Origin of the sequence: Leuconostoc rapi (genome assembly GCF_016908715.1) — a bacterium.
GTDB lineage: Bacteria > Bacillota > Bacilli > Lactobacillales > Lactobacillaceae > Leuconostoc > Leuconostoc rapi.
In genome coordinates this window covers 57,672-103,603 of record NZ_JAFBEK010000007.1, presented here as the reverse complement: position 1 = coordinate 103,603, position 45,932 = coordinate 57,672, and the positions used below count along the sequence as shown (strand labels likewise).

The 45,932-nt window shown below is 37.5% G+C and carries 47 protein-coding genes (1 of these 47 only partly in view); 14 read left to right on the top strand and 33 right to left on the bottom strand.

Annotated elements, in window-relative coordinates; translation table 11 throughout:
• Positions 1-410: 410 nt before the first annotated feature.
• The 3 genes from JOD28_RS07605 to licT form a co-directional block, all read right to left on the bottom strand.
• Complete coding sequence (locus JOD28_RS07605) at positions 411-1,868, bottom strand: glycoside hydrolase family 1 protein (RefSeq protein ID WP_204770224.1); 1,458 nt, start codon at positions 1,866-1,868, stop codon at positions 411-413.
• Positions 1,861-3,747 carry a beta-glucoside-specific PTS transporter subunit IIABC gene (locus JOD28_RS07600; RefSeq protein WP_204770223.1) on the bottom strand — a complete coding sequence of 629 codons (1,887 nt, stop codon included), beginning with the start codon at positions 3,745-3,747 and terminating at the stop codon, positions 1,861-1,863. The genes JOD28_RS07605 and JOD28_RS07600 overlap by 8 nt, the downstream gene beginning before the upstream one ends.
• A 107-nt stretch (positions 3,748-3,854) precedes the next feature.
• Positions 3,855-4,712, bottom strand: coding sequence for a BglG family transcription antiterminator LicT (licT, locus tag JOD28_RS07595; RefSeq protein WP_204770222.1), 858 nt, complete (start codon positions 4,710-4,712; stop codon positions 3,855-3,857).
• Between the two features lie 277 nt (positions 4,713-4,989).
• Here licT and JOD28_RS07590 point away from each other — a divergent pair, with 277 nt between their 5' ends.
• Positions 4,990-5,880, top strand: coding sequence for an alpha/beta hydrolase (locus JOD28_RS07590; protein ID WP_204770221.1), 891 nt, complete (start codon positions 4,990-4,992; stop codon positions 5,878-5,880).
• Positions 5,881-5,924: 44 nt separating this feature from the next.
• On the opposite strand, the gene JOD28_RS07585 is transcribed toward JOD28_RS07590, so the two are convergent.
• The 4 genes from JOD28_RS07585 to JOD28_RS07570 form a co-directional block, all read right to left on the bottom strand.
• Positions 5,925-6,734 carry an HAD-IIB family hydrolase gene (locus JOD28_RS07585; RefSeq protein ID WP_204770220.1) on the bottom strand — a complete coding sequence of 270 codons (810 nt, stop codon included), beginning with the start codon at positions 6,732-6,734 and terminating at the stop codon, positions 5,925-5,927.
• 84 nt (positions 6,735-6,818) lie between these two features.
• Positions 6,819-8,675, bottom strand: coding sequence for an FAD/NAD(P)-binding protein (locus JOD28_RS07580; RefSeq protein ID WP_204770219.1), 1,857 nt, complete (start codon positions 8,673-8,675; stop codon positions 6,819-6,821).
• A gap of 107 nt (positions 8,676-8,782) precedes the next feature.
• The gene (locus tag JOD28_RS07575; RefSeq protein WP_204770218.1) at positions 8,783-9,487 is read right to left on the bottom strand and encodes a LytR/AlgR family response regulator transcription factor; all 705 of its coding nucleotides are present in this window, start codon (positions 9,485-9,487) and stop codon (positions 8,783-8,785) included.
• The gene (locus JOD28_RS07570) at positions 9,484-10,797 is read right to left on the bottom strand and encodes a sensor histidine kinase (RefSeq protein ID WP_204770217.1); all 1,314 of its coding nucleotides are present in this window, start codon (positions 10,795-10,797) and stop codon (positions 9,484-9,486) included. The genes JOD28_RS07575 and JOD28_RS07570 overlap by 4 nt, the downstream gene beginning before the upstream one ends.
• Positions 10,798-11,094: 297 nt before the next feature.
• On the opposite strand from JOD28_RS07570, the gene JOD28_RS07565 reads away from it, so the two are divergent.
• Positions 11,095-12,549 (top strand): glutamate--cysteine ligase, encoded by a 1,455-nt coding sequence (locus JOD28_RS07565; RefSeq protein WP_204770216.1) that lies wholly within the window; start codon positions 11,095-11,097, stop codon positions 12,547-12,549.
• Between the two features lie 45 nt (positions 12,550-12,594).
• On the opposite strand, the gene JOD28_RS07560 is transcribed toward JOD28_RS07565, so the two are convergent.
• The gene (locus tag JOD28_RS07560; protein WP_204770215.1) at positions 12,595-13,419 is read right to left on the bottom strand and encodes a CHAP domain-containing protein; all 825 of its coding nucleotides are present in this window, start codon (positions 13,417-13,419) and stop codon (positions 12,595-12,597) included.
• A gap of 136 nt (positions 13,420-13,555) precedes the next feature.
• Here JOD28_RS07560 and JOD28_RS09885 point away from each other — a divergent pair, with 136 nt between their 5' ends.
• Both JOD28_RS09885 and JOD28_RS07550 read left to right on the top strand, forming a co-directional pair.
• On the top strand, positions 13,556-13,681 hold the full coding sequence (locus JOD28_RS09885; RefSeq protein WP_259650397.1) for a hypothetical protein: 126 nt from the start codon (positions 13,556-13,558) through the stop codon (positions 13,679-13,681).
• 756 nt (positions 13,682-14,437) lie between these two features.
• Positions 14,438-14,734 carry an IS3 family transposase gene (locus tag JOD28_RS07550; RefSeq protein ID WP_204770214.1) on the top strand — a complete coding sequence of 99 codons (297 nt, stop codon included), beginning with the start codon at positions 14,438-14,440 and terminating at the stop codon, positions 14,732-14,734.
• 177 nt (positions 14,735-14,911) lie between these two features.
• On the opposite strand, the gene JOD28_RS07545 is transcribed toward JOD28_RS07550, so the two are convergent.
• Positions 14,912-16,270: an MFS transporter gene (locus tag JOD28_RS07545; protein ID WP_204770213.1), complete on the bottom strand. Its 1,359-nt coding sequence runs from the start codon at positions 16,268-16,270 to the stop codon at positions 14,912-14,914.
• A 239-nt stretch (positions 16,271-16,509) separates the two neighbouring features.
• On the opposite strand from JOD28_RS07545, the gene JOD28_RS07540 reads away from it, so the two are divergent.
• The 3 genes from JOD28_RS07540 to JOD28_RS07530 all read left to right on the top strand — a co-directional run bounded on the left by JOD28_RS07540 (position 16,510) and on the right by JOD28_RS07530 (position 18,656).
• Positions 16,510-17,244 carry a sulfite exporter TauE/SafE family protein gene (locus tag JOD28_RS07540; protein ID WP_204770212.1) on the top strand — a complete coding sequence of 245 codons (735 nt, stop codon included), beginning with the start codon at positions 16,510-16,512 and terminating at the stop codon, positions 17,242-17,244.
• A gap of 120 nt (positions 17,245-17,364) precedes the next feature.
• A complete protein-coding gene (locus JOD28_RS07535; protein ID WP_204770211.1) occupies positions 17,365-18,198 on the top strand; it encodes an NAD(P)H-binding protein in 834 nt (277 codons plus the stop codon).
• A gap of 41 nt (positions 18,199-18,239) precedes the next feature.
• The gene (locus tag JOD28_RS07530; RefSeq protein WP_204770210.1) at positions 18,240-18,656 is read left to right on the top strand and encodes an Rrf2 family transcriptional regulator; all 417 of its coding nucleotides are present in this window, start codon (positions 18,240-18,242) and stop codon (positions 18,654-18,656) included.
• Between the two features lie 183 nt (positions 18,657-18,839).
• On the opposite strand, the gene JOD28_RS07525 is transcribed toward JOD28_RS07530, so the two are convergent.
• Complete coding sequence (locus tag JOD28_RS07525) at positions 18,840-19,448, bottom strand: GNAT family N-acetyltransferase (RefSeq protein ID WP_204770209.1); 609 nt, start codon at positions 19,446-19,448, stop codon at positions 18,840-18,842.
• Positions 19,445-20,095 carry a hypothetical protein gene (locus JOD28_RS07520; protein WP_204770208.1) on the bottom strand — a complete coding sequence of 217 codons (651 nt, stop codon included), beginning with the start codon at positions 20,093-20,095 and terminating at the stop codon, positions 19,445-19,447. The genes JOD28_RS07525 and JOD28_RS07520 overlap by 4 nt, the downstream gene beginning before the upstream one ends.
• 125 nt (positions 20,096-20,220) lie before the next feature.
• On the opposite strand from JOD28_RS07520, the gene JOD28_RS07515 reads away from it, so the two are divergent.
• The 3 genes from JOD28_RS07515 to JOD28_RS07505 all read left to right on the top strand — a co-directional run bounded on the left by JOD28_RS07515 (position 20,221) and on the right by JOD28_RS07505 (position 21,569).
• A complete protein-coding gene (locus tag JOD28_RS07515) occupies positions 20,221-20,766 on the top strand; it encodes a TetR/AcrR family transcriptional regulator (protein ID WP_204770207.1) in 546 nt (181 codons plus the stop codon).
• A gap of 76 nt (positions 20,767-20,842) precedes the next feature.
• A complete protein-coding gene (locus JOD28_RS07510; RefSeq protein WP_204770206.1) occupies positions 20,843-21,232 on the top strand; it encodes a TetR/AcrR family transcriptional regulator in 390 nt (129 codons plus the stop codon).
• Complete coding sequence (locus JOD28_RS07505; RefSeq protein ID WP_204770205.1) at positions 21,222-21,569, top strand: PH domain-containing protein; 348 nt, start codon at positions 21,222-21,224, stop codon at positions 21,567-21,569. The genes JOD28_RS07510 and JOD28_RS07505 overlap by 11 nt, the downstream gene beginning before the upstream one ends.
• An 88-nt stretch (positions 21,570-21,657) precedes the next feature.
• On the opposite strand, the gene JOD28_RS07500 is transcribed toward JOD28_RS07505, so the two are convergent.
• The 3 genes from JOD28_RS07500 to JOD28_RS07490 all read right to left on the bottom strand — a co-directional run bounded on the left by JOD28_RS07500 (position 21,658) and on the right by JOD28_RS07490 (position 24,519).
• Entirely contained in the window at positions 21,658-23,034 is a 1,377-nt protein-coding gene (locus JOD28_RS07500; RefSeq protein WP_204770204.1) for an FAD-dependent oxidoreductase, read from the bottom strand.
• Positions 23,035-23,263: 229 nt separating this feature from the next.
• A complete protein-coding gene (locus JOD28_RS07495) occupies positions 23,264-24,118 on the bottom strand; it encodes an alpha/beta hydrolase (RefSeq protein ID WP_204770203.1) in 855 nt (284 codons plus the stop codon).
• Between the two features lie 29 nt (positions 24,119-24,147).
• Complete coding sequence (locus JOD28_RS07490; protein WP_204770202.1) at positions 24,148-24,519, bottom strand: MerR family transcriptional regulator; 372 nt, start codon at positions 24,517-24,519, stop codon at positions 24,148-24,150.
• A 71-nt stretch (positions 24,520-24,590) separates the two neighbouring features.
• Between JOD28_RS07490 and JOD28_RS07485 the strand changes: the two genes are divergently transcribed.
• Positions 24,591-24,956, top strand: a complete 366-nt coding sequence (locus tag JOD28_RS07485; protein ID WP_204770201.1) for a carboxymuconolactone decarboxylase family protein — start codon at positions 24,591-24,593, stop codon at positions 24,954-24,956.
• Positions 24,957-25,042: 86 nt separating this feature from the next.
• On the opposite strand, the gene JOD28_RS07480 is transcribed toward JOD28_RS07485, so the two are convergent.
• From JOD28_RS07480 to tyrS, 4 genes are all read right to left on the bottom strand, one after another.
• The gene (locus JOD28_RS07480) at positions 25,043-26,245 is read right to left on the bottom strand and encodes an MFS transporter (protein ID WP_204770200.1); all 1,203 of its coding nucleotides are present in this window, start codon (positions 26,243-26,245) and stop codon (positions 25,043-25,045) included.
• 174 nt (positions 26,246-26,419) lie between these two features.
• A complete protein-coding gene (locus tag JOD28_RS07475) occupies positions 26,420-27,283 on the bottom strand; it encodes an NAD(P)-dependent oxidoreductase (protein ID WP_204770199.1) in 864 nt (287 codons plus the stop codon).
• A gap of 4 nt (positions 27,284-27,287) precedes the next feature.
• Positions 27,288-28,277 carry a D-2-hydroxyacid dehydrogenase gene (locus JOD28_RS07470; protein WP_204770232.1) on the bottom strand — a complete coding sequence of 330 codons (990 nt, stop codon included), beginning with the start codon at positions 28,275-28,277 and terminating at the stop codon, positions 27,288-27,290.
• A 70-nt stretch (positions 28,278-28,347) separates the two neighbouring features.
• Positions 28,348-29,595: a tyrosine--tRNA ligase gene (gene tyrS / locus JOD28_RS07465; protein WP_204770198.1), complete on the bottom strand. Its 1,248-nt coding sequence runs from the start codon at positions 29,593-29,595 to the stop codon at positions 28,348-28,350.
• 502 nt (positions 29,596-30,097) lie between these two features.
• Between tyrS and JOD28_RS07460 the strand changes: the two genes are divergently transcribed.
• Complete coding sequence (locus tag JOD28_RS07460) at positions 30,098-30,859, top strand: DUF975 family protein (RefSeq protein ID WP_204770197.1); 762 nt, start codon at positions 30,098-30,100, stop codon at positions 30,857-30,859.
• A 46-nt stretch (positions 30,860-30,905) separates the two neighbouring features.
• Here JOD28_RS07460 and JOD28_RS07455 read toward each other — a convergent pair whose 3' ends face one another.
• From JOD28_RS07455 to JOD28_RS07435, 5 genes are all read right to left on the bottom strand, one after another.
• Positions 30,906-31,169 (bottom strand): hypothetical protein, encoded by a 264-nt coding sequence (locus JOD28_RS07455; protein ID WP_204770196.1) that lies wholly within the window; start codon positions 31,167-31,169, stop codon positions 30,906-30,908.
• Positions 31,162-31,512: a hypothetical protein gene (locus JOD28_RS07450; protein WP_239531149.1), complete on the bottom strand. Its 351-nt coding sequence runs from the start codon at positions 31,510-31,512 to the stop codon at positions 31,162-31,164. The genes JOD28_RS07455 and JOD28_RS07450 overlap by 8 nt, the downstream gene beginning before the upstream one ends.
• Before the next feature lie 308 nt (positions 31,513-31,820).
• Complete coding sequence (locus tag JOD28_RS07445) at positions 31,821-31,994, bottom strand: class IIb bacteriocin, lactobin A/cerein 7B family (protein ID WP_204770195.1); 174 nt, start codon at positions 31,992-31,994, stop codon at positions 31,821-31,823.
• Positions 31,995-32,156: 162 nt separating this feature from the next.
• A complete protein-coding gene (locus tag JOD28_RS07440) occupies positions 32,157-32,324 on the bottom strand; it encodes a class IIb bacteriocin, lactobin A/cerein 7B family (protein WP_204770194.1) in 168 nt (55 codons plus the stop codon).
• A gap of 109 nt (positions 32,325-32,433) precedes the next feature.
• Positions 32,434-32,709 carry a helix-turn-helix domain-containing protein gene (locus JOD28_RS07435; RefSeq protein ID WP_204770193.1) on the bottom strand — a complete coding sequence of 92 codons (276 nt, stop codon included), beginning with the start codon at positions 32,707-32,709 and terminating at the stop codon, positions 32,434-32,436.
• 414 nt (positions 32,710-33,123) lie between these two features.
• Here JOD28_RS07435 and JOD28_RS07430 point away from each other — a divergent pair, with 414 nt between their 5' ends.
• Positions 33,124-33,864 (top strand): helix-turn-helix domain-containing protein, encoded by a 741-nt coding sequence (locus tag JOD28_RS07430; RefSeq protein WP_204770192.1) that lies wholly within the window; start codon positions 33,124-33,126, stop codon positions 33,862-33,864.
• Positions 33,865-34,405: 541 nt separating this feature from the next.
• Here JOD28_RS07430 and rarD read toward each other — a convergent pair.
• The 5 genes from rarD to JOD28_RS07405 form a co-directional block, all read right to left on the bottom strand.
• Positions 34,406-35,299, bottom strand: a complete 894-nt coding sequence (gene rarD / locus JOD28_RS07425) for an EamA family transporter RarD (RefSeq protein ID WP_204770191.1) — start codon at positions 35,297-35,299, stop codon at positions 34,406-34,408.
• A 119-nt stretch (positions 35,300-35,418) separates the two neighbouring features.
• On the bottom strand, positions 35,419-37,191 hold the full coding sequence (locus JOD28_RS07420; protein ID WP_204770190.1) for an oleate hydratase: 1,773 nt from the start codon (positions 37,189-37,191) through the stop codon (positions 35,419-35,421).
• 308 nt (positions 37,192-37,499) lie between these two features.
• Positions 37,500-37,994 carry a PTS sugar transporter subunit IIA gene (locus JOD28_RS07415; RefSeq protein WP_204770231.1) on the bottom strand — a complete coding sequence of 165 codons (495 nt, stop codon included), beginning with the start codon at positions 37,992-37,994 and terminating at the stop codon, positions 37,500-37,502.
• Between the two features lie 52 nt (positions 37,995-38,046).
• Complete coding sequence (locus JOD28_RS07410; protein WP_239531145.1) at positions 38,047-39,552, bottom strand: glycoside hydrolase family 32 protein; 1,506 nt, start codon at positions 39,550-39,552, stop codon at positions 38,047-38,049.
• Positions 39,553-39,571: 19 nt separating this feature from the next.
• Positions 39,572-41,026 (bottom strand): PTS transporter subunit EIIC, encoded by a 1,455-nt coding sequence (locus tag JOD28_RS07405; RefSeq protein ID WP_204770229.1) that lies wholly within the window; start codon positions 41,024-41,026, stop codon positions 39,572-39,574.
• 142 nt (positions 41,027-41,168) lie between these two features.
• Here JOD28_RS07405 and JOD28_RS07400 point away from each other — a divergent pair, with 142 nt between their 5' ends.
• Positions 41,169-42,014 (top strand): AraC family transcriptional regulator, encoded by an 846-nt coding sequence (locus tag JOD28_RS07400; RefSeq protein WP_204770189.1) that lies wholly within the window; start codon positions 41,169-41,171, stop codon positions 42,012-42,014.
• Positions 42,015-42,172: 158 nt separating this feature from the next.
• On the opposite strand, the gene JOD28_RS09880 is transcribed toward JOD28_RS07400, so the two are convergent.
• The 5 genes from JOD28_RS09880 to JOD28_RS07380 form a co-directional block, all read right to left on the bottom strand.
• Positions 42,173-42,442, bottom strand: a complete 270-nt coding sequence (locus JOD28_RS09880; RefSeq protein WP_259650395.1) for a type 2 periplasmic-binding domain-containing protein — start codon at positions 42,440-42,442, stop codon at positions 42,173-42,175.
• Positions 42,439-42,993, bottom strand: a complete 555-nt coding sequence (locus JOD28_RS07395; protein WP_259650394.1) for a transporter substrate-binding domain-containing protein — start codon at positions 42,991-42,993, stop codon at positions 42,439-42,441. The genes JOD28_RS09880 and JOD28_RS07395 overlap by 4 nt, the downstream gene beginning before the upstream one ends.
• Before the next feature lie 11 nt (positions 42,994-43,004).
• Positions 43,005-44,156 (bottom strand): trans-sulfuration enzyme family protein, encoded by a 1,152-nt coding sequence (locus tag JOD28_RS07390; protein WP_204770188.1) that lies wholly within the window; start codon positions 44,154-44,156, stop codon positions 43,005-43,007.
• Between the two features lie 24 nt (positions 44,157-44,180).
• Positions 44,181-45,347 carry an amidohydrolase gene (locus JOD28_RS07385; protein WP_204770187.1) on the bottom strand — a complete coding sequence of 389 codons (1,167 nt, stop codon included), beginning with the start codon at positions 45,345-45,347 and terminating at the stop codon, positions 44,181-44,183.
• Between the two features lie 93 nt (positions 45,348-45,440).
• Positions 45,441-45,932 carry the 3' portion of a VOC family protein gene (locus tag JOD28_RS07380; RefSeq protein WP_204770186.1) on the bottom strand. Its footprint extends 270 nt past the window's final position, so only the last 492 of its 762 coding nucleotides appear in the window; its start codon lies beyond the right edge, outside the window — the gene reads right to left on this strand; it ends in the stop codon at positions 45,441-45,443.

Genomic DNA, 45,932 nt, shown 5'->3' with positions numbered 1-45,932 from the left:
TTAATTTAAATTCATTTGAATATTTAGACATAGAAAAAACCCAATAACTTTCTGGACATTTTTTTATTTTGTCCAAGTTATTGGGTTCACTTCAACATAGTGGATGCCTTTTTTGATATCACAACAAACAAAAAAATAGCCTACTCATCATAGTAACAAATAGGAGACTGAAATCTCACATACTGTTACTACTTTGAACCACGGACATGATTGTATGCGTTCTCGGCCACTTACAAGATGTTCTGATTCGGTACAAGTAAACTATTTGGAATGAACGAGGTATACTGCGTTCGCCAGTGAAGATGGCTTAAACAAGTTTAATTAGTCTTATCGTTTCGCCTAATCTACCCTTATATTATATCGTATCTGCGTTGACTCTGCAAACGCTTACAATAATTAATTATTCTACCTTATAACGCTTCACCGTTGGAAGCAATCACTTCTTTGTACCACGTGAAGGAATCTTTTTTAATTCTTTGCAAAGTGCCCTTGCCATCATCATCTTGATCCACATAAATGAAACCATATCGTTTTGACATTTCTGATGTCGAAAAACTAATCAAATCAATTGGACCCCACATGGTATAACCTAAGAGATTAACACCATCCTTGATTGCTTCTTTCATCTGCTCAATGTGGGCTCGTAAATAATCAATACGATACTGATCATGCACATGACCATCAGCTTCAAGTTTATCTAGAGCACCTAGGCCATTTTCGACAATAAAGAGTGGTTTGCGATAACGGTCCCACATAGCATTTAAAGTAATACGCAAACCGACAGGATCAATTTGCCATCCCCAATCTGATTCCTTCAAATAAGGATTACGACCGCCAACAGCCATGTTTCCCACACCATCATCAACCTGATTATGCTGTGTCACATTAGTCATATAGTAGCTAAAACTAATAAAATCTACTGGATTTTCAAGCAAAATAGCTTGGTCATCTTCCGCCATATGAATGACAATATCATTGTCGCTGAAAAAACGATTCATATATTCTGGGTACTCGCCGCGTGCCTGCACGTCTGTAAAAAATAAATTCTTTTCATCTTCGACTTGTGCCGCTCTAACGTCTTCTGGATTCGGTGTCGCAGGATAAGTCTGCATTCGCGCCAACATAGAACCAATTTGGGCGTTTGCATCAATTTTATGCAGTTGTTTTGTTGCAATGGCGCTAGCCACAAATTGGTGATGTAACGCTTGATAACGAACTTGTAACTGCTCTTTTTCAGAAAGGCCTTTATCAATTGCACCTGTCTCGTGGAACCCCCAAGTGCCCGTATTGATTTCATTAAATGTCAACCAATAATCTACTTGATCATGATAACGGTCAAATACTGTTTCAGTAAAACGATTAAACGCAGCAATTGTTTCGCGACCTGCCCAACCATTGTACTTTTGTGTCAAAGCAACTGGCATCTCATAGTGTGATAAAGTCACGAGTGGGGCAATGTCATATTTAGCTAATTCAGCTAACACATTGTCGTAAAACACTAATCCTGCTTCATTTGGTTGTGAATCTTCTCCTTGTGGAAAAATTCTAGACCAAGCAATCGAGAAACGATAAACCTTAAACCCCATCTCTGCAAAAAGCGCAATATCTTCCTTGTAGTGGTGATAAAAATCAACGCCGCGACGCTTAGGATATAAATCATCTGTTTTATCAGCCAAGGCCACTTCGAGTGTCTTTTCAGTGACATCACCAATTGACATTTTGCGACGATCATTAGCTTTTTGCACAACCTCAGCTGTACTTAACCCTTTGCCTTCAAGATTCCAAGCACCTTCAATTTGATTAGCTGCAGTCGCACCACCCCATAAGAATCCCTTGGGAAATGACTTTTCATAAGTTTCTTTATACATGTTGTACTTCTCCTTTATAATTATTACTAGTCTCAATATGACGATCAGTTAAATTCAATACCCATTCATGATCAGTCGCCAATGTATTTTCTGTTACGGAAATATCGTAATTTGGCGTATTTGTAATGATGAGCATCACGGTTGTATCATAGCCAGCATCACTAATCGCTTGATGATCAAATTCAACCAAAGGTTCATCAATGGTGACTTTTTGATTCTTTTTGACCAATGTCTTAAAGTACTGCCCGTTCAATTCAACTGTGTTAATACCGATATGCAGCAATACCTCGACACCCTTTTCTGAAATAATACCTATAGCATGGCCAGTTGGATATACTGCACTGATGGTTCCCGCAATTGGCGCCTTCACAATGTTACTCGTTGGCACAATCGCAATACCTTGTCCCATAGCCTCAGAAGCAAAAACCTCATCCTTAACATTTTTCAACGGAATAATCGTGCCCTCGACTGGTGCGATAATTTGATGATTGCCCTTTTGTTCAATTGTATGTTCACCTGTTGTCGCAACATTTGTATCTTTACTAAAGCCGAAAAGATAAGTCAGTACAGTCCCTAATACAAAGGCAACCCCTAAACCAATCATAACACTGGTAAACCCACTACCCAAATAAGTGGGTATTGCTAACAAACTGGGTAAAGTAAATGAACTCGCATGCGCCTGACCGCCACCAGCAATGGCGCCACCAATTGCACCTGAAATCGATGCTAAGATAAAGGGACGCTTGAGCTTAAGTGTCACACCATAAATCGTTGGTTCCGTGATACCTAACAAAGCAGTCGCAACTGATGAGCCAGCCAAAGATTTCATTTTAGTATCCTTAGCCTTTAGGAAGACACCTAATGCTGCACCGGCTTGTGAAATGACGGCAACACTTAGTATTGGCAAAAGCGGATCATAACCGAGTTTCCCAATGTTATTCATCATAACTGGTACGAATGTCCAATGAACACCAAAGATAACAAATACTTGCCAAAAAGCGCCCATGAGCGCACCTGCCACTGCAGGTGCAAAATTATAAATAGCAGATATACCACTAGATAGCAACGTTCCAATACTGGCACCCAAAGGCCCAACGACAATGAGTGTCAAAGGTGCCATAATCATTAATAGAAATAACGGTGTAAAAATATTACGGACAGCCTCAGGAAAAATTTTATTCAGCAAAGGCTCGATATAAGACATCACCCATACCGCTAACAATATAGGAATAACACTTGATGTGTACGTCGTTGGAACCACAGGAATATTAAAGAAATCAATTGTTTGTGCATTTCCTGTAATGGCAACCAATGATGGATAAACTAGTGTTGCTGCTAAAGCGACCGCCACAAATTGGTTCACCTTTAAACTTTTAGCAGCTGTGAAGGCAAGTAGTATCGGTAAGAAATAAAAGAATCCATCGCCAGCTGCATACCAAATTTGATAGGCACCACTTTTTTCTGTTAGCCAACCAAAAGCTAAAAACAAGGCCAATAATCCTTTTAAAATACCTGCACCAGCCATTGCACCTAGGAATGGCGTGAACACGCCGGATATAAAGCCGATTAATTTGTTCAACACATTTTCTTTAGGCTGATCCTTCTCATCAACAACCTGATCATCTGTATTTTCTAAGCCTGCCAATTCCGCCAAAGGTTCAAACACATTAGCAACTGCATTGCCAATAACGACCTGATATTGCCCAGCAGAGTTAACCACTGTCACAACACCATCTAAATCTTCAATTTTCTGCGTGTCCGCTAATTTATCGTTCTTTAATTTGAACCGTAATCGCGTTGCGCAGTGCCACGCGGTGTTAATGTTATCTTTACCGCCAACGCCGGATAAGATATTTTTTGCCAATACTTTATAATCCATGATATTTCCCTTTCTTAATGACAAAACCCAAGTTAATTATGATAACCACTAAAAAGCGTTTTTCATAATTAACTTGGGCTTTGCCTAATTAAATAGTTACAATCCCGTCAACTCTGTTGACTCATTTCATTAATAATTCTTTGAATATGAATCGTGACATAAACTTGTTCATTCAAAGTAACCTGTTTGTTTAACGTGTTTTTGACAAATTGTGTAATTTTTTGTGTACAATTAAATGCTTGCGGGTATTTTTTGAAAATGTGCTGATATAACACATCATCAGTCTCTTCCGGTGTATTGTTTTTTTGGTCACGGCTGATTCTTTCGACAAAGAATCGTAAATGGACCAAAAACCGCTGGTAACTAATTGAATCTTCATCAAGATGAACCTGCAATTGATATTGTACTATGGTTAAAATATCGCCAATCAATTTTGTCATTTGCACACCCTTATCATTACTGTCTTGAGCGGATGTACGATTCTCAACAAATTTCAAAGCAATAAATCCTGCTTCATCATCTACAAGCTGCACGCCAAATGACGCCTTAATTAATTGCAACGCCGACACACCAATAGCATATTCTTGTGGATAAAAATGTTGTATTTCCCATAGTAATTCATTGCGAATCACAATATTATCTGCCGTTCTTTGAATGGCAAAATGGATGTGATCAGTAATAGCAATTAATAGGTAAGCATTAAATTTTGTCTGCAATTGTTTTTCAGCTGACTTGATAATTTGTGACGCTATTTCAAAATATTGCGGTGAAATATCACTAATCAATTCATCAAACAGTGTCAACCAACGCGCTTCTGTCGGTGTGTATATTTTGTCCACTGCTGCCTCATCTATGTGTTGCCCGACTTTTTTTTGAAAACCTAAACCCTTCCCAATTAATACAACCTCGTGACCATTGTTGTCTGCCAGTAGAACGTTGTTATTAAAAATTTTTTTGATGTTCATTCATCACTTCCAGACTTTCAGTTATAATCCTAAAACAAAAACCCAACAAAATCTGCACAAAGTTCCAAAAAACTTGCAACAAATAAATGTCAGGTTTTGCCCATTCACACGGTAACAATCCTTTATGACTTTAGTATACAACATAATGTAAGCGTTTACAACAGTGTTTTTAATTTATATTAACGCCTTTGAAAAAACACAGCATTATTATTTTATCTAGCAGCGTGTTTTTAGTATAATCAAACTAAGGAGTCAAAATTGTTTAAAAGGAGAAACTATGTTATTTCAAGATAAACCCGACATTTTTGTGCCTGCAACTATTCCAATACATGCAACTACGATTTTTAAAGACATCAATTATGCTCCCGGTGCACGCCACACATTAGATATTTACCTAACAAATGGTCACCAAAATTTCCCAGTGATTGTTGATATATTTGGTGGTGGTTTACTCCGTGGTCAGAAATCATCAGCTAAACTAAACCCAAGCTTACGCTTTTTGGCGGATCAGTTTGCTGTCATTAGTATGAATTACCGCCTAAACGAGCCACTAGCAAATCAGTTTCCAAACCAAATCGCTGATATTAGGGCAGCGTTAGATTTTCTGTCTCGCCATGCAACCAAATATCATCTTGATATGACAAACGTAACACTCGTTGGTGAATCTAGCGGTGCACAATTAGCTGTTTTGGCAGCCGCTACGTTTACCAAACAACATACACTGGGCAACATCAAAAATGTCACGTTTAATCCGATATTCCCCATCATTAAACACGTTATTGCACTTTATGGTCCTTACCAATTAGATCAATTCAATCACCAATTTAAAAAGTTAGGTCTTATCCAAAAATTTTCTGAAACAGGCACCGCAAAATCTTTTGAGGGCATTATGCTACAAAACCACTCACCAAAAGATATTCCTGAACTCGTTGCGCAAGCTAACCCTGCCACATACTTCACCAAAAAAATGCCACCTCTCATGCTCATTGCTGGCATGAAAGATCCCGTCGTCCCTTATTTACAGAGTGTTGAACTTGCTAAAACTTATCACAGCTTGGTTGGTAACCAACTAATAACACACTGGTTACCAGATGGCGTTCATGGCCCGACAGATTACGATAATGATGTCATTTATACTGAAAAACTATCCTTTATTAGAGACAATTAAAAAATACAACAGTTGCTGGTTACCCACGCATACTGTTGCATTTTTTAATTGTCAATCATCTTTAAAATCGTTTTAAGAACACCTGCATGATCGTTATCAGCCATAACAGATTCAAATGGACCAGTGATATGCGCTGTTGGCATCAGAAAAGGATGACCAACAGCTAATAACATTTCTAAATCGTTGGCACCGTCCCCAAAAGCTGCAATATTTGCCATACTAATCCCCATATCATCCGCTAGGATTTTTAAGCCAACGGCTTTATTAATACCTGCAGGCACGATATCGACTGCGCCCGTACCTGTTTCCGTAACATGCACGTGTTGCCCTAATTGTTGTCGGGCAGCATCATAAAATTTGGTCTCATCAAAGTTATGCCAATTCATGGTCACTTTAAATATCGGGGCATTAATTTCAGATACATCATCAAATAAAATGACTTTTTTAAAATATTGACGTCTAGCTGCTGTCATAACATCGACATATTCACGTGGTACATATGCTGTATCATCTGTTGAATAGACCAATCCGCGACTCGGTTTGACAGGAAATGTTGCTAATAGTTTTTGCACAGCTTTCAATGTATCTAATGGCAGTGTTTTCTCAAAAATGATTTTGCCTTCAGATGTCGTGACACGCGCACCATTATTGGTGACATATGACAAACCAACATCTAAAAAATCTGATAGTAATCGGTTAATACGTTCCTGATGTACACCAGTAGCAATGACCAGCTGTATCTTGTTGCGCGCAAGTGTTTTAAGTACCGTGCGAAATAACGCCTTATCAAATGATTTATCACTGGATAAAAACGTCCCATCTAAATCGGTTGCGATCAATTGAATATTAGTCATCAATTATTCTGTATTCCTTTTATTTAGTAACGATTTGGCCATCATATTCAGGCGTTTTAGACTCAACATTGATGGCGACAACGGTTATGAATGTGCTAGGATACGTTCTGCTATCCAAGCCCCTTCACGTAAAATCAATGTATTCACACCTGGTCTGGGAATAACTGTTCCAAACCATTTCAAGCCCTCTAATGTAATACCATACATGTATAAATGGTGAATTGTTTCGCCAACGCTGTTCACCACTTCAAATGTCTGACGGTCAATAGCTGCAGCACCTAATTTATAAGTGGAACCATTACTTCGCGTACGTATGGGTTGGGTCAACGTGCCATTGTCACGTAAATTGACGATTAATGGGTTATGAGATATTGATAAATTGGTTGCGCCTAATCTGGCCTCAATTAATACATTCCCATGAAATGCTTGATTACGAATATCACGTGCTACAAATTCATCATTAATGGTCGTGATATTAATACCTGCAGCAGTCACTTCAAAAACGCCTGCTTTAACCAGTGCTCGTAACTGTTCAATTCGCTCTAACGGCGGTCCGACTGACACAAACGCGTCTAATGGATTAAATCGATTCAAAAATTTTTCGTATTCATCTGCTGAAAAATAATCACGCTCAACGACATAGCGAACACGATCACGCATGTCACGTAAAATATCAAAAGTACCCGCAAACGGCGCCTGTTTATTACCAAGTCGTGCATCTTGAATGTCCGCTGTTAAATAATCTATAAACCATGCTTTATAGTCCACATCATCAGGTAAGTCTCGTGCTGGGTTGCGTATCAAGTCAATATCAAACGCCGCAATATTATCTAGCCCAAATTTCCTTGCTGTTGCGGTTAAATTATCACTCGTTAGTAATGCTTTTTTCAAGGCCTCGGCCTGATCATACGTTAAGTCACTGTTTGTCGAATCAATGGCGTTAAGTAAATATTTATAAGTCAACTCTTTAACAACTAATTTTTCAAAATCAGCATATATGATATGACCATTCCCTGTCGCACGTAATGCGTCTAGTGCTGGCAACGTGAAAAATTGTGGCTGATATAGTTCACTGGCTAATTTTTGATTCACCCCACGTGCGTGAAGTGGAAAACCGCGTCGCGACCCAGCCACGACATGTGGCTCTCGACCTGAAGGTTTGTAAACAAGCTCTTGCGTGTCATCACGAATAAATTGACCGCCTTTTTCTACTGTTAATGCTATGAGATAGTCAAAAAAGCTTAATCCTAGACCACGAATGATAATGCTATCGTTAGCATTAAAACTTGATAAATCAGCTTCAGCTGGATGCGTCGGCGCGACATATTGTAACTGGTGATCATGTGCAAAATTTTGAAAAAAAGTTTCTTCTTCGTTCAACTGATTTTCAGAGTGGCCCAGTGCCATCACGACATAATCTGCTAAAATCGGGGTGCCATCAGCTAATTCTAATTGAAAACCTGAGCCAATCGGCTTGACATGACTGACCGCCTGTTTGGTAAAATTCAATGTATGATTGCTACGTACACGACGTGTCAACCAGTCAAAATACCAAGCCGCATAAATACCCATCATGCCCCGTGATGAAAAATCGCCAGGTTGTGTTAAAGTTAGCATTTCATGACGATATTGCGTATCAAATTCCGTATGAGCTGTTAAGAATGTTTCAGCCTCATTTTCAAGCCATTGAAACATATTTGGGCCAGGTAATGGTTTGCCGCCATTTTCAATTGATTCATCATTAAATAGCGTTATTTGTTCAATCACCGTGTTCATTAAAAACAATTGGTTTTGCTGTATAAATGGATCCCATACTCTGCCCCCAATCGCGTAGGGATCATAAATTTGAACATCCAGCTGTTTTTTGTCATCAGCTAAATTAATAAGGCGCTCGGCAACCGAAAGGCCGCGCGGCCCCGCACCAATAATTGCAACTTGCATATGTCATCTTCTCCAAAGCGTGCACTTATGAACACATTTATTCTATCTCTAAACTAGTTACCATTATAGTTGTTTTTAGTAATACTTTCAAAAATATCATACCTTACTCAGCTCACTAAGTCTCGTATCATCTTAAAATACTTTCTCGAATACGGTACCCGCATTTGATCGGTTAACTGTACAGTTCTCGCCGCCGTATCCACTGACACAAGATGACGTTTGTTAATCACATAGGCTGCGTGTATTTGAATGAGATCTTCATGTAGTGTTGGTAAAAGCTTAACCGTTGAACGAACCTGTACGCTCTTATGTGTGCAGTAAACCGTTATCAAATGACTTTTGCTATCATTGCAGGTCACATAGCGGATATCATTAAGCATGATCTGCTCACTTTTTTGGCCATTAGGTAAGCTAATCATTTCTGCCTGTGCGACATCTTGCGTCTGTATACGTTGCTCAGCTACCGCAATAGCCGATGTCAATCGTTGCTTAAATTGTTGCTCATTTTGCGTTTTATCAATGAAATCTAATGCGCCAATTTGATATTGGTAACTCATAGCCGCCATTTCAGAATGTGTTGTGACGATAATAATTGGCGACAATATGTCAAATTGTCTGATCATTTTAGCAACATTTAATCCAGCATTTGCCACCGTCCGAATTTCTAGATCAAGCAAAATAATTTTTGGCGCTGTATCTGCCTGTAAGGCTGCCAACAATGCTGCTGGCTGATCAAAAATATGGCACGATTTAAGTATACTTTGGATACGGTCTTGTTGTATCAAATTATCTTCTAATAAATAATAATTCACTGGTTTTTTGCCTCTAGTGTTAGCTTTTGTATAAAATGATTTTTCTCAATCATTGTTGCTAATTCGATGTTTTCATGTTGTTTAATATATTGTTTAACAAAGTATAGTCCAAAACCACTGTGATTTTCTTTCGTTGTGTACTCAAAATTTGTAATCTTTGTGAGATCAATATCTTGCGTGCAGCTATTAATAATCACGATTTCTTCACAATCTATCATGAGCACAGTAATCGTTTTTTCAACTGTTTTTTCGGCTGCTTCAACCGCGTTGTCTAGCAAAATCCCTATCACGCGATAGAAATTCAAATCCTCTTCAAATGCTGAAGCTGTAAATGGTTGCTGACAGTCCACGTTGAATGTTATTAATTTTTCCAGCGCAGCTTGATGTTTGACCAAAATAGTACTTCTTAACGTTGTATCTGTAATATTTTTCAAATTTAATAGCTGAGCATCAGGTAACAGCGCCTGACTTTTTTGGATCACCGAATAATATGTATGCTTGATATCACTCATGTTTTCAGATTGAATGCCGTATTCCAAACTGGCTAAAATATTTTGATAGTCATGTCTGAAAAAACGGTATTCCGAATATTTGTCTTCAAGCTGTTGCGCATAGTTTTGAGTGGCAGTCATTTCCACATCATGCGCATTAATTCTGTCATGTAATAACTCATGTTGATTACTGATGACTGGCACAAAAATAATGCCTACAATAAGCACAAGTAAGAAAAAATCCCACAAAATAGAGCCTGAAAATTGGTTAACCGCAAATAAATAGGCTAAACCATCATTTAATACTCTCAAAAACAAACTACCGAAAAGCAATGTGTGCAACTGTGTGGGATGTCTCTCTAAAAATTTTTCAGTTAACCAGCTATATTTGACACGGCTAACCATCAAGGCCGCTAACATAGCTACCACGTTGGCTAAAAAATCCAAGCTTGTTTTTATCACAAAAGGGACATTGACTAAAGTTGTCATCGTCATTTCAAAATTGATAACCCAATACGAAAGCAATGAACTAACAATCGCATAAAGTAATATGACCCGTTTACTGCGAACAATATTTTGTTGCCATCCCATTAAAAGCAACACAAAAATTGAAAGTGTTGAAGCGACGCTTGCCCTTAGTAATGGTGATTCAAAACCATTTCCAACCATGTTAATCACATATAGCAGGCACATAGCGCTCAAAAATATGCGGCGCGAAAAGTGATGGTGCCCCATCAGCGTTCTAAACCAAATAAGCATCACAATGCTTTCAAACATTGGCCAAGTTAAAGCATTGAAAAAATTTAAAAATTGAAACATCCTTTGATCCTCATTGTGTCATTTATTTATGATAGGCACAAAAATGCAACCAAATGACGCATAATTGATGCAATTAAATTGTGGTGTTTATGTTGCTAATGACAACGTTTACCATATATAATATTAACAATATTAAAGCAAATACCGTATTAAATCAACTACTAATCAACATAATTATTGCCATCATGCGTGTTTAGTAACCGTTTTGTCATAGGTATTTTTCCCTTTTTTGGATTTTTCCCTTTTTTGGCAAAAATACGGTAAACTATAACAAATACAACTCGGTGAGGAAAAAACATGGCAAACTTACACCAAAACAACATTGATCCTACTATACTTGACACGCTTTATGCGGGCCGTTTTGGCATTGAGATTGAAGAGCATCGTATCCAAACAACCACTAATACACTATCTCGCAAACCCCATCCGCATACACTTGGCGACCGTAAGACGCAGCCTTATTTCCAGACTGATTTTTCAGAGAGCCAAGAAGAGGTTGTCACAGCACCTCAGCTCTCAACAAAAAAAGCTTTGGCACACTTACATGAATTACAGACCATCTTGGCTGAAGAATTAGCTGAAGATGAGGTCATTTGGCCCCTTTCAATGCCCCCTCATCTTAATCCTGATGATATCAACTTCTTAAATACACATTTTGAGCGTCCGTGGTATCAGGACTACCGTGATTTATTATTGGCGCGTTATGGTAGTTTTCAACATATTATGGCCGGCATCCATGTTAATTTTTCACCAGATGAAAAATTAATTAATTGGTATGCTACACAGCACAATAGTCATTCTTCAGTAACAGCTAAGAATGCACTTTTCTTTCAAATTGCACAACAAGTTGCCGGTTATCGGTGGTTATTGACCTACTTATTCGGCGCTTCACCCGTGAGTGAAAATCCAGCTGATAATTTACCAAAGGATCGTACCGATATCGAGCCTGTGCGTTCTTGGCGTACAAGTGATTTTGGCTTCACAAATCTACCTGAAATCCAAATTGACTACGTTAATTTGGAAACTCAAATTCAACAAATCCAAACATATATTGCAAACGACGAATTATACGATAAAAGCGAATTTTATGGTCCTGTTCGTTTGAAAGCCCCTGGCGACTTAGCTAATCTTGTGCAAAACGGCGCCGAGTACATTGAATTCCGTATGTTTGATATTGATCCTTTCACACAAGATGGTATTTCACAGAATGCCTTAAGTTTTTTACATTTGCTCATTCTCGATGCTATCTTAAACCCAGAGGATTGGCAAAAGCACACACTAGATAGTGCCCGTGCGCTGAACCATGTTGTTTCATTGCAACATCCAGATGAGTTATTATCAAAAACGGCAATTAAATATGCCAACACATTATTTAGTAGACTAGAACCGCTTGTACAATCAGCACCAACTGCTCAACGCGCCGATTTGCAAGCATCACTTGATTTTGCGCGTGCTGCTGTTCAACAGCCCAATCTAACAGTAGGGGCAAAACTGAGTCCCTTTATTAACAATCAGTCATTGATGTCATTTGGTTTGCAACGCGGCATTGACATTTTGAAAACACGCCAAAAAGGCACACTAACAGATGATTTTTCAAACATTCCGAATAATCTGAAACAAACTTATATCCAAGCACATAAACTTGGTTTGGAAACAACTATTGATCTTAAAAACGGTCAACTGCAAGTCAAGCGTAACGGGCAAGTCCTCACCTTGACTAGTGACCAAGATTTACAACAATGGCCATCATAAAAAATTGCGAGACCAATGGTCTCGCAATTTTTTTGTAGATAAATCTCAGAGTGACGTTGCTTGGTTAATGTCCAGCCAAGTCTCATAAGCACCAATTTTAACTTTAATACCATTTGATGGTCGGTCAATAGCTAACACACGGTAAGTGCCATTAACTTTAAAATATTCGCCGACAGCAAGTACCTGATTACCAGATTTAGCCCCATTGGCTGTGGTTTCATCTAGCGGTACAGCATCAATTAAATTCAATGTCGTTGATCGACCACCCGACAATTTATCACTCGCAACACTGTTTTTAGCAATATTAACGACGTTAACTTGATAAACCCCCGCAAATTTGACAGTACTGCCCACGTTAATTGCAGTATTTTTAGCTGGTGCTTTAGGCGTAGTTTGAGTTGTTCCGGCAGTTGTTGTTAAATCTTTGAAATGAATAAATCCTGAAACAGCAGATTTATCAACCGTCCGGCGATGATAATTATGGTTATAGTTGTAATTATATTCCTCAATGACAATGTTATTACCAGATACTTCAGCTACCCAAGCAACATGACCGGCAGCAAACCACGCGACGCTACCAACACTGGGTGTGTTATCCACACGATACCCTCTTGCTTTAGCCTGTGACCCCCACTGTAAGGCAGAACCAAACCCAATTGGTAATTCAAATTTATTGTGTGCATGTAAACGCCATGCCACAAACGATACGCATTCTCGATTATACATGGTCCAGCTATCCACCTTGGAGTCTGGCGAGGCATTTTTTAAGTGGGCTGGATAATCATCCCCCATTACTGCTGCACTGGCGGTATTAATTGCCATTCCGCCAACAAGCCCTAACGTCAATAATCCTGTTACTATTTTTTTCATGTTTGATACCCTTTTCTTGTGATAAGACATCATACGACAAAGTGATAAAAAATACTTATTAAGATTGGCACGCTGAAGTGAACCCAATAACTTGGACAGAATAGAAAATCTGTTCAGAAAGTTATTGGGTTTTGCTATGTCTAAATATTCAAATGAATTTAAATTAAAGGTCGTTAAAGAATGGTTGTCTGCTCAAACTAGCTCGAATGAGTTAGTTAAAAAGTATTCTCTTAGTATCAATAAAGCAATTCGCGAGTGGTAAGACGAATATCTGATAACGGGTTCAATTGGTTCTCAAAACAACAAATCCTATTCACCAAAATTTAAAATGGCCATGTTGAACTATCTTGAAACTCATTCCCGTTCTAAGGCAGCACGGCAATGGGTTAAAACCTAAACCGAAAGGCAGACCACCGACTATAGGAAGCAAGCGCATTCAGCCACTCACACCCGAACAACAAGAACTCGCTGACTTGCAGCAAGAAAATTATCAACTCAAGATGAAAGCAGCTATCTTAATGGGGTAGGCAACGCGTACAAAAAATTAAAAGCCTTAGTGCATCAACGAACCGATAAAAACAAACGGCAGTAACGTCACTAAGGCGGACTAAATCCTTTAAGTTGCCTGACTTATTGACGCTGATTGGTTTGAAACGTAGTACCTATTATTATCTCGAAGCTCATCCGCTCAATACGTCATCAGACAACAAAATAGCTGATGGGACCCGTCAAATTAAGTCACCACAATTCCAAATCAAATATAGGTATCATCGTGTGACAACGTTGTTGCACGACCACGGTTATTTGGTGAATCACAAGCTTGTGCTCCGCATTATGAAACAAAAATGTACCTCTCAGCACCACATATAACACGCGTAAGCGGCGCTATAATTCATATCGCGATACATGCCGAACGCGTTATCAAACACAAGAACCCTTTCAAAAATCGTCACAGACGTCACTGGAATTCAATTGAACGATCATAATAAAGCTTATTTGACGGCGTGCGTCGATTTATATGCAGGCGAAGTCCTTGTCGTATCATTTAGCCAAAACACGAACCATGACGCTTGTCATGACTCCCCTCAAAGCGTTATCAAAGCAAAGCAACACAGTCAACAATGCACCGATTGAGAGTTTTTTCCATATTTTGAAAGCAAATAGCGTGCATCATAAACAGTACGAATCGTTTCATGATTTCAAAGTGGTCGTTGATGATTTTATCAATTATTACAACAATCACCGTATCAAACAAAAAGGAAATGGTCTGTCGCCGGTTCAATATCGACAACTCACCACTGAGTTTGTTGGGTAATTAATTCTATTGTGTCTAACTATTGGGGTTCACTTCAACACAAGGCTATTTTTTAATCATAAAAAGCACCAAGAAGTCACGATTAATATCACTTCTTGGCGCCTTTAGTATTAATTTATAAGACTTTCACGTTCGTTGATATTACTGCAATCATTTAATACAGCTTGAAAATTCAATTTATTCTGTATATGCCTTGGTTTTAAACATAATACGATACATGACAAGTATGACGACGGTTAGAATGACAAATAATAACAGGGTGTGATTCATACCTACTTTAATATCTTTGTTACTGCCTGCAATTAAAGCCACGACAGTGGTTCCTAATGCCCCAGCAAATTGTTGTGCTGTTTGAAACATTGCACTACCATCTGAACGTTCTTTGTCACTGAGATGCGCAACTGCTGTCGTATTAGTTGTGCCGAATGCTAAAACACGCCCTAAAGTAAATAGAATATATAATAAGAGTGTGAACCAGAATCCCATAGTCTGTACTAAAACAAACATGAGAATTAATGAGCCAAGCAATACTAACGTACCAACGTATAAGGGTAACTTAGCACCTTTATGATCGTATACTTTGCCAAACAATGGGCTAAAGACAGCCCCCAAAAGGGTGCCTGGTAATAGTGTAAATCCTGCTAATGCGCTACTAACACCAAACCCTAATTGCAAATAATTTGGAATGATGAAGTTACCACCTATATTCATAAACTGGAACAAGATGAATGGTATAATCGCCATCGTAAAACTCAATTTCTTAAAAATTCGAATATTTAAAAATTCAGCTTGACTCGTTAAACTACGCCAAATAAATAATCCTAATGTGATGATAAACGTACTGAATAGGAGGTAATTCACCTGTCCTGTTTCTAATTCATTCGCCGCAATCAATAGCGCAGTTAATGTGATTGCTAATAAGATAAATGCCATGAAATCAAAGGGCTTGCTCAACGCTGTCTTTTTAGAATTTTCATATGTTAGTATGGCAATAAGCAAGGATACAACTGGAATCACTAGCGTAAAAATAAAAATCATGCGCCAACCAAAGGATTCAATCATTAGCCCACCATACGTGGGACCAAGCGAGGGTGCCAAACTCAAAATCATTGAAGCAAAACCCATCCAAAGTCCCAACTGATTCATTGGCACCCGTTCAAAAATAATGTTAAACATTAACGGCATGGCTAGTCCAGCAGCTGTCCCTTGCAAAACACGTCCAAGAAGTAACACAACGAAGTCTTGACTAAGCCCACCGACTAAAGTACCAATGGTAAAAATGACGATACTAGTATAAAATATTTTCTTTTCCGTGAACCGGCGTTGAATGTATGAACTCATCGTCATAATAATGGCTACAGCAAGGAGATAAATTGCCGTCACCCATTGCATCGCACCAATTGACACATGAAAAACAGTCATTAACTTGGGGAACGTCACATTCATCGCTGTTTCACTCATAATACCCGTAAATCCCATGAGTGCCGTTGCAATAATCATACCGATTGTTTTACGACTTATTTTATTATTTTCCAATGTTGCCACCTGAATTTATTTATTTGATGTTTATGTATCCATGTTACGTTAATAGTCCAGCAATAGTCAACTCATCTATGTTTAATTTGTGACGACAAGCCAGAATTGGCATTTTGATTGGCAAACTCATATAATTAAACACACATATATGTTTTCAAAAATAATCATTTTGAATCATCGCAATCGAATCGCATCAAGAGAGGATCGTAGTGCTTCGCGCACTCGAAGGTAAAATAAAAATGACATTTTTAAGTCTTATATTAATAGGAACATTAGTGGGGATTTTTGTTATCTCAATGGGTGGTGGTGGTGGCGCCATTTATCTCGGTATTTTAACTGGTGTATTCCAGTTACCAGCTAGCGTAGCCGCGTCAACGTCACTTATTACAGCAATTCCGTCCCTACTACTAGGTGTGTATGTATATTACCGCCAAGGAAAAATTGATTTTAAAATCGGTAATAAAATGCTGATCATTGCCTTACCTGCCGTCGTTGTTGGGTCACTCATTGCACCACATATCCCCAAATTTTGGTACACAGCTATTATTAGTATCATCCTAATTGTACTAGGCATACAAATCTTGTTTAAAAATAATAAGCGTCGTCAAAAAATAAGCGATAATAATAACTCAAAAATAGCTTTCTATGGTTCTTTGAGTGGCGTGATGGTCGGAATTGCTGGATTAAGTGGTGGTGGACCAATTGTAGCTGGTTTACTACTGATGGGTTTGAATATGGTGACTGCCGCTGCGACCTCTTCTTATGTTTTGATAGGAACTTCTATTTTGGGTGCTTTACTGCATGTGTCAAATAGCCCCGTGGCTTGGACAGAAGGTATCGGACTCATGTTAGGCGCACTGTTGGGGGCCTTTTTAGGACCCCATTTAATGCAACGTTTCAATAAATATACAATTTGGCTACCTTATGTGATGGGTGTTTTATTAATTATTATGGGGCTAAAAACATTACTATAAATCATCGTTTTAGCGTATAACAACTTACGCCAATCGCCAACCTGTAACTTTAAAATTGACAGGTTGGCGATTGTCATGTATGCTTAGGCTAGTAAAACTAACTATGAACGAGGTTTTAAAATGACAAAGTATTTTTTGACTGGTGTAACTGGCAGGTTGGGTGCATCAATTCTATCATCGTTACTAAACAAAGTACCAGCTAATGATGTAACTGTCGGCATTAGAAATATGGCTAAGGCAGCGCAATTTGAAGTTTTAGGTGTCTCTGTTAAACTCACTGACTATACACAGCCCGACACATTAACCGTTGCATTGGAAGGTATTGATAAACTGATGCTCATTTCTGGGGCACCTGGTGGCGACGTGCCACGTACTGTTCAACATCGCAACGTCATTGAGGCGGCTAAGCAAGCCAATGTGTCATTTATTGCTTACACTTCTTTGACTGAAGCTGATAAACTGAAAACTTTTTTAGCTGATGATCACCATGACACAGAAAAGTTATTGATTGCATCAGGCATAAAATATGCTATCTTGCGGAATAACTGGTATCTTGAGAATCAACTTGATATCATTCAAAAAGCCGCTTCAGGATCAGATTTTATTAATCCTGTTGGTGATGCTAAAATTGGTTGGGCGTTGATTAGAGAATATGGTGAGGCAGCAGCGAATATTTTAACTATGACATCTCCCAAAGCACTTTATGAACTTGGCGGGAAGCCCCGTACGTATGCTGAATTAGCCAGCGCACTTGCTCAAGTTGTTGGTCATGAAATTCCAGTAATTAATCAAGACAGTAAATTGTCAAAGCATCCTGATATTTGGGAGAAAATTGAATGGCAAATGCAGCATGATATCGCACAAGGCGTTTTGACCTATCATACGACTGATCTTGCCGATGTCTTAGGTCGTGAACCGGCTGATTTGCAATCAGCTATCGCCGAATTATTATAAAGTGATGCATAAAATTTTGAACGATAAAGGAACTATTTAGTATGCGTACCTCTAACCTACTAAGTGATGCAACGCATATTATGCTCTGTGTTGACCTGTTTGATGCTGATCAATTGTCTAGTAATTTAATTGCAGCTAGTGTAAATACCAACCCCGTAGTTGTCCGTCGAATCATGTCAAAACTCAAGGTAGCAGGGTTGTTAGCAACTGTTTCTGGTAAAGCTGTCCCCACGTTAACACGAAAGTTAGAAAATATTACGTTATTAGATATTTATCTAGCAGTTGATAGTGCAAATTTATTGCATGTCGATGAACTCACAAACAAGAATTGTGTGATTGGTGGGCAAATTGGGCATACCTTGTCAAAATATTATGATAAAGTACAGCGGTCTGCCTATGATGAACTAGCTCAGATTACATTAAAAGACGTTGCGCATGATTTAACTCTTAACAAGTAATCGCCCATCCCGAATTGTCGTTGAAATCTTATAAATGATAATTTTTGGTTAATTAAAAATCCGACATGTCGGTATCTTAATGATACTAACATGTCGGATTTTTTCAATGCCTTTAAGTTATGACAAATACTATTGCGCTAGAATCTCCTGGAAATTTATCGCACCAACTTATTGAATACTATTTTACGACTGCTGATATTCAAAAAGCCAGGTTTTAATCGTTGAGCTATCCTGTTTAAATGCTGTCGTGCGCACTGTATGGAAACCGTTTTTTCGATAGAATACAGCATTTCTTTCGGCATTTGTGATTAATTTGAGCTGCGCAGGCGCGGTAACCTTTTCCTTAATCAGGGTTAAAATCTTTGAGCCGTAGCCCGAACCTTGACTGTTAGGATCAATAACTAGCGTATCTAAATACCAATAATCTTTTTTGTCTTGCGCCATGATGTCTTCTGCTCGATGAATATTTTTGAGGAGTTGGATTAATGTTTTCCAAGGGCTCGTCAAAATGATTTTCAGTGCACCACTTTTAATATAGTCTATGACTGACGGTTGTTTCATATGAGGTGGTATAAGATTGAACACCCCCACCAATTGTTCATTGTCGAAGCATAAATAACAATAACCACTACTAATATTTATTTTCATATTGATGGTCAACAGTTTTCTTAACACATTGGCTTTTGATGCCTTATCCTCACCAATGTTAAAGAGTTCATACTGTTCGAAAGCATCATATACTAGGCTTGCTACTTTGCTAATGTCTGTGCTTGTTGCTTTTTTAATAATCATTTTTTCACCCCGCTTGACAATAACCAAATTTGGTTACGAAATTGCTTGCCTTGGACAATCTGTTTATGAATAATCTCGAACTTATTGGCTACAAAATATTTCAACTGCTCGTCATTATTAATCAGTAACTTCAGATTATCACCGTTTTGTTGACCAATAAAGCCCTTGATTTTAGTAATCACATCATTTATAACCGTTGTATACTCACCTTTTGTACGCTTCACAACTAAAGCATCCAAGAACCACGATGTATTCATATCTTCGTTTAATAAAATATTTTCAGAGGCATTTAATTTGTTCATTAACATCCCAATAATTGGCATGGCAGGACTGAGTAGTACTGTTGCACAATGCCACCAGAGCATCCGCCCACCTTTGACCATTGTTTCAAACAATGGTTTTTGGTATTCATCCGGCGATAGTAATACAAATGACCCAACCACTTTATTATCATCAATACAGAGATAACAATTTTCATTCTTAACATTCATGATGGTGTTTAAATGACATATTTTGTAGAAAGCTTTTTTTAATAGTTTTCTGTTTTTAGACACTTTAAATATATCAAAATCACGAAAATAATTATAAAATAATTCACTAATCACTGGAATATCTTCAATAGTCGCTTTTTTAAACAATATTGACATTTTGTCACCTCATTAATTTTTTTAATTATATCATTAATCGTGCACTTTGTGTTAATAATGATTTGTAAATTTGATTCTTAACGTCAAGACAGTTATGATGGTTAAAAATACTTAGGAGCATCTTGGTGGTAGGAACAAAAAATAATAGTCGGTTTAGAACGACTGAATTGAAAATACAAAAAGCGCTGATAACGTTGATCAATAAGCAAAAAATTAGTACCGTCTCAATAACAGATATTTGTCAAAATGCTAATATCACACGTGGGACATTTTATAAACACTATGCTTCTGTGAATAGTTGTATGCTTGCCATGGAAGACAATATTGAAATACAGTTTGATTGTGTTATAGAACGTCAACCACAAATAACTGATATACGTACGTTAATTGAAGAATTTTTGTCAATTGTAGAAGCTAATGTCGATGTGATTCATTTTATATTCTCGCAAGATCCAGATTATTTATCTAAATTACTTTTAAAAATACGACGTAAATTTTTCAATATTTTCGTTAATGATCGTGCACAACTTGATCAGACGGAACGGAATTACATTTATGAATATAGTGTCGCTGGAACAGTTGGTATCATTAGACATTGGATTAATACTGGTTTAAAGGAAGATAAGCAGTATATCGCGCAGTTTATTATCAACTGGGTTTATGTACCCTAACATATCAAAAATAATAACGCCGTTCTTATTTTTACATATATTTGACTAAACAGTCAAATATATGTATACTTTATTTATGGGAAGAAATAAAAAATTTAATACTGATAGCGTACGTAATCAATTAGGCGAATTATTTATACAGCATGGCTTTAATGGTACATCATTGGATGATATCGTAAACCATACCGGTTTACTGAGAGGCAGTTTATACAGTACTTTTGGTAGTAAACAGGGTATGTTCATCTCCGCGTTGGAATTGAGCTTAAAAGGACCAGACGAACAGTTGAAATGGGGGCTACTTATCGTGGCCATGTTAGAAGTAACACCAAAAAGCGATAAGGTGCGTCACTTAGTCCAAACATGGTACTTGGAAAATAGTAGTGAAAACACAGCTGAAAAAATTGGATTAGCACTCATAAAACATAGTGGTATACACATTGAAAAGGCAGATAATAATGGAAAATAAAATCATCATAGAAGGAAATAATTTAATTATTCTACCTCAAGGTATTAAAAAATTGGCTTCAATGAAGAGTAGCTTAACCTTCCCTCTAAAACATGTTCTTGGCGCATCTATTGATTCAGGTATTCTAAATGAAAGCAAAGGTCTACGCTCCCCCGGTACTTCGATTCCTGGCTATTGGGCTGGTTCTTTCAGTAAAAATGGCGAAAAAACTTTTTTTAATATTAAGCGTTCAAGCAAACCCATTGTTATTCAATTAAAAAATGAAGCCTTCGATAGGCTGGTTCTAGGCAGTGATGAACCTGAAGAAATTGTTAATTTAATTAATAATCGTATTTAAATCGTATTTAAATCGTATTCATACCCAAAACGGCTGTGCCTGAAATATATTTCAGGCACAGCCGTTTTAATCATTTATACATCAAGAATTAAAAACGTGGTTCACCAAGTGCATGTTGTGCGGCTAAATTCAATAAACTCCACTGTCTGTCAAAACCAGGTTGGAAAAAGAAATCAGCCTGCGCCAAATCTTCTAAGGAGAGTTTTTGTTGCATGGCTAGCGATAAAACATTTCCTTGCGCTGTGATATCATGCGTTGAAAGAACCGCCCCACCTAATAAACGATGCGTTTGTGGCTCATAAGCGAGACTAACATAAACATTCGGATTACCCATTTGATTAGGGACATAATCAGGGCGCAATGTATCTTGATAAAAGGCTGTTTTGATTGCCACACCAACTTTTTTAGCAGTTGTCGTATTTAATCCAGCAGTGGCAAAATGATAATCAAAGACGCTTAACGCTGAAGCACCAACAACACCGCTAAATACAACTTCGGGTGTCTTTTCAAATAAATGAGCTGCAATGTAACGCGCCTCACGACGAACAACCGAAGCTAGAGCAATTGGCATTTTAGTTTGCGCTGGAATTGAGTAAGCTAGTACCGCATCCCCAATAGCATAGACATCTGGTAAATTAGTTCTAAGATACTCATCCGTTTTAATCCAACCTTTTTCATCGAGGTCAATTGTCCCTTTTAACCAGTCAGTATTTGGTTTAATACCCGCTGCCTGAATCACTAAGTCGCTTCGATAGTCACCCTCATTCGTCTGAACTGTAACCACTTGATTGTCTGTATTGCCTTCGTAACGTTCAATTTGAACATTAGTGACCACCGTGACACCTTTATCACGTAATTCTTGATTGATAATGTGCGTCATCTCTGAATCCAAATAATTACCTAAAGGTCGGTCAATCATATCAATTAAAGTCACGTGCTTACCAGCTTTAACACTGGCTTCAACAGCCTCAACACCAATATATCCTGCACCCACAACCGTGATGTTTTTAACCGTTGGATCTGCCAACTTCGATTTGATTTTTGTCGCCCAATCTTTACCCCGCATCAGATAAACGTTCTCTAAATCATTTCCAGGCACCGGTAACTGATTAGGCGTGACACCTGAACTAAGGATTAACTTGTCATAGTCATATTTTTTTTCGTTACCCGTTTTGACATCTTTAACTGTAACCGTTTTGTTTTCTGAATTAATTGCCGTGACTTCGTGGTTATTATAAATTTCTGCCCCGAGTTTTTCAACATCTTCAGGTCGGAAATTACGTACATCATTCACGTCGGTGACGCTGTTTTCAAGGTAAAGTTCCATGCCACATGACATGAACGAGATAAAGTCGCCAGCCTCGAATAATTTAATATCAATGTTTTGATACTGACGTGTTAACTCCAAAATTGACTGATGCCCACCATGTGATGCACCAACAATAATAATTTTTGTTTTTGACACTACTATTCCTCCTTGTTCCTTCACAATGATTAACAGATAGATAGCTATTATCGTTTTAACTTTTTATATGATAATAGCTATTCATCTTCTATCAATATTTTAGAACAATTCTAAATAAGAATCAAATGTTTTATATAGTTATACTGTAAAAAAACCGATAGTATGAATAAATTCTAGTCTATCCATACTACCGGGTTTAATTCAATTTTCAGTTTTTTGCTATGACCAATTACTCAAAAAGAAAATGATTCAATGCCTGATCAACTACCGTATTCTCATGTAACTTACTATGCTGCGCATCTTTTCCAGTAATTTTCAACTCTTTATAAGACTTCGTCCGATCTGAAATTAGGTATCGTAATGATTGTGACGACGCATTACTAACTGAACCATCAGAATGACTGCCATCGTTTTTATCCCCAAAGATATTGAGAACGCTGACTTGGTTGTTAGGATAACTTGTCCTTAGTTTCAGTAATTCCTGATAAGTAGCATTCATTTTTTGGGGTTTACCTTGGCTATCCAACACCATTTGATTTGCTTTATCATCCATCCTTAAAATACCATTGAAATGTCCTGCAATGTTAACTTGCTTTGCTAGTTTAGGTAATTTATCATTACTTGAATGATCTAATACATAAAAGACAATTGACATATTGCCCATGGAATGACCAACCGCATTAAATTCCTTAATCTCATACTTTTTTTGTAGCGCAACAATGACATTTTTCATCCATTGTCCATCTTGATAGTAATTCGTATTTCTATTGTTTTCATAGTTCACTTCAACCAAAGGATTTTTTGCCTTTTTATCAATCACGCCACTTAATTTTACCTTGCCCTGATTAGAAACATTAGACCTGATAATGGTATTCGAGTCACCTTTTTCAACTAAATAATGGGTCATCTGTTGCTCAGCTTTGTAACTGCTACCATACCCGTGAAAAAAGAGTGTCGGTGTAATTGTACTTCTTGTTGCATGACCAGTGGACTGAGTCACACCTTTGTAACTGTGTACATAGCCTATTAAAAAGATCATTAGCACAAATGCAATTGGTATTAAAATTTTTTTATATTTTGTCATCCTTATTCCCCCTAATTGTGACTAATGTGTCAGACATCGTCATTCATGTGTTGCGCATAATACTGCTTTTTCTTCTTTAGAAAATCAATATGCACTTGTATTTTGCTCTGTTCTTCATGTAAGATTTGCTCTTGTTGATCTAAAATGGCAATTCTTTCTTTAATTGTCTCATGTCCCTGTTCACGTAATTTAGCATATGTCATGATTTTAGCCAGTGGCAAACCAGTTGCTTTAGCCCGCTTGATAAAATCAATCCAATTTAGCTCTTTGTCAGTAAACACCCGGTAATTATTTTTTTGTCGCACCGGTTTCAGCAGGCCTAATGTTTCATAATAACGTAAAGTGGAAATTGATAATCCTGTTATGACCGCCACTTCTGATATTTTATATGTTTTAATCATCATTTCCTCTTGCTATAAAGTTTACTTGATAGTTTATACTTATTTTATCATATGAAACAGGAGAACATATTATGGATAATTACGAAAATGGTTTAAAAATACGCGAATCCGTCATTGGCAAAGAAGCAAGTCAATTGGTTTCAGATAGTCTTGAAGACATCGCCCCGCTTTTGAATGAAAAAACCTTATTAGCATTTGATGAGGCCGATAAACGAAAAATTTTAGATATGAAACAACGAGAAATGATTACTGTGACAGCGCTACTCACCCAAGGTGACACGGCCAATCAACTGCGCATTCATATTCAAGGTGCTCTAAATGTTGGCGTCACACGTGATGAAATTGTTGAGATTTGTATCCATTGCTTACCTTACGTTGGTTTTCCACGCGTTTTAAACGCAATTGCCGTGGCAAAACAAGTATTTAGTAACCAATAAATATTTCTAACAAAATAAAACCTTGCCACTTGCACATAATGTACAATTAGCAGGGTTTTATTGACCTAAACACTAATATGAACTCATTAACTGCGTTCGTGAAACACATTAAATACGACAATAATCAAATTCAAACCAGCAATAATGAATAGACTGGACATGATGCTTGTTAGATGTTTCGTAGCAAACAATCCAGTAACAATTGGCATTAAGAAAAATGCCACACTACCGAAGAAAAAATAAAGTCCTGTTAGTCGACCGGCAAATTGTGAGTTGCGCCCAATTAATTGGCTCAAACCCAACTGTAGTGACCCACCTGCAGCAGAAACACCAAAAATAAAGCAGCCTAAGCTGGCAAACCACATTTCTCGACTTGAAACAACGACAGCCAGCCCTATTATTGTCCCAATAGCTGTGACGACAAGTAATGTTGCTTCGCGTATCCATCTTTGATTCGTTATTAAAAATAATAGTCCCACACCAACTAACGATCCAATACTATAAAAGCTCATGAGCAGATGCGAATTAACCGTCGTAAACGACTGCACAACATGAAAGTATCGTGTAATCCATTGTGTAAAATGAATCATTAACCACATCGAACTAAAGCCATAAATCAAGAAAACTATTTTTGTGATGTCCCACTGCCATTTACTTTTATTTTGACTCACTTTTGACGTGACTTGAGATTTTAACGTATAAAATTTATCAGATTTAATAGATAACATGATACCAAGATTGACAACCAAAATTGCAGTTGCTAACCAATATAACCAACCAAACCAAATATTTTGATTAATTAATGTCACTAATATAATAGGTAGTAAGCCTTCACCCAGTGAAATCATCGCTTTTATCAACACGTTGCCGCTTGATTTACCATGATTAATTTCTAATAATGTTGGATATGCAACCGCATCTAAAGCAGCATTAGCTAGTCCTGCCAAAGTGGTAACAACAATCGCCAAAAAAATGGTATGTGTCAATGGTAAGAACGTAAAAAATATAATATAGGTCATTGCAGCTATACTCAGTAGTTTTTTACGATCTAAATGGTCAGATAGTTCGCCCAAAATTGGATAAGCGATCAGTTTGCCAATGCCAATGGCCGAAACAACAGCCGTCGCGCTTGCTATAGAACTTTGCCACAATGTACTTAATTGCTGGACAGTCTGCGCTAAAATAATTAGTGCAAATCCTTGTACAATATAACTCAAATAAATCACTAGTCGTACTTTAAAAAGGTTAGTATGATGTTCAATCGGGGTCTGTTGTTTCATTTCTGTCATTTACATTTCCTTTGATCGACTTGATTGCCTTAGTTTTTAAATCAAAAATGATGCCAAAAAAAGACAGTTAATCTATTTTTGAACGTCATTATTAAGATGTTCGATCATTTTTTACTCAATGCAACATCACAGATATTATCAGTGCTAATTGTTTCACGTGAAACAATTAGCACATTATTGAAATTCTGACCATAACTTAACAATCGCTTGTACACCTTCATCACCGTGTTCTTGACTCAACTTCTCAAACAACTGTTCGGCTAATTTTGTACCTGGCAAATCGATTTCCATGTCAGCTGCCGCATCAAGTGCGATGCGAAGGTCTTTTAACAAATGCTTAGCGTAAAATCCAGCAGCAAAATCACCATTCATCACACGTGGCATATAATTTGTAACAGACCAAGATCCTGCTGCCCCGCTACGCCACACATTGTAAGCATCAGTCATATTTAAACCTGCTGCTTTTGCGTAAACCATCGATTCTGCCATTGTAATGACAGTGGCTGCAACACCAATATTGTTACTCATTTTCATATGTTGCCCTTTGCCAGCCGATCCTGCCAAAACAATTTGTTGACCGATGGCTTGAAGAACTGGCAAGATTTGTTCATAAGTTGTCGCTTTCCCGCCAACCATGATAGATAAGGTGCCATTTTCAGCACCAATATCACCACCTGAAACAGGCGCATCTAACACCTGAAAACCTAATTTGTCACCTTTTTGAGCTAACTGTTCAGCTAGCTTTGGTGTGGATGTTGTCATGTCAACTAATATATCACCACTTTTTGCACCCGCAAAAACACCATCTGCTCTTGTCCAAATATCCTCAACATCTTTGGGATAGCCGACCATTGTAAACGTGATGTCTGAGGCACGCGCCACATCAGCTGGTGTATCCGCCCAAACCGCACCATGCGAAATAACGTTTTCTGCCTTGGATTGCGTCCGGTTAAAAACCGTTACTTGATAACCTGCTGTCAAAAAATTATTAATGATGCCTGTCCCCATGACACCTGTTCCAATAAAGCCGATTTTCATATGATTACCTCAAAATTTCGTTTTCGGTGTGTCCACCGTTCACCATAGTAACCGCATCATTTAGTGCAATTTCAACCATGTTTTTGATCGCTGTATTTGTATAAAATGCAATATGCGGTGATAAATAAAAATTATCTAATTGAATCAGACGTTGAATGTTTGCTGGTAATTCCGCTACTGTCTGCTTTTGGTCCATAAATTCATTTTCATTGGGTGTGACATCAAAAGCAGCGCCATAAAGTTGACCTGATAGCAAAGCTGACTCTAAAGCACCCATATCCACAATACCGCCACGAGCCATGTTAAGCATAATTGTCCCTGGTTGAATTTTATCAAAGAATGCTTGATCTGCTAAACCTTGCGTTTCATCATTTAATGGTGTGTGAAAACTAATAACATTAGCACGTGACAATGCATCATCCAAGGTTGTGTATTCGAGAAAAGCCTCATTTTGCGCATGATAAACGGGATCCACAGCAAGCACCTTGGCACCCAATGCATGCAACATTTGTGCGAAAGCAGTGCCAATACGACCAACACCAATCACTGCAACTGTTAACTGATAAATCTCTCGTGCTTGTCCACCCGCTGCCCAAGTATAATCACCGGTAGCCATGGCACGATCAAATTTTTTATTGTTACGCAAGATATTAAACAATTGTGTCAACGTATATTCGGCAATCGCTCGAGGTGAGTAGGCAGCAACATTTGATAAACGGATATGACTACTAAAGGCAGCTGGCAAATCAAAAACATCATAACCAACTTGGCGTAAAGCAATCTGTTTGATGCCATAACTTGCTAACTTTTGATAGATGGATGCTGGCACATCTGTTGTTTGTTGTGTCGTAACCGCATCGAATCCTTGTGCTTGATCAACATTGTCTATCGACATTGGTTCAAGTACAGCGGTCACTTCGTGTCCCGTTTTACTTTCCCAATCCTTAACATAGGGAATCTCTTTATCAACACTGTTATACATTAAAATTTTCATCATAAACTCCTTTTATTATTGCCATCATTATACACTTTAAATTAAAAGCACGCCAAGAGCGTGCCCTGAGTTATTGTACTTTACCTAGGAAATACTTCTTCTTACCACGACGCACTAATACAAATTTACCGTCATAATGGGTTGCTGGCGTTACTTCAGTCGTGACATCTGTTACTTTGACACCGTTAATTGTAATCGCACCATTAGTCACATCTTCACGGGCTTGTCGTTTTGATTGCTCAACACCACCATCAACCAAGAAGTCAACCACATTTTTGCTCTCAAGTGTTGTGTCAAAACTTGGTACACCACCAAAAGCGTCAGCGATTTGTGCCGCTGATAGGGTTGCAACATCCCCGCTAAACAAAGCATTTGATAATTGTTCAGCTTCGTCAACAGCTATTTGACCATGAACAAACTTAGTCACTTCTTGTGCCAAACGGCGCTGTGCTTGACGTGCACCAGGATTAGTATCAATTTCTTTGGCTAATGCGTCAATTTCTTCAACAGTTAAGAATGTAAAATATTTCAAATATTTGACAACATCAGCATCGTTTTGGTTCAACCAGAATTGGTAGAATGTGTAGGGTGACGTCTTTTTAGGATCTAACCAAATCGCATTCCCTTCTGACTTACCGAACTTTTTACCTGTTGAATCAGTCATCAAAGGAATTGTCAAACCAAATGCTTTTGCTGTATTTCCCTCAAGCGAATGAATGAGATCAATACCTGAAGTGATATTTCCCCATTGATCAGATCCACCGATTTGTAATTGGACATCTTCTCGACGCCATAATTCATGAAAATCAATACCTTGTAACACTTGGTACGTAAATTCTGTAAAAGAAATACCCGTTTCCAAGCGTGACGCCACAACATCTTTTTTCAACATAACATTAATGGAGAACAACTTACCATAGTCACGTAAAAAGTCTGTGAGTGTTAGCTTTCCTAACCAGTCATTATTGTTAACAATACGTGTATCGCGATCACCGAATAGTTTAGTAACCTGTGCTGTAATGCCTTTTTCATTTTCGGACAATTGTTCTTGCGTCAATAGTTTACGCTCTGTTGTAGGTCGCGGATCGCCAATCGCACCAGTCGCACCACCTATAATGATGACAGCCTTGCCACCAGCATTTTGGAAACGCTTTAAGACCATAAATGGAATTAAATGGCCTAGGTGTAATGAATCTGCGGTTGGATCGGTACCAACATAGGCACCAATTTTGTCATTTGTCATGGCTTCAAGCAACCCTGCTTCATCAGTCACTTGATTTAATGCCCCACGCCATTTTAATTCTTCAATAAAATTCATATTTTTTCTCCTTTTTATGTATCATAAAAACCGCCCTATAAACATAGGACGGTTCTTACCGTGGTACCACCTAAATTGTAAGTCATCGGACCTACCACTTAACATGCCTTATCGCGGCATACGTCATCTTTTTTATGTTGTGTAACTCAAGACAACGGCGGGTTAGTTTACAGCAACCACTAACTTTCTTTGACGCGCTCATCTGCCTCTTTATCAACTCATGATACGTTCATTATACCAGATAATATCTGTGATATGTGAACTTTCAAATTTTTTGTACGTTAATATCACATGAACAAGGACTTAATCAGTCATGGGCGTGAGTTTAACGTAACTACCTTTAGCCACGCCAGAAAATGAAATGCTTAATAGTCGATGTTTTTGCCATATCAATAAGCAACGATAATCACCACAATTTTCCCATTATTAACGGCTTTAACTTGCAAATCCTTCTTTTTATTGTTACCATTGTGTTACAATTAATGGGAGTAATTTAAACAATATGCTAACTAACAGACAAATTAAGCAAACCGCGTGGTCTCGTGTCACCACTCACTTTAAAGCCGCATTTTTACTATCATTAGTTCCGATGGTATTCACTGTATTTGGCGTGATGTCAGATCATAATTCTCGCGATATGACATTTTCGCAAGATATTAATCCTACAGCACAAACAATCAGAAATGCAACCAATGATATGGGACACTTTCTCCAAGACAATTGGTTCACCGTTATCGTTGTTGGCTTAGTTTCTTTCGTCGTTATTATGTCATTCGCTGCATTAGTAGCTGCCATTAGTGATTTCTTTACGGAAAGTACAGTCAGTGGTTTTATTGATTGGCACGAATCTGACAGAACCCCTGAATCACCAATTAAAGCAGGCCTGAGCTTGTTAACTAACACAGCATTTAAGATTGCTTTTTTACGCGCCATCTATACATTATTATGGACATTACTCTTCGTTGTTCCAGGAATCATAAAGAGTTTTTCCTATTCACAGGCGGTATACCTATATCGTGATGACTTACATGCTGGACGCGATATTCAATCAGCTAAATACTACATCGCACAATCTCAACAATTAATGACAGACCATAAAGGCCAATTATTTATCATGTACTTGAGCCTGATTGGTTGGTACTTCTTGAATTTCGCAACATTTGGTTTAGCCAACTTATTTACGTTACCTTATACCATGGCTATTCGAGCAGAATTCTACGTTGCTTTACGTGGTAATCAACCTGAAAAAACAACGATATTATAAAAAGACGAGAATTCAGTTTCTCGTCTTTTTATGTGGCTTTATCATGCTATGATTTGTTTTGCAAAGCACGCTTTTGATCATTGTATCCTTGAACAAATAACACAATTTCGATTAGTTTACCTCGTAATATCAAATTTCCAAATCGTAACAACATGCTAGGATAATGATGTAACTGATGATTTGCAAAGTCTTGCCTAGCGTGTTGACAGCCTAAATCATAATCAGTAACTTGCTGTTTTGCTTGTACGTCATAATGACTATATACCCCAGATTCATACTGGCTTTTTAAATACTGATGCAGATTAATCATTAGTTATTCCCCCACTGACAGGACTTTGATGCTGCACAATGCCTATAATCACGAAAGGTATCACAATCATTAAGCTACTCAACCCAAAACGTAATAACGCATTATTAAAATTTTGATTTAAAATCATTTTTTGTACGATGTCAAACAAATAATAACCGGGGAAAAACTTTTGAATCACCGTGATAATCTCGACCACAGTACCAGACAACCATGTATCAAGTCGAATCATAAGCATCCCAAATCCCATGCTCAAAGGCATACCGAGCGCATCAAGTGTCCGACTATCTAAAAAAATACCTAATAGAAAACCGATAGCGCTTAAATAGATACCCAAAATAGGCAATTACCCCACCCACGATATCAGTTAATAGTAAACGTATACCAGCATATTGATTTAAATCACCCATAAAAAGAAAAAAATCTGGTATGACTAAGATAACGAAAATTAGTATGGTGACTAAGATAAGTTCAAATAATTCCTTGGCTTTTTTGATAATAGGCAATAGAATATTTTTTATTAGCATGCTTCCACTTTCTATTTATTCATATATTGGATACTAGTTTATTTGTCACACCAAAAGGTCAGTGATAGACACTAATTTCTAACTTGTGTCTATCACTGATCTTTTGTTGACATGCAATTAATATCTTTTATTTAATGGTACCAAAATATGCACGATGCCTCATTCTCAGTCTAGCCGCACCTTCAGCTCCAGCTGTGAAATAGCCAGCACCTTGGCCAACCAGCACCCATATACCATCACTACTACCACCATTAATATTTTCAAGTTCTTTATCTGTTAAAATATTTAAATCCATATTCATTTTTTAATTTTCCTTTTATTATACTGGCTATACAATAATATACCGCTGCCAATTGAAAATAGCGCATATAGAAAGTAGCCCAAATTACTCATGTTTGAAAAAAAATGATCAGCTATTGCACCACTTATTATAAAATAACTCATCATAATCGCTAATGCTTGTTTATCTATGCCCTTTACCATTTTTATATCCTTGTTTGAACCCCGCTGCAATTTGATCTGAATGGCGATATGCTTCTTCAGCTGCCCAGCCGGCCACAACTACAAGTGGCCAAAAACCACCATTAATATCCGCTAATTCTGTTTCATTTAACATTTGAAATTCTTGCATAAACTTCTCCTTATCCATAAAATAGTATGATAGATGGTGTATACCACATCTATCAATAATTATTACAAATCCCATAATATTTTGCAATGTAAATCAACAGATTGTTAATTTATAATTTCTTTAATAGCGAATCTGCTGAAAAGTCTAATTGCTGAGATATATCTCTGATAAATTCTAAATCAGGGCGCCGTTTGTTATTCTCATAGTTTGATAAAGTCGCTGGTGTAATATTCATTTGAAGTGCTAATTCATGTGCCGTTAGCCCTGCTGTTTGTCTATATTGTCTAAGTGCTGTTCCTAAATCTCCACCCTGAATCAAAGCTAACTTCTCATTTGTAATACCATCATAATGATTGTTATTTAATATTTTCTTGATGTTCTTCATGTTGTTATATCAAATCCCTTTCTGTTATTTTCGTAAAAACTTATGACATGATGCTATCTGTCTTATTGATCAAAAAATTCTGTGCTAAACAACTCATCATCTATATGAATAATTTAGCACAGAAGACTTCAATTTATGATTCTTGAATTAATTTCTATTAGCCTCCCATCTATAGTTTATCAAATTGCAACCCTTAATTTTTCACATATTTATTGGTTGTTTTCCTGAAATATGTTAGTAACTTTTATTGCTTTTTATGATATAAAAGATAGCCTACTACCCTTTAAGCAAGCAATTATTCAGACACAATAATTTTATATTTATTGTGCATAGTATCACTAATTATATTGAAGCCACCTATATATGTTGTATAATATAATTGTTGAATTAACTTCTAAAAAAGGAGGAAGTATAATGACTATTGGCGATCAAATTAAACAACTGCGTACAGCACACAATCTGACGCAACAAGAATTTGCCACAAAAATCTATATTTCCTACCAATCCGTATCCAACTGGGAAAATCATCGCAGTTATCCCTCTGCTGAGATTATGTTACTCATTATTGATACATTTGATTTACCATTAAATTATTTTATGGATAAGGATATTGACCCTACGACAAGCCAAGAGGAAACACTCATTTTGTCATCCTTTTTAAAATGTATGACCACTAGTCGTGATGAAGCGCCTACTTTAAAATTGGTTCAACAATTATCTGGTCTACCAGCTGAACGCGTCCAACACTATTTTCCATCGTATGATGACCTAGTCTATACACTCATCAATAAAGTTGATCAAGACATCAAAATCAGAGTAGAAAAACGGTTATCTGATCATGAGAGTGTGTTGTCAATATTTATCAACGATATGGCACCATTACTTTATCATAAAAGAGAAACCTTACATCTTCTATACACACGCCCCTACATTAAAGGTGTGTGGACGCAATTTATTAAAGCCAAATACCAATCACTTCTCAAAAAATATAATCCACAGATGAAAAAGAACAATCTTGATACTGCCTATTTAATCGAAACATTGACCACCTTCATTTCGATTTGGTTAAGCCAACCAGAAATTGAACCTTTAGCTCAATTCCAACAACGCATCACTTATTTGGTGAATCATTCAATGTCATCTTGGCGGTTTTAAACTGGTGTACTGGGTGGCGCTACTTTAGGGGCAGTTGCTTATGTTTCTGACCATAATGATTTAAACGATCCAATCACTAAAAATTAATTTAAGTAGAGGAAAGTATGAGTAAACTAACTAATTTTTACAAAATTTTGTTGAATGGCTTATTAATGGGTGTCATATTTTGGTGTTGCCAATCATTTGATTTATCAATGAAAAGTATCAGACTATCGATTTTTCTCATGATTTTTTGGGACATTATCGTTATGGCGTACTATGGCTACAAACACACATTATTTAGTACCAATAAACTAAGCTTTAGTGTTAACCAGAAATTAATTAGTATTCTTTTTGTTACTATTATTATTTTGTCAGGCATATTTTTCATTAACTAATCTCTCTTGTCAGTAGATAGTATAAACTAAAGTATTTAATGGATAATGCCGCCAACAGCGCATCACTATTTGGCGAATCATTCGATGTCGTCTTGGCGATTATAAATCAGTCATACAACAATATCTTTACGATCAATAAAAAAGCATCAAAGCCTTAACGTATGTTAGGTTTTAATGCTTTTTTTCAATTTTCGAGCGCTATTAAGGCTACCGAAAATAAATACCAATATACCTGACCAAATGAATGCAAAAACAATCACTTTATGCCAATTAAATGCTTCATGTAACACGAATACTGCCATCAACAGTTGAATCGTGGGGTTCAAATACTGAATAAAACTTAGCGTAATGAAGTCAGTATTTTTGTTCGCCACAGCGAAAAGTAGTAACGGAATCACTGTTATAACACCGCTCATGATTAATAGTATGGTAATTCTTGACCCATCTTGCGTCATCACATGTGGCGATAATAATAAGTACACCAACGCTATTGGCGCGACAATAACTGTTTCTAATGCCAATGAAATCGTTGCAGGCAAAGGCACCTGTTTTTTGATCAAGCCATAAAAACAAAATGAAGCGGCCATTAACAAAGTATTCAATGGTAAGGATCCTGTTTGAATGGTTAAAATAATGACACCAATGACCACAAGAGTCAATGCGATTATTTTAGAACGAGAGAGTTTTTCATGTAAGAAAATCACCGCCACAGCCACATTCATGAGGGGCATGATATAGTAGGAGAGACTCGCCTCTGTTGCTTGCTCATGCGTTACCATAGTGATGTATAAAAACCAATTGATTGAAATCAAAAAGGCGCTTAGTATAATCCAACCAATTTTACGATTATGAATTAAGGTCACAATGACATGCCAGACCTCAGGCCAACTTTTTTGAACTGTGAGTACAAGGCTAATGGTAACAAGAGACCAAACAATGCGATAGGCTAATGTATCCATCGCCGGCACAACACTCAACAGTTCCCAAAACACGCCTAGTAATCCCCACATAAAATAGGCTGCAAATCCTGAAGTGATACCCAAACGTTTATTTTCCATAATCGTATGCCATCCCAAACTAAGATATAATCACTATCATACCATCGTCATGAAAAAAAGAAAATCAATAGACCATATATTCTATTAACACACGTAATGAAGTAATCTCTGACCGTCCATTACATCAAATGTGCGTCAACTAATAATTCTTCTAACCAAGTGCCTTTTATCTTTTTTAGACCAACTTTTTGGATTAGTTTAGGGATAGGCAAATTCATGTCACTGAGTACTTTTTTATCATTCATATAGTACATGGCGCGTAATAATTCACGGATATCATATATTGAATTAAAGACTTCAGGCACACCCCGTTCAACATCCAACAAGCTATACACTGCCTCCATTGCTGTTCTGACTGAATATTCTGTCGTAAATACGGTGTCCCGTGACGGTGATTCAGCAAAATTACCGATAAATGCTAAGTTAACCGCGCCATCAGGTACCACTTTAGGTCGATCCCCCATGGCACGAGGCATAAAGTAACTCGTAATAAATGGCATATAAACGGGTACTGTATTTATTGACTCCTGTTTTGCCAACTGCTTAATCTTACTATCTGGTACGCCCAAATGATATAAAAATTCTTGTGTTATCTCTTCGCCTGAACAGTCAACAATATTTTTCTTCACATAGTTACCAGCAACATCAGAATATAGGCCATAAATCCAAACAGTTGTTTCATTGGGTTTTTGTGTTTTAAAGTGTGGTTGGCGATGGACAGCGAAACTCATTAACCAGTTAGAGTCTGTAATAGTAACAATACCGCCGGTGTTTATTTTGCCATCGTGTAAATCGCGTTTAGTTAGTCGTTCAATATACGGATCAATTTCCGTGTTTTTAATTGTTGCGGTCGCTGACACAAACCAACTTTTATCTGGCAGATTTTTATAAAATACGCTTGGATGACCAAATTCATCAGACTGCGCAGCCAAATTTTCCCATAACTGCCATGAACCACCTGGTTCATTGGTAACCGAAGCAGGCTCAAAATGGCTGCCATAGGTTGTGCTTTCAGTAATGGACCCATTCGTAACAAAAACCAAGTCATCAGTGGTAAGTGACCATGTTTCATGTTCCCCACCAACAGTTAATTCGAGTGTTTTGGCAACTTTAGTCCCGTTATCAAAATCAACAATAATATTATCAACTGTCGTATCAAACATGACGTCAACACCGTGGTCAGTTAGATATTGCATTAGAGGTAATACCATCGAATCATATTGGTTATATTTATTAAATTTCAACGCTGAGAAATCTGGTAACCCATCGATATGATGGATAAAGCGCATGGCGTAACGACGCATCTCAACCGCTGAGTGCCATTTTTCGAAAGCAAACATGGTTGCCCAGTAAAGCCAAAAGTTGCTCTCAAAAAATTCATCTGAGAAATAGGCTTCAATGGTTTGTGTTCCGAGTTTGGATTCCGGTGTCATAATCAACTTAATAATTTCTTGAGATGACTTACCCAATGTGTAGTCGCCATCATCTGGCACACGATTGCCACGATCATAAATCAAGCGACAGTTTGAAGCATTGGGATCATCTTTGTCAAGCCAGTAATACTCGTCAAGATACGAAGCCCCAGGAATTTCAAGAGATGGAATAGAGCGATATAGATCCCACAAACATTCGAAATGATTTTCCATTTCACGACCACCACGCGTCACAAATCCTACATTGGGGCGCTGTATACCATCAAGTGAACCACCAGCCAATGGTAATTCTTCCAAAATATGAATGGCTTCACCTTTCATGTGACCATCACGTATCAGAAAAACAGCAGCAGCTAATCCTGCTAACCCCGAACCAACGATATACGCTGATTTTTGATCGACACCCTTAGGTTTACGTGGTGTTGCAAATGCTTCATAATTACCGTTACTATAATACATTGTGATCCCCTTTCTAATTGAAAACGCTTTCACTATACTTCTATTCTATCTTAAACAATAGTATAATGGCAATTTTTTAGTTTGCCCTCCCTCATTGCCGCACGAATGATAACTCGTCAAGTATCCAATTGGGAACAGGAACACAATCGTAAACACTTCACGGTAGAGGCAATATTAACAATGATTGAAACGTTTAATTGACACTGATTGTTTTGGTAGAGCCTTACAACATAAAACAGATACCCTTCTCCAACTCATCACTGCGCTTTAAAAGAATACCTGTTTTATTGTTTGACGCTGTAACAACACTACACTTTGACTGTTACTTCTCCAACTTTTTCGCCTACCTGATATAGAGCATCATTAGTGGTTACCGATTTTAATACAGCCATATTTGTGATAATTACCATTATTGTCGTTTCATATCCAGCACGCGCAATCTCTTCCAGATTCATTGTTCCTAGCCGTTGCCCACCATTCACAATATCTCCAACTCTAGCATCTATATCAAATGGGCTACCACCCATGTTCACAGTATCCAGACCTAAATGTAATAATATATCCAACCCATTCGCCATATGAATTCCTATTGCATGTTTCGTACCAGCAATCATCGTTATTTTCCCTGCTACTGGACTAACAATCAAACCTGCTTGATTCGGTTGAATGGCAAAACCATCCCCCATTGTTTTCTCCGAAAAGACTGGATCATTAACGTTATCCAAACTTAAAAATTCACCTTGTACCGGGCTATATAAATTATTGTCCTTTACTATTGCTTGCTTTTTTAAAAAACTAAACATATGCATAATCCTTTCTAGATTGATTTAGTATCATTTTCAATCGTATGCTATATTACAGTGACCACTTTTTACCAACAACTTTAGCCACACCATCTGTCGCCTCCAATAGAACATTATCTTGTGCGTCATCAGGAAAAATTCTAGCTGTAAAAACGAGTTCGCCATTGTTAACAAATATTTCAACAGAGGATCGGTCAATTAAAATATCTAATTGGACTACTGTTTCTATTGCCAAATGTTGTTCTCGTACATGACCATTTTCAATATTGAAAGGGACCCCTGAATTTGTTCTATCAAGTATAATTCGTTGCTGAACACGATCTAAAACCAAACGTGTACTTTTTTGATTGTCTTTACTTGCACACAAATACAAAATAACTTGTCTCGTATTTTCCATATGAACATCAACTTTTAATTCTTGGGCAAAGCCCCGACTAATCGTATGCGCAGTAGTAGTAACATCTAAATTAAGCGTTTGCGCATCATGACGTAACTCTTTGATCTCACGAACTGGATTTTGAATCAGTTTTCCATTGTGAATTGTTAGTTCTCGAGGAAAGACTAGTGCACCAGCATAATGATACGCTTCTGTAGGGTAACGTAACTCTGATACACCCATCCAAGCTGATAAAATACGCCGACCATCTGGCGATAAAGTTGTCTGAGAAGCATAAAAATCAAATCCTGAGTCTAGTTCTCGAAAATCACCATGATCAAATGCCAAGGTATCCAAATTTAAATGCTTACCAAGAAAATACCCTGTCTGATAAATGTTCTGATATTTGTCATCCTCTGCTTTAAGTCCCTGCGGCGACATCACTAACACACCTTGATCATCAATTTCAAAATAATCTGGGCATTCCCACATATACCCCAATTCATTGTATTTTGTTTTGACTTCACCTTTGAATTGCCAATTTTGCAAGTCTTGTGATTGATATATAACTGCTGCACCCGTTAAATTTTCCCTTTGAATACCAAGTATGGTAAAGTATGAATTTCCCGATTGCCAAATTTTAGGATCGCGAAAATGTGATGTATATCCCGTTGGTGATCCAATTATGAATGGCTTTTTGATTTTTCTAAATTCACCCGCTGGTGTCATTATTGCGCCGATTTGATATGGCACACGTTGCCATTTTGTATCCCAAGTATTGCCTGTGTATATCAAAAATAAATTGTTATCAACTACCAATCCACTTCCGGAATAGGCCCCATGACTATCAAAATAAGTGTCACTTTCTATACCTGGACCTAAATCTCGCCAATGCACTAAATCCTTTGAGACCATATGATACCAGCCATGGTGCCACATATGGGGCTCTTTTGTAAAGGCAAGTGGTGTCCATTGATAAAACAAATGGTATTCACCGTTAAAATAGGAAAATCCATTAGGATCATTTAATATGCCGGAATTTGGCTCAATATGATATTTTTCACGATACGGGCTTTCAGAAGCTAAACTTTCTTCCCTGCTTACGATCTTAGGATCGACATCAATTAAATTAGTTACCATGTTTTGAAACTGTATTTGTTTATTTCGCGCTATTTTAGGCAATTTTAATCTCCTTTACTCACTACTTAATAACAGTAGCAGTATGCCGTTTCTTAACAAATCCTGCGACTAATAACGTCACTATCAATCCCGCCACCATACCAATTAAATTGGCGATAAGATAGTTGACATAACCATTATTATTAGGTGAAGCAATAGCAATACCAGGTAAGCCTGTTGTTCCAAAACTGATAGCCGTTAGATTGGTCAAATACACATAGGCCGCCCCAATAGCACCGCCAAAACAGCCACCAATTAGTGGATATCGATATTTAATATTAATACCAAACAACGCTGGCTCGGAAATACCAAACAAAATTGAGAAAAAAGATGATAGGCCAATCTCTTTAGCCTTGGCGTCATGCCTATTCAAAAACATATAAGCTAGAACGCCGCCGCCTTGTCCCATCAATGCCACACTAAATAACGGATTCAAAAAATCAGTTCCCTTTGTTGCAATTAATTGCGCTTCAACTGCACCAAACATATTATGCAGTCCCGTAATAACAATAAGTTGCTGAATACCACCAAAAATCATGTAGCCTACAATACCAAATGTTGTTGACATCCAGACAAGTGAGTTAGTGACCAATGAGGATAGACTCATACCAATTGGACCTACAACCATAAATAAGATAAAACTTGAGCATAATATGGTCAGCATAGGTGCCAAGACAAATTGAATAACACCTGGTAAATGTTTTTGGAAATAGTTATCAATTTTAGCAATAATCCAACCCATGATCAACGCTACAATAATTTGACCACCAAAACTATATAACGATAATTGCCATCCAAAGATATCAGCAATAATAGCTTTTGAAGCGCCCGTACTAACATCACTTAAAGAAGGTAGGCTGGACGACATCATAACAGCCCCCATTGCAAGTCCCATAACCGGACGACCACCATAACGTTTCGTGGCAGAATATACAACTAGTAATGGTAATAGTGCAAAAATGCCACTAGAGCCGTAGCTAACTATCGTACTAATCCCTTTCAATCCAGGAATAGCAGTAACGAGAGATTGGTTTCCTATAATCTTTTGTGTCATCAGGTTATTTAACCCAATTAATATACCAGCTGCTAAAATTCCTGGTAATATTTCAGTAAATACACCTGTTAAATCATCAATAAAGTGCGATACCCAACTAACATTGTCTTTTTTATTCACATCTGATGCTATTTCAGTTTTTTGTGCCTGTAAATCTGTGATACCAGTGTATGAAATAAATTCATTAGTCACTTCATCTACTAGTCCTGGTCCAATAATTAATTGTAATTGATTTCTATTAATATTGACCCCTCCAACTAAATCCAATTCATCCAAGGCTTCTTTATCAACCTTACCTGTGTCCTTTAAATTTATTCGTAAACGTGTGGCACAGTGAAATGCTTCGATGGCATTCTCTTTACCACCAATAGATTTTAAGACGTCGTCAGAAAAGGCATCATATTGTTGCTTTTTATCTACCATCATTATTTTCCTTTCAAACCCTAATGCATATGCTATAATAACAATTAATTATGTCTTTATAGTATTCTAATGTAAGCGCTTTTACAATATCAAAATGTTGCATACTGTTATCAAAAAGATGATCTAGTATAAGGTGACTAAAATGAACAAATCATATGTATTCAATAATTCTCTCAGCAACCCATACCTCTACCTTTCCTCTGGCGGTGTAGATTTGGCTAAACCGGACCATCATTATGGACCTGGTGCACGTTCCGGATATATGCTTCATTTAATATTATCTGGAAAAGGCACTTTTATTAGTAACGGACAGGTATATCATTTACAAGCTGGCAACATGTTTTATTGTCAGCCAGGCGTTCTTGTTAATATGATTGCCGATCATACTGACCCTTGGACAACTATGTGGATTCGCTTTACGGGTGATTACGTTACGTTGCTGATGGACACGGTTGCATTAGTAGATGACAGTCCAGTATTTACAGTGACTCAAGCGCCCATTGTTAAGGATGAAATGGAAAACATTTTGAAAATGTCGCGTTTAGAGCACACACAGGATTTACATTATGCCTCACAACTAATCAGCCTAATAACCGCACTACGTGCAACGTTTAATCACAAGACGTCTATTAATGCGAATCCCAAAAAAATATTAATCTTAAAAGCAACACAATACATTCGAAACAATTACGACACACCAATCACAATCACTGATGTTGTTACTTATCTAGGCATTGATCGCACCTACTTATTTCGAATATTTAAAACTTATCTGCAGATCAGCCCCAAAGTATACTTAACAAACACACGACTACGTGCTGCTAAAGAAATGCTAATTAAGTCAGATACGTCAATCAAATTTATCGCATTATCCTGCGGTTATACGAGTTATGTTCATTTCTCAAAAGCATTTCGAAAACATGTTGGTGTGGCGCCATCACAATTTAAAAACGTGCACAGTAATTCATCCTCTAAACACAATTATTAATTGAATTGAAAGTATGAACACATAATTTTATGTCAAAATAAAAACGAAAACCTGCCATGCGCAGGTTTTCGTTTTTAATAGTTATTATCTGTTCGTTTAACGTCATATTTTTAAAAATTCAATCCACTTTAATCATTCAACGCACACCATCCCCTTAACTACTTTTGAGTTAAATCAGAACCAAAGTATTGAACTGATAACTTTTTGATCGTCCCATCATCACTCAATTGTTTTATGGCATGGTTAACTTGCTTTTGAAGTCCTTTGTTCTTTTGATTCAAAAGAGGGGCAATTTTTGCTGCTGGACTAGCCGAAGTCGGTACTTTAATGGCTTTTACAATTTTTGCGTCTTCAGGATTGTCTTTGATGTACGTTGCAAATGCACCTTCGTCATTGAAAGCCCCCTCTGCTCGCCCTTGCTTGATCAAATTGACTGTATTGGATTGGTAAACTCACTTGAAGCAATGGTCTTAGCGCCAAATTTCTTAGCAATGGTTTCATTATTTGTGCCAACACCTTCCGCTAATGTATGTCCCTTAACATCTTTATAGCTCTTTAATTCTTGATTATCATGTTTCACGACTAATACTTCTCTCGAATAAAGATAAGGCGTTGCAAACAAGTATTTTGCCTGACGCTCTGGTGTAATCGCAACATCGTTAAACACAACATCAAATTTGTTAGCACCGATACCAGCAATAAGTCCATCCCAAGCTGTTGGTACAAATTTGGCTTTCAAGCCTGCTTTTTCAGCGACTTTTTTAGCAAGGTCCACTTCAAATCCTTTGAGTTTACCGTCTTGGCGATATGAAAATGGCGCATATGTGCCCTCCAAGCCAATCGTCAATGTCCCTTTTTTGACAAGCGATGTTTTGTCGCCATTGTCTGCTTTTACTGCACGATTATGGTGTACGATGTAGCCACCACCAATGACCACAATAGCAGCAATAATTAACCCATAGATCCAATTCTTTTTCATGATGATTTCCTTTATTTCTGTATTTGAGCAAATGCTTGTTTTAAATCATTAATTAAGTCATCTGCTGACTCTAAACCAATCGCAATGCGAATCAATTCGTCTTTAATTCCAATTTTCAATCGCTCATCCCTAGGTATTTCAAAATGCGTCATCGTCGCAGGTAATTCAACAAGGCTCTCAACTGCACCTAAACTCACTGCAATTTTAAATAATTTCAGGCTATTAACAAACTTAATAGCATCATAACCTGCTTTAATCTCAAATGATAACACTGCGCCGAATCCTTTTGTCGTACGCGAAGCAATCTCAAAATCATCTGATTGTTGATTGACACTGGGATAATTAATCTTTGCCACCAAGTCATTTGATTTGAGATAGCTAATCACGCGATTCGTATTGTCAATCTGTCGATCAAGACGAACCGATAATGTCTGGATACCACGACGCACTAGGTTGGCTGTTTCTGGAGACAATGTACCGCCCAGTCTATTTTGAGCAAAATAGATGCGATTAGCTAGTGACTCACTGTTGACAACGACTAACCCAGCAATCACATCTGAATGACCACCTAAATATTTGGTAGCAGAATGAATCACGATGTCCGCGCCGAGTTGCAAAGGCTTTTGTAGATATGGTGTTAACAACGTATTGTCAACGATTTCTAAAATATGATGCGCCTTGGCAATGCGACTAATTGCTGCAACATCTGTCACACGTAATAAAGGATTTGAAAACGTTTCAAAATAAATAGCTTTCGTATTTGACTGTATGGCTTTTTTAACAGCCGCTAGATCTTGCGTATTAACTGCAGTTATTTCTAACCCCCAACGTTTAAAATAATCATTGAGTTGTGAGAAAGTCCCACCGTAAACCGTATCCCCAACTACTAGATGATCTCCTGGTTGAAAAATAGATAAAACACCATGTATCGCAGAAAGTCCTGAAGCAAATCCAAATCCTCTGTAGCCACTTTCTAACGTTTTGATTAACGCTTCTAAGGCTTCTCGGGTTGGATTACCCGACCTAGCATAGTCCCATTTTATGGGTGTCGTCGCATCATTGAATGCGAACGTTGATGAATTATATATCGGCGGGTTAATAGCCCCTGTATGGTTATCATTAACCACTGCACCATGTATTAACTCTGTGTTGAAATCGACCATTTTTAACCTCCAAAAATTTTATTTTTACAATGCCAAATTTATCGCATGCTGTTTCAATTCTTTCAATAAGCGAATGGCATTTTTTTCAAAAAACTGACTACCCGCAAGGACCACACCGTCATCTGACTTAAAATGATCATTATGTAAATCCACATTTTCCCCATTACCAATGTTGACATACACGCCAGGTACTGTGATTTGGTAACACGCAAAATCATCACTGCCTAAAGCAGGTTCTTGCTCATAGACAGGCGCAAATTTACTCGTTTCATCTTTTACAATGGCCGTTAACTCCGCATGGTTATTAACAGATGGATCACCCGCATACCAATCTATCTCCGCAGTTACTTGATGCGCCTTTGCCGTGTAGTTGACAACGTCAAGAAAACGTTTTTTTATGATTTCTCTTGATGATGAGCTAGCAGTTCGAACAGTGCCTTCAAAAAAAGCCTCCTCAGGTAAAATATTCCATGTGTTACCTGCATTGACATGAGTAATGCTCAAGACACCGGCCTCAAAAGCACTCAAGTTGCGACTAACTATTGATTGTAATGCATTGATTTCAGCTCCTAGGGCAACAATTGTATCATGTCCTTTTTCTGGTTTAGAAGCATGTGTCCCTAACCCTCGTAAGGTCACTTTAAATTTGTCAATTGCCCCATTGACAATGCCTGATCGAATACCAACGTCCCCAGTTACTTGATGTGGTGTATTGTGAAATCCTAAAATGGCATCAACATTTTGTAATTGACCATCCTGAATCACTTGCAAAGCGCCTTCTTTATCCTCTTCTGATAACTGGAAAATAAGTTTGACCGTACCTGCTAATTGCTTTTCTTGTTGCTTTAATAAGTAAGCTGCACCTAATAGCGCGGCTATATGCGTATCATGACCACATGCATGCATCACACCAGGTATTTTAGAACTAAATGCCACCCCGGAATTTTCCTGAATAGGTAAGGCATCAATATCTGCTCTCAAACCCACTACCGGACCTGACGATTCGCCAATTTCTGCAAAAACACCTGTCTTCAAATTAGTAGGCAAAATCTTTATACCCCAATCTTGCAAAATTGCTTTAATTTTAGCTGTTGTTCGCACTTCATTATCAGCAACTTCAGGATACTGATGAAAGTCGTGCCGATAAGCAATTAATTGTTTTTCTAATTCGCTTTTTGATAGTTTTGTCATGTTTCGCCCACCTCTCTTGCTTCTCAAATCTTTGCAATAATAACGTTAGTATTCATGATCCAATCCATTCGCAGATATTTTCATACCAAGTAATTAATCGAAAACCAACTGTGCTTCGCCTAAATTAATCGTCTGCTGATGATTGGCTCCAGAAAAATGAAGTGATATAAGATGATTTGCAGGTCCTGCTACGAATTCCAAAGTTCTTTCCCCGATCGGCACAATAAATTCCCCATGTTCCTCCGTGGCAACACGATCGATTAAGTTAGCCCATTGTTGTGAGACTTTCAACGGGTTATTCACCTCAAATACAGCCTTGACAACTTTTAAAGCGCCAATAGGATGTGTTTGTATTAGTTCTTGTTCTATTAATTGTTGTTCTCTGTCTTGATCTGATGTTTGCCAGTCAATAAAAAATGGATATGGTAGTCCGTCAATATCATCATTAATAAAAAAGATACGCCATGTTATCAATTTATTTTGCTCATTACGCCGTTTACCTTCTAAAATTGGCCCCACACCAATACCTGCTAGTTCTAAACGTTCCCTAACATTCTCTAGATCATTGGTTCGAAGAGCAATTGT

Coding starts and splice junctions, on each gene's coding strand:
- JOD28_RS07605 (WP_204770224.1), bottom strand. CDS start 1,868: ATGTATAAAGAAACTTATGAAAAGTCATTTCCCAAGGGATTCTTATGG.
- JOD28_RS07600 (WP_204770223.1), bottom strand. CDS start 3,747: ATGGATTATAAAGTATTGGCAAAAAATATCTTATCCGGCGTTGGCGGT.
- licT (WP_204770222.1), bottom strand. CDS start 4,712: ATGAACATCAAAAAAATTTTTAATAACAACGTTCTACTGGCAGACAAC.
- JOD28_RS07590 (WP_204770221.1), top strand. CDS start 4,990: ATGTTATTTCAAGATAAACCCGACATTTTTGTGCCTGCAACTATTCCA.
- JOD28_RS07585 (WP_204770220.1), bottom strand. CDS start 6,734: ATGACTAATATTCAATTGATCGCAACCGATTTAGATGGGACGTTTTTA.
- JOD28_RS07580 (WP_204770219.1), bottom strand. CDS start 8,675: ATGCAAGTTGCAATTATTGGTGCGGGGCCGCGCGGCCTTTCGGTTGCC.
- JOD28_RS07570 (WP_204770217.1), bottom strand. CDS start 10,797: ATGTTTCAATTTTTAAATTTTTTCAATGCTTTAACTTGGCCAATGTTT.
- JOD28_RS07565 (WP_204770216.1), top strand. CDS start 11,095: ATGGCAAACTTACACCAAAACAACATTGATCCTACTATACTTGACACG.
- JOD28_RS07560 (WP_204770215.1), bottom strand. CDS start 13,419: ATGAAAAAAATAGTAACAGGATTATTGACGTTAGGGCTTGTTGGCGGA.
- JOD28_RS09885 (WP_259650397.1), top strand. CDS start 13,556: ATGTCTAAATATTCAAATGAATTTAAATTAAAGGTCGTTAAAGAATGG.
- JOD28_RS07550 (WP_204770214.1), top strand. CDS start 14,438: ATGCAGGCGAAGTCCTTGTCGTATCATTTAGCCAAAACACGAACCATG.
- JOD28_RS07540 (WP_204770212.1), top strand. CDS start 16,510: ATGACATTTTTAAGTCTTATATTAATAGGAACATTAGTGGGGATTTTT.
- JOD28_RS07535 (WP_204770211.1), top strand. CDS start 17,365: ATGACAAAGTATTTTTTGACTGGTGTAACTGGCAGGTTGGGTGCATCA.
- JOD28_RS07530 (WP_204770210.1), top strand. CDS start 18,240: ATGCGTACCTCTAACCTACTAAGTGATGCAACGCATATTATGCTCTGT.
- JOD28_RS07525 (WP_204770209.1), bottom strand. CDS start 19,448: ATGATTATTAAAAAAGCAACAAGCACAGACATTAGCAAAGTAGCAAGC.
- JOD28_RS07520 (WP_204770208.1), bottom strand. CDS start 20,095: ATGTCAATATTGTTTAAAAAAGCGACTATTGAAGATATTCCAGTGATT.
- JOD28_RS07510 (WP_204770206.1), top strand. CDS start 20,843: ATGGGAAGAAATAAAAAATTTAATACTGATAGCGTACGTAATCAATTA.
- JOD28_RS07505 (WP_204770205.1), top strand. CDS start 21,222: ATGGAAAATAAAATCATCATAGAAGGAAATAATTTAATTATTCTACCT.
- JOD28_RS07495 (WP_204770203.1), bottom strand. CDS start 24,118: ATGACAAAATATAAAAAAATTTTAATACCAATTGCATTTGTGCTAATG.
- JOD28_RS07490 (WP_204770202.1), bottom strand. CDS start 24,519: ATGATTAAAACATATAAAATATCAGAAGTGGCGGTCATAACAGGATTA.
- JOD28_RS07485 (WP_204770201.1), top strand. CDS start 24,591: ATGGATAATTACGAAAATGGTTTAAAAATACGCGAATCCGTCATTGGC.
- JOD28_RS07480 (WP_204770200.1), bottom strand. CDS start 26,245: ATGACAGAAATGAAACAACAGACCCCGATTGAACATCATACTAACCTT.
- JOD28_RS07475 (WP_204770199.1), bottom strand. CDS start 27,283: ATGAAAATCGGCTTTATTGGAACAGGTGTCATGGGGACAGGCATCATT.
- JOD28_RS07470 (WP_204770232.1), bottom strand. CDS start 28,277: ATGAAAATTTTAATGTATAACAGTGTTGATAAAGAGATTCCCTATGTT.
- tyrS (WP_204770198.1), bottom strand. CDS start 29,595: ATGAATTTTATTGAAGAATTAAAATGGCGTGGGGCATTAAATCAAGTG.
- JOD28_RS07460 (WP_204770197.1), top strand. CDS start 30,098: ATGCTAACTAACAGACAAATTAAGCAAACCGCGTGGTCTCGTGTCACC.
- JOD28_RS07455 (WP_204770196.1), bottom strand. CDS start 31,169: ATGATTAATCTGCATCAGTATTTAAAAAGCCAGTATGAATCTGGGGTA.
- JOD28_RS07445 (WP_204770195.1), bottom strand. CDS start 31,994: ATGAATATGGATTTAAATATTTTAACAGATAAAGAACTTGAAAATATT.
- JOD28_RS07440 (WP_204770194.1), bottom strand. CDS start 32,324: ATGCAAGAATTTCAAATGTTAAATGAAACAGAATTAGCGGATATTAAT.
- JOD28_RS07435 (WP_204770193.1), bottom strand. CDS start 32,709: ATGAAGAACATCAAGAAAATATTAAATAACAATCATTATGATGGTATT.
- JOD28_RS07430 (WP_204770192.1), top strand. CDS start 33,124: ATGACTATTGGCGATCAAATTAAACAACTGCGTACAGCACACAATCTG.
- rarD (WP_204770191.1), bottom strand. CDS start 35,299: ATGGAAAATAAACGTTTGGGTATCACTTCAGGATTTGCAGCCTATTTT.
- JOD28_RS07420 (WP_204770190.1), bottom strand. CDS start 37,191: ATGTATTATAGTAACGGTAATTATGAAGCATTTGCAACACCACGTAAA.
- JOD28_RS07415 (WP_204770231.1), bottom strand. CDS start 37,994: ATGTTTAGTTTTTTAAAAAAGCAAGCAATAGTAAAGGACAATAATTTA.
- JOD28_RS07405 (WP_204770229.1), bottom strand. CDS start 41,026: ATGGTAGATAAAAAGCAACAATATGATGCCTTTTCTGACGACGTCTTA.
- JOD28_RS07400 (WP_204770189.1), top strand. CDS start 41,169: ATGAACAAATCATATGTATTCAATAATTCTCTCAGCAACCCATACCTC.
- JOD28_RS07395 (WP_259650394.1), bottom strand. CDS start 42,993: ATGAAAAAGAATTGGATCTATGGGTTAATTATTGCTGCTATTGTGGTC.
- JOD28_RS07390 (WP_204770188.1), bottom strand. CDS start 44,156: ATGGTCGATTTCAACACAGAGTTAATACATGGTGCAGTGGTTAATGAT.
- JOD28_RS07385 (WP_204770187.1), bottom strand. CDS start 45,347: ATGACAAAACTATCAAAAAGCGAATTAGAAAAACAATTAATTGCTTAT.